Genomic DNA, 57,671 nt, shown 5'->3' on the forward strand with positions numbered 1-57,671 from the left:
AATGCGTGGAAGCCATGAAGGCTGAATGCCCTGTTAATGGCTGATTTCCTTTATTAACCGCTTACAGGATCCATTCATGCCCGGCTCCTTCGTACACCTTCACAATCACACGGAATATTCCTTGTTGGACGGCGCAGTCCATATCAGGGATCTCATTGCTGAGTGTTCCCGCATGGGAATGCCCGCCGTTGCCGTTACGGATCACGGCAATCTGTTCGGAGCCATTGAACTGGTCATGGAGACAAACAGCCTCAATAAATCCGTGGCCGCCTGGAACAAGGAGCATCCGGAAGGTCCGCGGAGGCAGGAAGTAAAGCCTATCTTTGGTTGCGAAGTTTACCTTTCTCCTACGCCCATCAGCGTGAAAAAACAGCTTCCCGGACGCCGCAAATACACACATCTCCTTTTACTGGCGGAAAATGAAACCGGATGGCAGAATCTGGTTAAGCTGGTGTCCCGTTCCCACTTGGAAGGCTTTTATTATAAACCCCGCGTGGATATGGAAACCCTGCGGGAATTCCATGAGGGCCTCATTTGTTGTACAGCGTGCATTGCCGGACCTCTTAATGAATGGCTGCTCAATGACCAGCCTGAAAAAGCGGAGGAAGCCCTTCTGGCTCTAAAGGATATTTTTGGAGACGACAATATTTTTGTAGAGCTTCAGGACCACGGCATGGAGGAACAGAAAAAATGTCTGCCGGAGCTGGTGCGCATCGCCCGCAAGACTAATACCCCCATTGTTGCTACCAATGACGTGCACTTCCTCAGGAAGGAAGATCACGACATGCACGATGTTCTGATTTGTATCGGAACCAACGAAAAGCTGGCTTCCCCAAAACGCATGCGCTATTCCACGGAAGTGTATTTGAAATCTCCTGAAGAAATGCGGGAGGTGTTCAGGGATTATCCGGAGGCCGTGGAAAATACGTTGAAAATTGCGGAACGGTGCAATGTTACTATCAAGCTGGATTCCACCAGTACGGAAAAATACCCTGAATTCGGCACGCCGGACGGGTCGTCCCGCGAAGAATACTTGCGTAAAGTATGTTATAAGGGGCTGGAAGAACGGTATGGAAAGGAACGTGTAGCTGCGGACAAGGAATTGCGCGACCGTTTGGATTATGAGCTTGGAATTATCAACCAGTTGAAATTCCCTTCCTATTTCCTGATTACGGCGGACTTCATCAACTGGGCCAAGGATCATGACATTCCCGTAGGTCCCGGACGCGGTTCCGCAGCCGGTTCCTTGGTGGCTTATGCCATGAAAATCACGAATATAGATCCTCTGAGGTTCGGATTAATCTTTGAACGTTTCCTAAATCCGGAACGCGTCAGCCCTCCGGATATCGATATTGACTTTTGTCAGACTCGCCGGCCGGAAGTAATCGACTACGTCCGGCAGAAATACGGGGAACGCGCTGTTTCCCACATCATTACGTACGGCACCATGGGGGCCAAGTCTGTACTCAGGGACGTAGCCCGTGTGATGGATATGTCCTATGCGGATGGAGACCGTATTTCCAAACTTATCGAAACCGGTCCCAAGGTGACTCTTCAGTCCAGCTATAAGAGTAATGAAGAGCTGAGGGAGCTGATTGCCTCTGATGAGGGGTATGCGGAATTGTGGGGGTACGCGACCCGCCTGGAAGGATTGATCCGCAACGTGGGGGTACATGCGGCGGGCGTCGTGATCGGTGACCGCCCCCTGGACGAGCATGTGGCCCTCACTCGTGATGACCTTTCCGATCCTCATGCCGCTGTCGTCGCCCAGTGCGATATGAGCGCGATTTATGAAGTGGGGCTTTTGAAGATGGACTTCCTGGGCTTGAAGACTCTGACCGTTATGCATGATGCGGAGCAATACGCCCGCTGGCGCGTGCCGGAATTCAAACTGGATTCCGTCCCTCTGGATGACCGGGAAACCCTGGACCTGCTGAACAGGGGAGATACGATGGGGGTTTTCCAGTTGGAATCCGGTGGTATGGTGGACACTTGCCGCCGTTACGGGATTCAGAAAATAGAAGACATCATTGACCTGCTGGCTCTTTACCGACCGGGAGCCATGCAGTTCATGGATGAAATGATTGAAGTCAAGAAGGGGTTGCGCCAGGTGGAGTACGAGCATCCTTTGCTGGAACAGGTCAGCGGGGAAACCTACGGCGTGATGATCTATCAGGAACAGGTGCAGGCGGCTGCCAAGCTGTTGGCCGGTTATACGCTTGGCGGGGCCGACCTTCTGCGGCGCGCCATGGGCAAGAAGGACCCGGCGAAGATGGCCAAGGAAAAAGCCCATTTTGTTGAAGGATGCTGGAAAACAAACCAGATTGATGAAAAGACGGCTACAGCCATCTTTGACAAAATTGAAAAATTCGCCGGGTACGGTTTTAATAAGTCCCACTCCGCCTGCTACGGGCATATTTCCTACTGGACGGCCTACCTCAAGGCCCACTTCCCTGTGGAATTTCTCTGCGGGCTGATGTCTAATGAGGCGAACAATGACAAAATCGGGGTGTTCATTCAGGAAGCCAACCGCATGGGTATTGAAATCCTGCCTCCTGATGTGAATAAATCCATGCTCAAGTTCACTCCTGAGAAAATGCCTTCCGGCAAGCTGGCTGTGCGTTATGGACTGGCGGCCATTAAAAACGTGGGAGAGGGGGCTATGCAGATTCTTCTGGAAGAAAGAGAGAAGAACGGGGAATTTTCCAGTATGGAGGACATTTGCAACAGGCTGGATTCCAAATCTGTCAACAAAAAGATTCTTGAATCCCTGATTCGTGCGGGAGCGCTGGACTGGACGCTGGAGCCGCGTTGCGTCCTGTTTGAACGTGTGGATCTGGCTCTCAGCGGCGCTTCCCAGGTACACAAGGATAAGGCTCTGGGGCAGGGTTCCCTGTTTGACATGACCTTTGAAGCGCCCAGGGTAAAGGACGAGCCCGCCGTTCCGGAATGGTCCAAGGAGCAGCGTATGGGGGATGAAAAGGATCTGTTGGGCGCTTACTTCTGCGGCCATCCTCTGGACTCCATGCGCGGTGTCATTGATGCGGAAAAATACACCCGCATAGGGCTCATTGACACACTGGAACCGCACGAACTCAAGCAGAAGCACCAGATTGCCGGCATGGTTCGTTCCGTCACCCCCAAGATCAGCAAGGCCGGTAGAAAATTCGCCATTCTGACATTGGAAGATTTTACTGGCAGCATAGAAGTGTTGTTGTGGTCGGATGTTTATGAAAAGGCTCAGGAAATGGAGGGCGGCCTGGAACCGGGCGTTTTCGTTTCCGTGCGAGCCAACATCCGGGAGGATGACCGCACATCCTCCAAAAGCGTGGCTGCGCAGGGCATTGACCCCCTGGGAGGCAAAAAGCGCAAATCCAAATCCGGGGAGCAGGGGCCTCTGAATATCATTGTCAGTCCCCTCCGCCACACGAGAAAAAATCTGGAACAGATACGGGATATTCTAAAAAGGTATCCCGGTCGTTCCAAAGTCAATCTCACCATCAAGGACAGCCTGGGACATAGCCAAATTCTGGAACTGGATGAACGGTTCCGCGTGAATCGCTGCCCAGAGTTGGAAACAGAGCTTTCTATGTACAATTAAGGTCATGCCGGGAGGAAAGCTGTCATTGCCGGAATCTGAACGCCTGGTATTACGGGCGTGGCGGGAAGAAGACTGGCCCTTTTTTGCGGCTATGAACGCCAATCCCCGGGTAATGCGTTTTTTCCCCGGCATCATGACGGAAAAGGATTCTCTTTCCATGTGGGGCCGTATGCGGGAAGAACTGGATGAAAGAGGATATGGATTGTACGCAGCGGAATTGAAACATTCCGGTTCCCTGATTGGTCTTCTCGGCTTTCATTGGGCTGATTTTGAAGCGGATTTTACACCATGTGTGGAAATAGGCTGGAGGCTTGTGCCGGAAGCCTGGGGATATGGATATGCTACGGAAGGCGCCCGTGCATGCCTGAAACATGGTTTTGAACGATTCGGTTTTGACCGGGTATATTCTTTTACTGCTTGCGTGAATTTCCCTTCACAAGCCGTGATGCAACGCGTTGGAATGAGGAAAATAGCGGAATTCAACCATCCCAAAGTTGCTCCGGATTCTGTCCTTTATCCGCATGTACTTTATGTAAAGGATGCTCCCTGAAGATGAGCCTCTGGCTGATTTTCGACACCGTATCCCGGGCTTTTCATGGGAAGGCTTGTTCTCCCTTATAGGAAAATGATGAACAGGTTGTGATATTTTGCAGGTTTATCCATTCTTTTTTCCCATTGTCTCCCGGCAAATCGAACGGACTGCAATGCTGAAGAAATGCAGGGTGCGCGTTGGAGCCTTTGTCGCCAAGCGTGACTTAAAAGGTGTAACTTGCCACGGCGTTGAATTGGTGCAGGTGGAGTTTAGAAATATGGACGGATTTTTATAAGAAGGTCTGCAATTAAATCATTTTAATAGTCCATCAATAATGAAATATATCTATATTTTGTCTTTTTCTGGAAAATTTATATATAGGATAATGACAATGGAAATATGAACGCTTTGATTCTTGGGTGCTTCTATCCTTCATGCGGGCAGCCTGTCATGGTCAGCCCGGAAACGATGAAACAATAAATACCGTCATGTTTGATCCAAATCAAAAACCTGATACAGCCCGGGCGGAAAATTCCATTTTCGGCTCTCCGGAAGCAGATAACCTTCTCCCCAAGGATGAGTTCCCGGATTACGCGATGCGCGCGGAGGACGCTTTTCAATTGGTGTCCGATGAATTGATGCTGGACGGCAATGCCCGCCAGAACCTTGCAACCTTCTGCCAGACCTGGGATGAAAAGCAGGTCAGGATGCTGATGAACCTCAGCATTAACAAGAACATGATTGACAAGGATGAATATCCCCAGACAGCCGCTATTGAAATGCGTTGCGCTGCCATCATTGCCAATCTTTGGAATGCCAGCAAAAATGAAAAACCCATTGGTTGTTCCACTATCGGTTCCAGTGAAGCATGCATGCTTGGAGGCATGGCCGCCCTGTGGCGCTGGAGAGCCCGCCGGAAAGCTGCCGGCAAACCCATTGACAAGCCCAACCTGGTATGCGGTCCTGTCCAAATCTGCTGGCACAAGTTCTGCCGCTATTGGGATATTGAAATGCGTGAAATCCCGATGGCGCCCGGGAAATGGAAGATGGATGTTGACCGGATGCTGGAACAGATTGATGAGAACACCATCGTTGTGGTTCCTACGTTTGGTGTGACCTATACGGGCGCTTATGAATTGCCGGCGGAAATTGCCAAGGCTCTGGACGATTACGAAGACAAGACCGGCATCAGCGTTGACATCCATGTAGACGGCGCCAGCGGCGGCTTCCTTGCCCCGTTCTGCGCCCCGGATGTTGTCTTTGACTTCCGCATTCCCCGCGTCAAGTCCATCAGCGCTTCCGGCCATAAGTACGGATTGGCTCCGCTCGGAGTCGGCTGGGTCGTTTGGAGAGATATTTCCTACCTGCCTGAAGGATTGATTTTCAATGTCAACTATCTTGGCGGAGAAATTCCCAATTTTGCCATTAATTTCTCACGGCCGGCCGGACAGATTATCTGCCAGTATTATGATTTCATCCGCTTGGGCAAGGAAGGCTATACGAACATCCATACGCAGGCTTATGAGGTAGCGAAGTACATTTCAGATGAGCTTTCCAAACTGGGACCGTACGAATTTATTTGCACGGGCGATCCGGAAAAAGGTATTCCCGCTGTCTGCTTCTTCATCAAGGATGGAGCCAATACGAACTACACGCTTTTTGACCTTTCAGATAAGCTGAGAACCCGCGGCTGGCAGGTGCCCGCCTTCACGCTCCCTGCCAACTGTCAGGATACGGTGGTGATGCGCGTCATGGTTCGCCAGGGCTTCTCCAAGGATTTGGCAGATCTGTTCCTGGAAGATTACAAGCGCATGCTCGCTTTCTTTGAGAAACACCCGGTTTCTTCTCCGATGACGGCGGAAGAAGGAACGGCTTTCCACCATTCCTGATGGAAGAAGCTCTGCTGAGCGATTTTTGTTGGATGAATAAGTGTGTGTAAGCGCGGCTCCGCAGTTGTCAAGGTTTGTGCGTGGACCTGACAGCTGCGGAGCTTTCATAAGCGTTTATTTGATGCGTTTTGATATTTCAGCGGGGCATTCAACGGTTCCCTGGCAGACAATCCGGGGAGGAAAGGCTGTTCCGCTATGGGCCGGGGCAGAATAATGAAGTTCCTTTCTTTTGTTGAGGAATGAAATATCCCCCTCACCGGAAATAATCCGGAGAGGCTGGTTATGTCAGGGCGGTTCGATTTCTCCGTCTTCCATCCTTGAGCAAGAAGGAATAATTGACATCTGGAGGGCGGGGAGGAAACGTGCGGACTGGCATCTTCTATCTCTCCTGAATTTGGCCGCATCTTTTCGGGAGATGGCTTTTTCACATCTCCGGGTTTGAGTCTCTCAGCAGCAATCTGCTGGTCCCTGTTATAATTGCCCGGATAGTCCATCTTGGGGAGGGAACCGGGGCCGCCATCTCTTTATCTTCGTTTTCCCCTCTTCCGGTCTTCCGGCCCGGTTCCGGCCGCCTTTCCTTTGGTGGCTTTAATATACAGGTGGCTGTTAGTTCCACCTTATGAATCAGTTCTTTATCCATCGCCAACAGGGTTCCGTCTGACTCTGCCGGAACTGGTTGCTGGAATCAGGTTCGGAAGAATTGTTCGTGTTGGTGCGGACAACACTTTCTCTTCTTGGGCAATCATCGCGGAATCCTCCTCCGGGAATGGCCATATTATCGCTCCGGAAAAGTAGATGACAATATGGTTTCCATCTCCATTCGGATGTTGAACTGTGCTTATTCCCCTGCCGTGAAGAAGGCCGGTGAATATAACTTGATATGGGAAAACGCATAGCGGCGTTGAAATTTGAATCAGAGAATAATTGGGGAAAGCATGTTGAAAAAACGGGATGCCGGGTGTGGTTGCCAGGTTTGTTCCCTGTATTTTCCCATTCAGGCATGAAAAAGTATTAGTAAGGATTTTTTCAGGAATCAAAATTTTTAAGAAAACTAACATATATTAAATTATTTATATGTATAATTATAAACGGATTGTGTTGTATTTTATTTTTGAAAACTTGATAATAAATTGAAAACGGAATTGACAGTGATAAAAACCAATAATATTCTCCTGTAATAATCAGGGGATAGTTGGTTATGTTGATTAAATTCAAACACTTCATAAGGATATTTGCGTTGATTTTCCTTTTGTTGGGGGCGTGGGCGGCAGGAGAAGTCGTAACCGTTCAGGTACCGGAGCAGCTTCCGGAATGTCCGGTCCGGTTTATTCGCGGTACGCTGGTAGCTGTTGACGGCTCCATTTGGGTTGTAGGAGAAAAAGAAAGCATTTACCGCCTTCAGGTTGGGGACCGGGCATATGAAAAATCGTGGCTTAATATGGACTATTATTCCGGTTTTCCCAAAGGAAAGAATTTCACCTGTATTGCGGAGGACAGGCAGGGGCGCATCTGGGCGGGCACGGATGACAGCGGCGTAGCCGTTTTTAACGGAAGAGAATGGAAAATGTATAACCGCAGCAATGCACTGAATGGCGAGCATGTTTATGCTTTGGCCATTTCTCCCGTCTCCGGGGAGGTTGCCGTAGCCTCATCCGGCGGCGTATCCGTTTACGATCCTGCAGGCGATTCGTGGAAGACGCTGGACAGATCCACTGGCCTGGCGGAAGACCAGGCGGCTTCCGCAGGTTTTGATGCCAGGGGCAATTTGTGGCTGGCCTATGCCTGCGGCGGAGTATCCTGTTCTTCCCGCCAATCAAGGTATATGCAGTGGAAGAATGTTCAGGCCCCCTGGTACTGGGACAACAGGCAATTCGCCCGTCAGCCGTACCAGCCGTATGGTGATGGCTTGCCTTCCAATATCTGCAATGTGTTGACTTGTACGGATAAGGATCAGATTCTGGTGGGTACCTGTTCGGGGTTGGCGTACAGTAACGGCATCAGTTCTTGGCGTTATATGAGAGGGCGTGATTATGCCCAGAAAAACAGTCATCTGTATGGTTCTGCCGCACGGAAAACCGCGGTTCCGGGAGAGTCGAATTCCAGAATGTTGTCTGAAGATTTTATTTCTTCCGTTATCCAGCAGGGAAAGGAGATTTTCGTCGGTTACCGGATGCAGGGAGTGGATGTGCTGGATGCTGAAAAGATGACGGTGAATCAGAGAATAAGAAAGGGGCTGGAAAACGTGGATGTCCCTTCCTTGCTGGCGCTTCGGGACGGGAGCGTCTGGGCAGGGACATATGGACGGGGACTTGTTCGCCTGAAAAAGGGGGCTCTGGCTTATCAACTGGACAGGAGCCCGCAGGACAATGAAGTTTCGTTTCCTCGTCCGGCGCAGATGGAGGAGCCTTCCGTGGTACTCAGAAGATTGGAAAAGCTGGGATCCGATGCGCATGCGGGGAAGAGTATTGTGTTCCGGGGGGAGGACTGGACTACGAAAGGGGACTGGTGCGGGAAGTACGGGCACACGCGTGCCACGCTGTGCGCCACGAATGCCCCCATGAGCAATTCCGAGTTTAAAGCCAAGCCTATCCGGTTCCGTACCCTTTCTTCCGTTCCCGGCCATCCCGGATACAAGGGGGCCTTGTCTCCCTACTGGATTCAAGGGCTGATGGGGCTCAACCGCAAGAAGGGAGACGCGCTGCGCTGGTGGGTGCACAGCATTAAGGAAAATAATAACCGCAACGTTCTTTTCGACCCTACGGATTCCGTGCGGACAGAGGCGGAGTGGGATGACCATGGGGAAGCGTATCCTGGCTTTGTGGACGGACCTGATATCTGGGTAGCCGTGGAGGTGCCGGAGGGTGTTCATGAAATAGCTCTGTATTTTTATAATCCCAACGGTTATCTCACCAATGAATCCAGGCGGGATTACGTAGTGGAAGCCAGAAGGCACCCTTCCACCGCCCCCCTTGTGTTCCTGTTCAATATTGAGGGGGATCTTGCGATAGGAGAACAGAATAGTCGGGGGAAGGAACTTGCCTCCTCCATGGAGCAGTGGTATTCCTACCCGGTGGAGGCGCGCACTCGCGTTTCCAGATTTGCGGGGTCCGGGGTTTATAAAAGGTTCATGAGCAGGAAGGGGGGGATTTACCTGTTCCGTATTTGCCGGAACGGTTCCTTTAATACCATTTTAAACGGGGTGTTTGTGAATGAAAAAATACCGTGGGAAATCCGAATGCCTGAGGAATTGCCTTATTACGTATCCGGTGCGCTGGCTGGCATTGTTCCCACTCCGGAAAGGGTGAATGGAGCTGCTCTGGGACAGAGGGAAAAGGCTGTGTGCAAGCCTTTGTATGAGTTGCAGTATACGCGCAAATACCTGACGCCGGCTGCGTGCAGTCTTCAGAACAGGTATATTCTTGCCCTGTGGCGGCAGGCCCGGGAGAGCCGGGCCGAGGGTGGTTGCCTGGCGGACTGCCTCCAGTGGGAAGCCAGAGTGAGCGACGACCGAGTGAGAGCTTCCTTCGATGAAACCATGAAGCGTTCCTGGGATCAGAGCCAGATTTATTATATCGGCAACAGGTCCCGGGATTTTATGCCGAATGCCCCGGGTACTGTCCCTTTCTCCCTCAGTGAATTGCGCCTGATGGCCAAACTGCGCATCGACTGGCGGCAGTATCGGGACGATGCGAAGACTCCTCCTGAAAAAACTGTTCAGGAAATGAAGGAATTCCTTAATAAAGAATTGCTGAAACAACAAAGTAGAAAATAACAATGAATAAAATTGCCTGTGCTATAATGGTTTCTCTCTCGGGAATCTGTCTCTTGAAAGGAGAAACAGTTCCGCAGAAAACGGAATGGAAAGGGGGACGCCTTATTTATGATGGAGTCATCATCAAAAATCAGTTCAATCTGCCTCAAAAAGGAATCAAATACCATGATGAGGATAGATTGTCCTATGATGTCATGAACACCACCCTTGAAATGAGCACCACCCTTTCCAAAAATCCGCAATGCGGCAGGGAATGGTGTTACAAGGGAATCAGCTATATTGTTGTCAAATATTCCGGCCCGATTTCAGATCCGAGAGACGGGGGCACCATTTATTTTGAACCATACTATAACCATCATATCTGGTTTCATGAGAAAAAGCATGGGGAATGGGGGATTTTGTACTCCAAAGTCTATATTATTACCCGGATTAAAAATGCGAATATCGAGGATGTCAGAGACTATGGAATCAGCGGAGAGGACGGTAGCATCTTTTTCAAGTATGTAGAAAAAGTAGTAGATGATAATATGTGAATTCCGTTTGGTTTTCCCGGATGAAAATCATCTTCCGCCGGTTCCCGGCTATTTAGGCTCCGGAGGTCCGCAGACGGCGACCTCCGGAGCTTTGTTGGGTCAATCCTGCTTTCGGGGCAAGCCTTTCCGGTTTAGAGGGGCAGTTTCGTGCCGCTTGATGGAAAGGTGCTGCTTCCCCGGCGGGAAAACATCCGGCGCCTTGGGATGCCGATGATACTGAAAAGCTCCTGTCCGTAAAACACGAGGCTGCGGAGGGAATGTCCCGTTTGCCGGAATAAAGGGGGCCCTGTGCGAGGTCTCTGCGTTTTTTTGCGTGGGGCGGGGCTGCGTTTTATGGCGTTTCAAAATACACTGTTCCGTGGGAATCCCGGCCTCCGGCCCCTTTGAATTTGGCTTTGACCGTATAGGTTGCTCCTTGCCTGGGTTCCGGGGCATTCAGGATGTACTGGATATTTTCCTTATGGGCGCCGCTCCTGCCCGCATGGGCGTCCCGGGAGATTTCCCGGGAATTTTCATACAGGGCTACAGATTCGATTTCAATGGCGTGAGCGCCCTTGTCGTACAGCAGGGTGACGGTGTATTTGCCGGGAGCCCTGACCAGTTTGGTAACGTCAAACGAATGTTCCTGTCCGGTCAGGACGGCGGGCGTCCATGTGCCGATCCTGGGCGTATTGAAAAAGTCGGACTTGTCTATTTGGCTGATGATATTCCGGGCAAATTTGATTCCCATCAGGTCCATGCGTTCGCTATACGCTTTCAGGCGTTTTTTGAAATCCGGAAAATCCTTGTTGCCTGCGGGAGTCCAGCCAACCTCCGCAAAAGCGCAGACACGGGGAAACGCCTGGTAATGCAGACGTTCCGGTGTGGCAATCCATTCCGTCCATACTTGGGCGCCCAGCCCCTTGACTCTGGAATGGTACTGTTCCTCCAACCCGGGAAAAACGGGTTCGAATCCGTATGCCTTTTGCAGGGGAATGCTGCCGTAGCTGTAATCCAAATAGGTGGAGGTATGGAGGGAATTGATGACGTCATGTCCGTCCCGGATAGCGTTTTTGGCCAGGCCGGTGTTGCCTTTCCAGAACTGGATGACGGCGTTGGTGTCCAGTTTGGCTCCGGCTTTTCCTCCTCCGTCCCCATTGACGTCATGTCCGTAAATTTCATTCCATCCCATCATGCGGCACCCTTTTTGGGCAATAATGCCGGACATGCGGTTGGTGAAATACATCTGGACGTCCGCATAATTCTTCATGCCGTTTTTTTTCATGAATTCCTCAATTTCCGGAACGCCCTTCCATTGCTTGTCATAGCGCACCTCATCCCCGCCTATATGAATGATTTTGCCGGGGAAGAGCGCCGCGATTTCATCCAGAACATCGGACAGGAAGGCATAAGTTTTTTCCGAAGTGGGATCGAAGGCTGTGTTGACAATGAATGTGGTGGGCACTTCCACGGGAGTTTTCAGGCTCAGGAAGGGGTATGCTGCGGCGGCTGCGCTGGCATGGCCCGGCATTTCAATTTCCGGAACGACGGTGATATTGCGGCGGACTGCGTATTGCACGATATCCCTGATTTGTTCCTGGGTATAAAAGCCTTCATGCGGCGTTCCGTCTGATTTGCCGCTGTGCCATGTGCCGATTTCCGATTCTCTGCGTTTGGAGCCGATTGAGGTCAGGAGCGGATACTTTTTGATTTCAATGCGCCATCCTGTGTCGTCCGTCAGGTGCCAGTGCAGGATGTTCATTTTTAGCAGAGCCATTTGGTCGATGATTTGCTTAATGGTTTTTTCACCAAAGAAGTGGCGCGCCTCATCAATCATCAGAGCCCGCCAGGAGAACCGCGGATAGTCCGTTATGTGGAACGGAGTTTTGGAAATGTTCCACGGGACGATGGATTTATCCGCCGTCCCGTCGTGGAAAATGGCAGGCATCATCTGGACCAGGCTTTGCCCCGCATAAAAGATGCCCCTGGCATCGGCCGCGGAAAGGATGATGCCTCCTGGGGAAGATTGAATGGAGTAGGCCTCTTCTCCCCTGGCGGCCAGGGACGGGTCTTTTTTGATGATGATGCAGGCGGCTTTCTTCGACGCTTGTCCGGCTGTTTTAAGGGGAAGAGGGAGCCCTGTCCCTTCGCTGAGCATCTGCTGTAATTGCCCTGCCTGATTCAGGAAAGCCTTGTCCTGCGTTGTCGTGATGATGAAGGAATCCCGGGTGAGCCGGGCCGGACTTCCTTTGAACAAGGTGATTTCCGCAGGTTTCGGGATGATTTGTTCTTGTGAGAAAGCTGCTGGAAAGCTGGCGGACAGAACAAGTGCGGGGATAAGGAATTTCATGGACACGGTTATAGGTACAAAGGCTGCTGACACAATCTTTCATGGGGAATTTGTTTTTTTGGCTCCTGAAACTGAATATTGTTTTTTGATGCGGGTCTCATCTTCAGAAGGTATGTGTCCGGGGCGGACGCAGCGTCCGTTTGCGGCAAAAGCGGAGTGCGGGTGCGCAGGATGGAGCCGCTTCCGGATACGCCATTTCAGAAAATCTCCAACCATGACCAATATGAAGATGAAAACCGTAATTCTGTTGTCGCTGGCGGCCTGCACGGGCATGCCGGCGTGCTCCGGAGCCTGGGCGGCGGCAGTTTGCCAGGAACAGGCCTACCACCTGAAGACGGCATGCCCCCATCCCCTTTCCCTGGCCGGTCCTGCGGATGAGCGTGTTTATTTGCGCTTTCAGACGGGGTGGGCCAGCAAGTACGAGTGCGAGGGCCTGGACTTGTGGGACGGCCCTCTCTGCATGTTTGTCCCTGAAATACAGTATAAAGAGTGGGTGGGGAAAATATGGTACGGCGTTTCCACGGACCATCGGAATCATGCGGAGTTGAAATACCGGCTGGATTACGTCAGGGAACTGGGAAACTGGACGGTCATGCCCTGGTATGAGCACAGCTTTGTTTTTCCGGGAGACAAGGGAATTCCGCGTCCCGGCTTGAAAACGACTTATCATTTTTCCGACCGCTGGTTTGGTGGCGCGGACCTGTACTGGCAGTATAACAACCATACGTTCCGCGGTTATTACGCCGTATTTGCGGGGCTGCATGAGGAAATAGCGGATTGCGTGCGGGTGGACGCCGTAGTGCGCTATGGTTACAATGGAGGGTATGTAGGCCCGGTGGTGCACCATGGCTCCAATGCCCTGGATTATAATCTGAGCGTTACCTTCCGCGCCACCGGACGCCTGACTGTGGAATTGTTTACCAATTACAGCCAGGCGCTGACCGTGGTAAAGCAGAAGGGGCTGGGGGATGATTTCTATTATGGCGTCAATTTAAAATATACATTCTGACTTCCGGACGGGTCGTCAGCGTGTCCGTTGCGAATTTCCGCTGGTTCCGGAGGGTGTGGGGCAGGGAGTTTTTTTCTTCCGTATCGAACGGCGGGGGACATTTTTTTGTCACAACGGAATAGTATTTCTCTCTTTTCATGAATACTCCGTCCCCCCAGTCTCAGCCGCCGGATTCCGTCTGGTACGGATGGATTTTGAAACTGTTCCATCATTGGAAAGTGGGGGAAAGGCAGGTCACCTATGTATGGGCCGTGCTCGTCGGGATGGTGGGCTCCTGCATGTCTCTGTTTTTTGAGTGGATGGTGGAAGTAATCCAATGGATGCTCACAGGCATCTGGTCGGATTCCCGCGTAGGCACTTTTTCCCTGGTGGAGCCGGAATGGCGCATGTTTATTCCGGTGGCGGGCGGACTGGTGGCCGGCTGCATCCTGCTGTTCCTGAAGAAGAGGATGCCGGGGCAGGCTACGGAATACATGGAGGCCATGTCCATCGGAAACGGGCTGATCAAGTTCCGTGCCTCCGCCCTGAAAGTCTTTTCCGCGGCATGGAGCATCGCTTCCGGGGCCGCCATCGGCAAGGAAGGGCCAATCATCCAGTCTTCCGCTCTGATTGCGTCTAATGTGGGGCAGCGCCTGCACGTATCTATTCCGCGGCTCCGGCTGCTGGTGGGCTGCGGGGCGGCGGCTGGGTTCACGACGGCGTTCCATGCCCCTTTTTCCGGTTGCCTGTTCGTGAGTGAAATCATCATTGGCACCGTGAGCATGGATATTCTGGCGCCACTGCTCATCGCCTCCTGTACCGGATTCGTGATGCTGCATCTGCTGGGGGATCCTTCTCCCCTGTACAGTTCTCCGTTTGAAAGCTTTACTGTCTTTTCCCAGTCTCTCTGGTGCATTGCCCTGGGGGCGGCGGCTGCCGTGGCGGCCAGGGGATGGGTCAGTTTGCTGGATGCGGCCGCCAGATATTTGAATGGCCGCCAATCCCTTCTGCCGCTGCGTCTGGCGGCCGCCGGGCTGGTCGTGGGGATTCTGGCCGTTTTTTATCCGGAAGTGGTGGGCAATGGTCAGGCTCTCATTACCGGGCTGGTTCATGAGGATTACGGCACGCGGGAGGCGCTCATCCTGCTTCTGGTAAAGGTGTCTGCCGTGGCTGTGGTGTTTGGCTGCGGTACGGTGGGGGGAGCCATGACGCCCACCTTATACGTGGGGAGCATGGTGGGGTTTATTTTCAGTACGGTTCTGACGTCCCTGGGAATGGAGGGCAACCATACGGTGGCGTATGCGATGGTGGGGATGGCTTCCTTTTTCGCCGTGGCGGCCCAGGCCCCCCTGACGGCCCTGGTGATGGTGGTGGAATTTTCCATGAGCGGGCAAATGATTTATCCCTTGCTGATTGGGGTCGTAAGCGCTTATGGCACGGGAAAGCTGATTCGCGCGCGTTCCATGTATGCCGCCAGTCTGGCCGGCAGCCCGGCGTCCGTCGTCAACCTGCCCATGGCGCAGGTCTATGTGCATGACCTGGCGCGGCACGTAGTGCCCCAGGTAGCTCCGGACGCATCCCTGGATGACGTTTCCTCCCTGATGCTGCGGAACCCCGGAGACCTGGTTTTTGTGGTGAATAAAGATGGGACTTATGAAGGGGCCATTTATCCGGAGGATTTTCTGGAGGTTCGCCGGAAGATGGAGATGCAGAAAGAGGGAACTCCTCCTGATGCGGGGGCTCTGGTTCGTACGGGCGCTCCCGTGCTGGATGCCGGCACCCATCTGACGGATGCTTTGAAGCTGTTTGAACAAACCCACCTACCCGCCTTTCCCGTAATCTGGAAGAATACCGGGAGGCTGGACGGCGTGCTGTACCGCAACGCGTTGTTCCAGGTTATTACGGAGATGATGAAGCGGGAGTCCGGCGGAGACGTGGGCATGTAAAATGAGACGAAGCAAGGGCTTGGTATTACAATTTTGTAAAATTTTTTGATTTCCGTTCGTAACATTACCAAAATTAAGCGCCAGGATGTTATCCGTATTTCCTGCGCTGTTTTTTGCCCGGCTGCATGGCGGTGAAAGAAAAAGTAGTTGGTATGGCGGGGGCGTGCGGTTAATATTCGCCCAGCCCCGGATTGCATGAATGAAGTAAACAGGTCACCGGATTTGGAGATGGTCGTGCTGAAGGAAATCAGCTCCGCTATTGTCAATGAACGCAATGGCACGGCTTTGCTCCGGCATATCCTGGACGTGCTTTACCGCCGCATGAAGATGCTGCGCGGCACATTTACCATCCGCCGCGGGAATGATTTGATGATTGAAGCCTCCCACGGACTGGACGAGCAGGAAATGAAACGTGGCCATTACCATGTGGGGGAAGGCATTACGGGGCATGTGGCGGAAACGGGAAGGCCCCATGTGATTGAGGACATTTCCCGTGATCCCAGGTTCCTGAACCGTACCCGCACGCGCAAAAGCGGTGAAAGGGCAGCGTTCATCTGCGTTCCCATCATTCATTTGCAGCAGGTCATCGGCACGTTGAGCATTGACCGTGCCGTGGACCGGGACACTGATCTGGAGCGGGACCAGAAACTGCTGGAAATTGTGGGCAATATCGTTGGGGATGCTCTGGCTGCCAGCCTCCAGGCGCATGAGGAACGCGCCGCCCTGGTGGCGGAAAATGAGAAACTCCGGGAGCTTCTGACGACTAATCCGGGAGAGTTGATCGGCAATTGCAGCACCATGCTCCAGGTGTATGAACAGATCCGCCAGGTGGCGCCCAGCGATGCCACGGTGCTGATTCGGGGAAGTTCCGGAACGGGGAAGGAGCTGGTGGCGCGCGCCGTGGTGAACCTGAGCGGCAGAAAGGATAAGCCGCTGGTGACGCTGAATTGTGCGGCCATGCCGGAGAACCTGCTGGAAAGCGAGCTGTTCGGCCATGAAAAGGGCTCTTTTACCGGAGCCACCAGCCGCCGCATCGGCCGTGCGGAGGCGGCGGACGGCGGCACCCTGTTTCTGGATGAAATCGGGGATTTAAGCCTCCAGATGCAGGTGAAGCTGCTGCGTTTTCTCCAGGAAAAAACTTTTTCCCGCGTGGGAAGCAACAGGGAGCTTCATGCAGACGTGCGCTTTATCGCCGCCACCAGCCGCAATCTGGAGGAATTGATGGCGGAGAGCAAGTTCCGGGAAGACCTGTATTACCGGTTGAACATTTTCCCCATCGTCATGCCGGATCTGTCCAAACGCAAGGGGGATGTCATGCTGCTGGCGGAACACTTTCTTTCCAAGTTCAATTTGAAATACGGGAAGGACATCAAGCGGTTGTCCACTCCCGCCATCAATATGCTCATGGCTTACCACTGGCCCGGCAATGTGCGGGAGCTGGAAAACTGCATGGAACGTGCCGTCATTACGGCGCAGGACGACTGCATTTACGGCTACAACCTCCCCGCCTCCCTCCAGATGCCCAGCCATGACGCTCCTTATTCCCGTGACGGGGAGGCTCCCGCTGATTTGCCGACCATGGTGGACTCCTTTGAACGGGAATTGATTGTGGCCGCATTGAAACGTTCTCCGGGCAATATGTCCGCCGCGGCCCGGGAACTGGGCATTTCCCCGCGGGTACTCCACTATAAAATGCACAGGCTGGGCCTGCAGAAATCATGAAAGGCCTTGATCAGCTTCTATCGGCCGTCTCCCGGTCCTTCTACCTGAGCATGCGCTTCCTGCCCCGGGAAATGCGCTCCGGCGTGGCCGTGGGCTATCTGCTGGCGCGCGCCACGGATACGGTGGCGGACGCCGTGGATATGGACTGCCGGGAACGCCTGGCGCTTTTGAGGATGATGGGGGAGACGGTGGCCGGCTCCGCTTCCAGGGAGGATGCCGCCACCTGCTTTGGCCGTCTGGGCGTTCTTTCTACAGTCCAGCCGCACCGGGGGGAGGCGGAACTGCTGGCCCGTTTCCCCGAATGCCTGGCTCTGCTGGAAAACCTTTCCCCGCATGAACGGGAGCTGGTGCGGCAGGTGCTGGCCTCCATCGTGGAAGGGCAGGCGTGGGATCTGGAGTATTTTGAAAGCCATGCCGCCGTCTCATGCCCGGAACAGCTGGAGCGCTATACTTATATGGTGGCCGGCTGCGTAGGGGAATTCTGGACCAGGCTGGGCCTGCTGGCGCTGGGCCCGGGCTTCAGCACGCAGCCGGAGGAGCAGCTTTTGCGCTGGGGCAGGCACTACGGCATGGGGCTGCAGCTGGTGAACATTCTGCGTGACCGGGAGGAAGACCTTGACCGCGGAAGAAGCTATTTGCCCGCGCCCGATGACCGTCCATGGCTGGAGCGTGCGGAACGCTGGCTGAAGGAAGGAGTATTTTACGCGGAATCTTTGCGGAACGGGCGGCTGCGTTTTTCCACCGTCCTGCCCGCCTGGCTGGGGCAGGATACGCTGGAATTGCTTCAACGGTCGGATCGGCGGCATCCGGTTTCCGGAAAGGTGAAGATTACGCGCGGAGACGTTTATTCCCGGGTGTGGAAAGCCTTTCTCTTCTCCTGGAAAGAGGCTCTGTAGTTTATGCGGCGCTTTTTGCGGCTGACGGAGCCGACGGGGCTTGCGGGGAAGCCGGGGCAATCGCAGGCTTGTTCCCGGGGGCTTCCTCCTTTTCCCGCTTATCCGCGGATGTTTTCGCTGCGCCGCCGGTTTCCGGTTTTGGGGAGGGCGGCGGCTTGGGCGCCAGCAGGTCTTCCCATTGGTGGAGCTTGAATTCCTTCCCCATGCCGCCTATTTCGTTGAGAAGTTCCCGGCATTTGTCCGTAAGTTTTTCATAGTCGGGAGGTCCTGCCTCAGGCTCTGCGGAACCGGGAAAAATCAGGTAGCTGACCTTCAGATCGGAGACGGGGCGGCTGTAAGGTCCCGCCTTGGGGTTGATTTCCCGGCTCAGGCGCAGGGAACCTTCCCCCGTTTTGTAGCGCGGTCCGGCGTCTCCCACCAGGGCCGGGTACAGCTTGTCTCCCACGATGACGACGGCATAGTCCCCGAACTGCGGGGAGAAAGGGGAGGATTGATTGACGACTCCCAGCGGAACGACGATGAACGGATCGTATTCCGAGATCAGGAAGCTGTACCGCTTCAGTTCCTCAATGACCCGTTCCGCATGGTCTATTTTGCGGCGCAGAGCCGTTTTTTCCGCGGCGGGAGCTTTTTCCAGCGTCTTCTTGTAGGAGGCCAGCCTCTGCTGCCAGGGTTTGAGCAGGGGATTGGGCTTGTCTGTGCGCTTTTTCCAGCGGTAGGAAGTGCTGGGCTGGTAGAAGGAGCTTTTCAGGATTTTATCCGGCATGGCGGCCAGCCGGTCTCCGTCCGAGCCGTCGGAAACAACGTCCATTTCACTTTGCAGCCAGAGAAGTTTCCTTCCCGTGTCCGGATAGGCGGTTTCCAGAATCGTCTCCGTATCGTAATAATTATGGCGGTCCAGGAGTTTGAGCAGGGAGGCCAGGTTTTTGCGGATTTCCGTCTGTTTGCGGACGTAGATCTGGCCGTAATAAGGGGAGACGCGCGCATGCCTGAACAGGGTGGTCAGGCCGGGAAGCATGGAGTCCAGTTTCGGATTGAGTTTCAGAATGTCTTCCTTTTTCGTCAATGCTTTGGGCTGCTTGACGTTCAGGGAAAGGGTCATCTGGTAATTGCTTTTGGTTTCCCTGTCCCTGGAGGCCAGGGTTCCGGGCTGGAAATTAACCTGCGTTTTCAGGTTCAGTCCGCGGGCCAGTTCATAAATATGGGTCATGGCCCCTTCCGCGGGCCTTGTGGGAAGCACGGGCGGAAATGGGGGGTACTGCACCGGGGGGAGGGCGATTGTGCGCTCCGGCGTCCATGGCGTGTACAGCCGCTCATCCTGGGGTTCCTTTCCGGAGGCGGATGGAGCAGCGGTTATTGAAGGTTCTTCCTGCCCGGGCTGTTCCGCAGGGGGGAATTCATGGGGCGGACAGGTTCCGGAGTCCGTCGGCGCCAGTTCCGGCTCCCCTTTCAGGGCGCGTATGATCTGGGCGGGATACGGCGTGAACAGGGAGGCTGCCATGGCTGCCAGGCAGATGCAGACTGCGAGCTTGAACCAGGTGAGGCGGGGTATTCCGCGGCGATGCGCTTTCATAATATTGAAGAAGGTAAGTCATTGGATGCCGGAAGAATTTTCCGGGGGCGCCTGCCCATGAAAAGGCGTATCAGCCCCAGCGGGGCTGCGGCCAGAAGCATGGCGGCCAGCCGTATTTTCATGCCGGGAAAGACCCGGGCGCGTCCGCGGACCAGGGCTCGGAGGGTGTCTTTCACGACGGTCTCGACGGACGTGTCAAAAGCGTTGCGTCCCGGCATCATATTTCCGGTGAAGCCGGGACGCCGCGCCGCTTTTCCAAAGCCTGTGGAAACCGGGCCGGGGCAGACGGCCAGCACGCGGATGCCGTGTTCGCGCAGTTCCAGGCGCAGCGCTTCCGACAGGCTGGAAACATAAGCCTTGGTAGCCGCATAAACGGCAAAATCCGGAATAGGCAGGAGGGCGCCCAGGGAACTGAGGTTGATGATATCCCCTCCGTTTTTCTTCATGGCGGGGATCAGCGCATGGCACAGGCGGGTGAGGCTTTCCACATTCAGACGCAGCAAGGAACGTATTTTTTCCCAGCGGCCGTCCGCGAAATCTCCGTAATCTCCGGCTCCGGCGTTGTTGATCAGAAGGGTTTTCCCCGGAGGAAGGCCTTCCAGGCGGGAAATGAGCGTATTCAGGGAGGTTTCATCCGCCAGGTCGCAGGGAAGGACGGCGGCGTGAAGGCCGGGATGGCGTTTTTCCAGGGCGGCGGCAAGCTGGCGCAGGGCGGCCTCATTCCGGGCGATGAGCACCAGTTCCGCCGTATGGGGCGCCAGCGTTCCGGCAAACGCTTCCCCGAAGCCGGATGAGGCGCCCGTAATAATAATCCTGTCGTATTGGAGGCGTGCGGTTTGCATGGCGGGTCGGAGCAGCCCGCATCATGGTCAATCCGGTGCGGAACCGCAATGAAAAAGGGGGAAGGAGGACGCAAAAAGCAAGGCCGCCCTTTTTGAGGCCGGGGCCGGGCGCTGCGGTTTCCGGGCGCATGGAACCGGAGCCGGATTGTTCCGCGCTTCCGGGCGGCCCGTCCGCTCCAATAAAAAACCGCCTGCCGGATGAACGGGAGGCGGTTTGGTGAAAGCGGGAGTATTTGCTTAGGCCTGGGCGGCTTCTTCCTGCACCTGCACCACACGGAAGGGCACGCGGGAGGCGAGTTCGCCGTCAACCGTCAGGTCGATGGAGTAGTTGCCCGGCTTTTCAAAACGCAGGCCCTGGAAGTTCATGATCAGGTTGCGGGTGAAGAAGGAAGCCCCTTCCGGGAAAGCGGGAACCGGGAAATTGATCTTGATGGGCATGCGTTCCTTGTCCAGCGGCGTGCCGTCGGCATCAACGATGCTCAGGCCCAGTTCGTGCGTGCCTTCGTCTTCAGGAGTGAGGCAGATGCGCAGGGCGACGGCGCAGACGGGATGCACGACCGGGAACTGGCGGGCGACCAGGGAGTCAAAACCGCCCTGGATGCAGAGCTTGCCCTGGTAGTCGGCGGCGAAGTCACAAAGAGTAGAAACTAAAATATCCATGTTGTGATAATGTTGATGTATTTGGCTCGCTTTCACGCGGAAAGCATGAACATTGGACAGAACTATACTCCCTCCGGACCTATTGCAAGATAAAGCTGTAGAAAATATTGTCATTTCTCCGTGAAATTCCGGTTGCGCTTGAGATAGGGCGGGAATCCCTGTACTACTGGTTCCGGCAACGCGTTCCCGGGCATGATCCAATGGTTTTTTGACATTCCTTCCAAGCTGATTCACTGGAGGCTGAATCTGGTCAGGACGCTGGGCGCCTACGTACCGTGGCTGCGCCGTGACGACGGTTCCATGAAGGTGCATGCCGGCACGCTGGTGGACTTGTTCGCCACTATTTTGAGCGGGCGCCGCCATTTGAGCGCCCGTGATGCGGACGCCGCCCTGGATATTCTGCGCTATACTTTCCCGGAAGTGGAGCACCGCTGGCTTTCCACCCGTTTCGAGCGCTCCATGAGGGCCAATCTGACGGTGGCGGACGTTCTGGCCTCCGCCGCTTCCGGCCGGGATGAGACGGAACGCATGACGATAGCTCTGGAGGTGCTCTCCCTGCTGATCAATACGGGAGATTCCCGCATGACCGGGGAGCTGTTTGACCAGGTGACGTACGGTTTGGAACTGCCGGGCACGGCAAACCACTTGAGGCAGCTGCTGATGACGCCGGACGTGGAGGCCCAGGAACCGGCGTACAGCGTCAGTTTTTCCTCCGGCATCGGGGCGGAGGTATCCCTTCCGGAGCAGGACAAGGGCATTTCCTTCCGTCTGATCCGGTGTTCCCGCCTGGTGCTGGTGGTGAACGACGGCTCCCGCCCCATTGTGGTGCGCGGGCGCCATTTGCCGCCCGGCGGGGTGATGCCGCTGACCAACGGGCAGGTGGTGCTGCTGCCATCCGGGCCGCTGAGCTTTGAGGACTTTTCGTTTTTTCTGAACTGCAAGCGTTCAGGCAAGCAGGAAGTATGCTATATTTCCCTGGACGGCGGTTCTCTGCAAATCAGCCGGGTGCGTTCCCGGGCCAGCGAGGTGCGCGTGAACATGGGACTGGCATGCGAGGTGGAAGTGCTGAGGCCGGAGGTGGAATTCGCGGTTGACGGGAAACGTCTGTATCCCGGTGAAAGCGTGCGCATGGCCTATTATTCCTCTTTCATGCTGGACGGGGAAGGGCCTTTCTCCATGGGAGAGGTGCAGAATTCCATGTCGGACATCGGGCGCCGCTTCCGCCTTGACCCCGGCACCCGCAAGCTGCGGGTGACCAATCTTCCGGAAAAAGCGCGCAAGGGGGACATGCTGCTGACGCCCGGGCTGGCTCCCGGTGCGGTTCTGGAGGTTTCTTTTTCCAGCGCCACCAACTCCGGCTGGCTGGAAGTGGTGGAGGCCTCCATGCCTCTGCTGCTCAATGGCCGTCTCATCCGGGGAAGGGTTGCCCTGAGAGATGGAGACGTAGTGCATCTGAACGTCTATCATGCGCTGCGCTGCCGTTTTTCCGCCGGGGTGCTGGATGAAGAATACCATGCGATCAGGACCCTCAGCGTGGAGGGGGTGACTAAGGAATTCCTGCGCTCCGGATGCGTTCTGGACAATATTGACCTGACCGTGAAACGCGGGGAAATGGTGTGCATCCTGGGGCCCAGCGGGTCCGGGAAAAGCACGCTGCTCTCCATGCTGGCCGGTCAGCTGCCGCCCACCCGGGGCTGTATCCGTTACAACAACCAGCTTCTGTACAGCGCCCCGGATCTCATACGTCCTTACATCGCTTTCATTCCCCGGGAGGATATTCTGGATGCGGCCATGAGCGTTTCCGAACACATCTCCCAGGCCACCATTATACGCCGTCCGCGGCTGAACCGGTCGGAACGCGTCAGGCGCGTGAACGCCATTTTGAAATTCCTGGGGCTGACGCACATCGCCTCCCGCCGCGTGGGCGAAATGAACGCCCGCACCATTTCCGACGGGGAGCGCACGCGCCTGAACCTGGGGCTTGACCTGGCGGGCATTGCGGACGTTTTCCTGCTGGATGAACCTATCAGCGGCCTGTCCACGTCAGATGCCAAGCTGGTCATGCAGACCATGCAGAGCATGAGCCGCGACAAAATGGTAATCGCCACCATGCACCGGCCCAGCACGGCTATTCTGAACCAGTTCCACAAAGTGCTGGTGCTGGACCACGGCGGTCAGATGGCTTACTGGGGGGACGTGCCGGGCATGATGCGGTATTTCCGGAAGGCGGCTGCGGACATGGGCATTGACGTTTCCGAGGAGGCGCGGACGGCCGGAGGCGCGGACTACGTGTTTGAAGCGCTGGAAGCCCCCCTTTCCTGGCATGACCGCCGCAGGCGGCAGCACCCCCGTCTGTGGCAGGAGCGTTTTGAAGGCTACCGGTTCCGCAATGTGATGGGGCATCATCATGAAGGGGGCGCTCCCAGGACGCTGTATGAAGGCACGCTGGAATTTCCGCCCGTGCCCAGGCGCAGCGTCATGCAGCTCTGGCGGCTTTTCCGCATTTGGGCCGTGCGCACCTTCCTGGGGCGCGTGCGAAGCCGCATGGGGTTGTACACCATGCTGCTGGAAGGTCCGGTTCTGGCTCTGCTGATTTCCGTGACCCTGCGCGCCTCTTCCAGCCCGGAATACACGTTTGCCACGGCTCTTCACATACCTTCCTACCTGTTTCTGGCGACCATTGTGGCCATGTTTTTCGGCCTGACCGGGGCGGCCAGCGAAGTGCTCAAGGACCGCGCCCTGCTCAAAAGGGAGAGCAACGCCAAGGTGTTTGTGACCGGTTATGTCCTCGCGAAGGCGCTGGTGCTGACGGGGCTCTCCGCCGTGCAGTCCGCCCTGTTCCTGTGGGTGGGGAACGCCATTCTGGAAATCCATGAAATGTTCCTGATTTACCTGGGGACGATGACGCTGACGGCTTTCGTCGGCGTAAGCCTGTCCCTGCTGGTCTCTGTCTTCGCCAGAACGGAGAGGGCGGCGCTTAACATGGTGCCTCTGCTTCTGATTCCCCAGATACTGATGGCCGGGGCCATTGTCCACTTTGATGAAATGAACCAGTTTATTCCGTGGTCCGCCCACCGTACGGACGAACATGGGCGCCTCAAGCCGGGGCGCGTGCCGCTGGTGGCGGAATTCTGTCCTCTGCGTTACTCCTTTGAAACAATGTTGGTGGACCAGGCGTCCAGGAATGTATGGGAGAGGGAGCGTGAAATCATTCAGGAGAAAGTGGATGAACTGAAGGAACGCCCTCATTTGGACGACAGGGAATTTGAAGAATTCAAGCTGCTCAAGATGGCGTTGCTCCACATTGCCGCTATTGGAGCGGATGGACCGGAACAGGCTAAAGCCGCCGTCCGGCAGGTTCGGAGGGCGGCTCTTGACGGTTCGGAAAGAAGCTACAGGCGGACCATTGCTGAATTGGAACTCCTGGGCAAGGGGCATCCGTCCGTCAAATCCTTCTACGTCAATGACCGTGTTGTGATGCTGGATGAATCCGCCGAGATTCAGCGCGTCAGCCGGGATGCCCTGGACAGGCCGGAAATTTTTCTGGCCCGCCGCCAGCCTCTGCCCTGGGAAGGCTCCGGCCAGTCCCCGGGGGATTCCGGATACAGCGCGGATGACGGAACGGTTCCCACTCCATGGAAGGATTCCCTGTTTCTGTTCCTGATGGGGGCCGCCCCCCTGCTGGTCACGGGCCGCGTCCTTAAGCGCAGGCTGGAAAGGGCTGGATGACGCTTGCGACCTGCGGGGATTGGCGCCTGTATTTCCTCCGTAAGGCGGAAAATCCGGCGCGCGCGTCCGGGGAATGGCAGCGGCCCGTAAGCCCCCCGTGCATCCCGCAAAAAACGGAGGGACCCCTTCAAATATTCTTTTATTTATGTGTTGACGCGCCGGACGGAATCACTATCCTTGAAGAAAATCTTTTTCTTTATGTTTTCCCGATTGACGAACAGGTGCGTATTATCTTCCCTTTCCGCAGCAGCCTTGTCCTTTGGACTTTTTTCCTGCGGAGGCAGCGGCGGCAGCGGTGACGGGGAAAGCCTTCCTTCCGGCACCATGCTGGATTTGAGCGCTTCTCTTTCCACGGAAGATGGGCTGGGGCCGTGGAATATTGTCGTCAAATTGATGGGTAATGGTTCGGATCTGCCCCTGGTAAGCATTAACGCGGCAAGCAGCAATGAGAGCGCCCCTATGAATATTGCTTCCGTAGTGTACCGCAGGACGGGGTCATCCGCTATTCTGCGGGGAAACTTCACGATTACTTCCGGACAGTGGACGGCTCCGGGGCCAATTGTCGTGACAAACAGGGACAAGGCCTTTGTGGATGCGAACATTTCCTTCAACTCCTCCAATGAACGTGAAAGCTGCGGCGGGACGTTTACCGGTTCCATCACTTATCAGGTTCCCGTTGAGAATGATGAAGGTGAGGAGGAAGCGCAAAACTGGACCGCTACGGAAGGAGCGGTGAGTTACACGGTATCCTGAAGTTCTGATCATTTATGACGGGGCTTTGCCGCCGTGAAACGGGGCAGGCCTGTTTGAAATTATGGTCGGAAGGGCAAAGAAATGTCTTTGGGGCATCTGGTTGTGCTCTGGGCTGGCCCTTTGCGGCTGGAATGCGGAATCGGCCGACCGGGGGATTGATATGGCGGCATCGAAAGATGCCTGTTTTATCAAGACCTTCCGCGCCAAAATTGTCCCGGAGAGGCTGCGTTCCTTTGTCATGCCGGCGGATGGAATTGTCAGCAACTGGATTCCCGCGGACGGGCGCGTTCAGAAGGATACTATTATTGCAACAGTCAATGAAGATGAAATTGAACTGGAGCGCAAGGAGCTGGAAGTCAAAATTCTGAAGGATCGCATCGCCAGGGAGGAAGAGTTGTCAAAGCTGGAAAAACAGCTTGAAGAGATAGAATTCTACTCTTCCCTGACGAGGGAGGAACGGCAATATGCCAGCAAGCAGGCGGAAGGCGGGGAAAGGGCCATCCGGGCATTGAAAGACAAGATTGAGCTTTCCAAAAGGGAGTTGTCTCTGGTGGAGGACAAGCCGCGTCTGGATTTTCGCAAGAAGGAGGAAAAATATATCCTCAGAATGCCTTTTGACGGGAAACTGCAGTACCAGTTTTCCATTCCGCCGGATAACAGCGTCGCCCTGTACATGGATGCCGCGTCCCCGATTGCGACCGTGTGCGATGACTCCTCTTATTATCTGACCATTTCCATTTCGGACCCTGATTTGACGAATCTGCCGCCGGAATCCCTTTCCCTGTCCGTCCCCCTGGGTGACGGTTCCGCTTTGAAGGGGGTTTTTGCCTTCAAGCGGGTAGAGAAAAATATTTCCGGCGGAGGGGAATTGCTGGCGTATTTTTTCCGTCTGCCCCGTCAGGAGCATGAACGCGCCCATTCCATGCTGGGCTCCAACTGCACGGCCCGTCTTTATTATATGCCGCAGGGAGAAGTGTTTCATCTCAACAAGGTGAGGCTGGCTTCCCTGCCGGAAGGAAAAAAATGTTCGTCCTGGCAGGAACTTCTTGAAAAAGTGCATCCGGAACTGGAGCTGGTGGTGAATGGGGAAACGGAATTGATCGTTCGAAAAAAATGAAATTGCTATGCGAATCAGTCTGTTTCAGTTATTCAGGCAAGCAGTGGATTTTTGAAAATTATAACAGGGTGTTCACTTCCGGAATCACCATTTTGAAAGGGTATTCCGGATGCGGGAAAACAACTCTGCTGAAAATTCTGGCGGGTTATCTGAGACCGCAGCGCGGGCGCGTCATTACTCCCCGGCGGAAGGTTCAGGCGGATTCACTCTATCGGCGCAAGGAGGTGAGTTACATGTTCCAGGGGCTTAATCTCCTTCCCCTGGCCACGGTGGAGAGAAATCTTCAATTATGCGCGGAAATGGCCATGCTGCCTAAAAAACAGTGGACGCGGAGGGCGGATGATTTGATTGCCCGCCTGGGCCTGGAATCGTTGAGGCATAAAAAAGCGGGGAGTTTGTCGGGCGGCCAGGCTCAGCGGGCGGCTCTTGCCCGCACGATGATGAAGGATTCCGATGTGCTGCTGCTGGATGAACCTACTTCCGGCCTGGATGACGGCAATACGGAAATCATTAAAAATTTGATCAGGGAATACCCTGCTGACAAAATTTGCATTTTGAGCACGCATGATTCCCGGCTGTTCGACCTGACCCATGAAATCATTGATTTTAACCTGTCTGTATCTCTTTAAAGATACTCTCCACCGTTGGAAGGAACGCCCGGCCAGCCCCCTTTCACGGATTCTGGTGGCCTTTTTCCTTTCCCTGTGCGCGCTCTCTTTTCTCGCCAATTATGTTCTCTCCTCAAAAATGCTGCATGATGAAATCAGGAAGAACGGGGCGGACCTGATTATTGTTTTTGATACTGTGCGCGACGGGGACCCTTCCAAGAAAAATTTACTGCAACATGAACTGCCGTCCCTGTATGGCTGCGATGTCCTGGTGCTGAATGACGCCCGTGCGGGTGCGGCGCGCGTGGGTAAGACAGTATTCCCCGTTCTGGAATACAACATGGAGTCCTGCTCCTTTCTTTCCGCGCTCGGGTTGGAGGACGTGGCCACCGTCCTTCTGTACAATCCCTCCCGGAGCCCGTTGCAGGCGGGGCCTTGTACGGTTACCATAGCGGATTTTGATTTTTCCCTGAATGCCTCCCCTCTGCCGGAGGGGCATTTGCTGGGCAGGCTGTATCCTTCCGGTGTCATTTTAGCCCCGGAGGGAACTTTCAGCTCCGGACAGGAGGTCCCCATGGAGAATTGCCGCTATATCATCCGGGTGCATGAAATGACGGCGGCACGCATTCGGAGCATCGAAGAAGTGCTGAACAACATGGTGCGTTATGACGGCAGCATGACTATGGTTCAGACTCACGTGGGGCTGCTTGACAGGCTGGAAGTGCTGATGGGCAACCAGACGGAGTGCAGGACGGGGTTTTCCCTCGGCATTGCGGTGATCGTCGGCATTCTGCTGACAGCCCTGGCATCCATGGAATTCCGCCAGAATGAATATGTCTATACGCTGATGAAGAGCTTCGGGGTGCGCCCTGTTCTGCTGATTATGGCGTTTATCGTGGAAAACGCGTTCCTGATTGGCGTCTCCTTTGCGGGCGCCGTCTGGGCGTTCATGAAAACCCAGAGAATCGTCTTGGGGGAATTCTTTAAGCTGGGAAACTCCGTCCTGACTTATGCCGATATACGGCAGGATTTGTGGCTGTTGGGAATTTCCCTGGCGGGGTGTGTGCTGCTTTCCTCCATCCCGGTCGCCTTTTCCGCCTGCCGTCCCATAGGGAAGGTGCTTAAGTAAGTGACGGGGATTCGGGATCTGCTTTCCGGCATGTCCGTCTTTGCCTGCCTGGGGAAAAGGCTGGCTGTGTCCCGGCAGGGTGGGAGATACTGGATAAAAAAATCCCTTCCCGCCATGAGAGCGGGAAGGGACGTATGAAAAAAGGGGGTTATTGATCCAGCTGGGGGGGGACTCTGAAGTCTCTGATGACCGCCTGGCAGTTGTCCTGCTGGGTCTTCGTCTCGGTATATTCGGCGTCTCTGACGCTGCAAGTGGCGGAACCGAGGCCTTTGGAGATGTTGTGGGGGTTATACAGCACGACGAGAGCGTCCGAATGGGAGGTTGTTGTGCCGTCATTGGATGACCAGTAAAAGCCTATCTGTTCCGCAGTGTCGGAGGCGGGCTTGTAGTTGATGACGTGAACGGATGCCGTCGATGAGGTCGGGCTGGTTCCGGTGTAAATGGCGGCGTTGCTTTCTGAGGTTGTGATGAAGGAGAAGACGTAAGGATTGCCGTCCGGAAGCGTAATGTCCAACGTGCGCTGAAGGCCGATGGGAAGATAGGCCTGTTCACTGGAACTGGATCCGCCGCAACCGGAGAGGGGCCCAAGCCCGAGAGTAATTAAAGCGGGAATGTAAAGGCGGGAATTCATATCTTGATGAATAGAAGGTTGATGTTGTTAAGACTGGGATATGATGTTGATGCTGATGGTGATGCCGTCGATGGGAATGGGCGTCCTGTCTTCCGCTTGCATGTAGGAAATGCTGGCTCCGCCTTCTCCGGAAGAAGCATGGGTGGCGTTTTCAAAGGTCAACTGGGGGATCCTGATGGTGCTCATGAGGGTGTTGGGTTCTGAGGATGAACCGCTGTTTCTGTTGTAGGACAGACTCAGTTCCGCCGTGTTTTTCCCGGTTTTGGTATAGGAATAAATGCCGGCTCCGTTCCACATGTTCATGTCTTCCCCTTGTGTCTGGATGATGAACATCCCGTTATCACCGGTGGTCATGTCAAAAATGGCGGGAAGCGTTATGGCGGCATCCGTAATGCCTGTTACCTGCATGTTTAACACCTTGCTGCCGATGGTGGAAGGCGCCAGGCCTTCAGCATCGGAACTGCTTCCGCCGCACTGAGCCAGCGTAAGAATGCCGAGGGTGCAGCAGACCGCAGAAAAAGAGGTAAAAAGAGGACGCATCATAAGAGGATAATAATTTTCCGATAAACTGTGATATCGCACTTGATTTGTCAAGATAGGAATCGGATGGCAAGTATTTTTTACACGGGAAAGGGAAAAACCGGATTCCCTGCGCTCCGGCCCCTTTTTTCTTCTTCCCCGGCCTGCCGTGTTGATGCTTGACTTTTCAGGGGCAGGAGCTATGTAACAAGGGGCCTGTATGTTCCCTTTTCCCCCGGTTGTCCGTTCTTTCCTGTTTTCCCTGTTTGAAGTGGCGTGGCTGAGGGCTGCGTTGCGCTTCTGCCTCTGTGCGGCGGTATGCGCCTCCTGCTCCGTGGACAGGCACATGGAAAAAAAAGCGGGGGAATTGATGTCCAGGATGGATGCCGTTCCCGATTGGCGGCAGCTGCCGCGGAAGGAAATTTCATGGAGCCAGGCTCTGGAGATGATGATGGAGCGGAATATTGACCTGAAAAAATCGGAACAGTCTCTCAAGACGACAAAACGTTCCGTCATCAATGTTTTTACCCAGATTATCCCCGGCGTCAATCTGGACTGGATGCTGACCAAGGAATTGAGCGACCTGGCCAAGGTGACGGCCAGCGATGTGGAATACAACACGAACATCCTGTTCAACATGCCGTCCCTCACCCAGATCCCGTTTGATTATTATTCCGCCAAGGCGGCCGTTTATACGGCGGAAAAGACGCTGGAAATGAAAAAAAGGGAGCTGGTGGCCAGATTGTACCAGCAGGTGCTTTCTTACCGGAATGCGCAGATCAGCTACAATAACCAGCTGGGCTCCCTGCCTTATGACGATGATGGCGTCCAGAAAAAGAAGCTGGACGTGGAACGGGAACGGAATTTGAATGAGATTTCCCAGGGTTTTGCCGTGCTGCTGGGGAATATGGACGCCCGGTGGCTGGTGAAGCCTGAAACGATGCCCAGGCTGGACTGGGGCAGGTACAGGGCGGCGTCCCGCCAGCTGGATCTGCTGGTGGTGACGATGGTGGCCATGGAGCTGGAAGCTTCCCGTCTCCAGGTGTTGAATGCCAAGCTGAAGTTCCTGCCTTCCGTGGATATTAATTTTTACAGCCCCACTCTGTTTTCCAGCACGGGCGGGACGTACGGCGGTTTTTTTGCGGGCGCGGGCGATATGAAGGTGAACATGAGCCTGCGGGAAGAGCTGGATACGCGCCTGACCTCCTGGTTTCAGTATAAATCGGCCAGGGAAAGCCACGAACTGCTGCAGCGTGAAGTGGTGATGGAACTGCAGCGGCGGCGCATCAAGATAGCCGCGCTGCTGGAGAGCCGCAGGAGGTTTGAACTTTGGCGGGGGGTGCTGATGAAGGAAATCGCGTTCAAGGAGTCCAGATTATCCGTTTCCGGAGAGGAATATCTGGAACAGAGGAAGGATATCAGGAAAATGTATGCTGACCTGGATAATGAAGCTTCCAAGAATGCGGAGGTGGAAGCGGCTCTCATCATGGAATACGGCTGGCTGAAGTAAGGCAAGGGAGGATGAGGGGGCTTCCCTGTGTGACTGCGGGGCTTCCTTTCTTGATGCTTTCAGGGGCTTGTGCTATGATCCGGATATGCAAAAAGTTCGGCAGCCCGCGGGCACGGCATTGATGATTCTGGCTTTCCCGGCCGCCATTTACGGAGCGTTTCCATGGGGAATTGCCCTGGGGGCCTTTTTGTTTTTGCTGGGGGTAGTTGTGGCGGTCAGCCGTTTTTCCGCCATAGTCTGGTCATGGTGCCTGTTTTCCCTGGGAATGTATCTGGCGGCTCCTTTTATCTGGATGTGGAATCCGGACTATTTTTTCAGCCGGTCGTTTGACGTTCTGTTGATAAGCGGCTGTCTGGTGGGCAGCCTGGTGTTGCTTACGATCCGGTTCGCGGTTATTCCCGTGCTGTGGCCCAGGGTTTTCCGCTACTTCGTGGAAGGAAGCCCCACGCTGGAGGATCTGGCCCCGGAGAAGGGAAAGACGGTGGCTGAACTGCGGGGCGGCATAGAACGCAGACAGGTGAATTTCCTGTTCGGGCATGCGGACCGGGAACTGGTGGAAAAGTGGGGGAAAATAGCCCAGGGAATCGTAGCTCTTTCCAAAAGCCGCAAACGGCTGGCCATATGGGCTGTAGGTATTTTCCTGGTCTGGCCCGCAGCCGTGTTTTTTCTTTCCGGGGGGATGAGCGGCGCGCTGGACCGGGATATTGACCGCATGTGGGAGACCCGTCCGTTCCGGGACGGCATGGTGGTTTCCAGCCCAGCGGCGATGAATGCGGCGCGCCGCGTTTTCAGGGATGCCCGGGCTCTGCGGGGGCTGACGATGGAGCAGGCGCGCGCGTGGCTGAGGACGGATCGCAGGAATGCGGCATTCAAATTAGGCAAACCCCGTTACGATTTTGAAAAGGATGAAACCGTGCTGGTGCTTTCAGATGGGAGGGATTCCATCCGCCTGGTGGCGGTTTTCAATGATGCGGGGCAGATTACCCATTCCTGGCCTGAGGAGTATATGACTTTGATGGTCAGGGATCTGGAGAAAAATTGAATGCCGGGGCCGGAAGGGGGGGATTGCCCGGCAGGGCACCCGGTGATTGCGGAAGGTCCTGCGGCTTTCCGCTATAGCGTGCGCTTTTGCGGAGGCGTCAGGTTCAGCCTGCCTTCACTGATATGAATGCCCATGCCGCTTTCTTCAATCATGTGGATGAGCGGCAGATAGGCCTGAAGCAGGTTTTCAAACGCGGGCAGGAGAAAGATCATGTAACCCTGGGGAACGGAAAGGCTGCCGATGGTGCCCCCCACGTGGATTCCTCCCGGCAGCGTTTCGTCATTGTAGAATTCGAAGCGGGTCTGCACCGCCATGTAGTTGTGCGGGTCCAGGGATTGAAAGGGCGTCAGGAACAGGGAAATCGTCTGGCGGGAGTCGATGCCCGTATAGCGTTCGATGATAATCTCCATGTATCCTTCCCCGATGGTGCCGTCCGGCCGTTCCTTGCCGCCGTGCAGCCGGATGCCTGCCGCCGGGTTGATGGCGAAGATGGCCAGGGCTCCGTGCTGCAGGGGATGGATGGAGGAAGCCAGATAGCGGTTGATGTCTTCTTCCGAGAATGAAACGGAGGCGTCCCTGTTGATGGCCTGTTTCAGGATTCTGGGGATATCCGGGGCGTTTTCCCTTTGGCGGAAGCCGGGCAGGTCGTCCGTTTTCTGCGGGCACCAGGAGGAGTAAACCAGCCAGGCAATAGCGGCCAGAATAGCTATGGTCAGCAGGAAAATGAGATTGCCGATCAGGGAGAAAGGCGTTTTTTCACGGACGGGTTTTTCCCGGGAGCCCTGATCTTCCGGATCGTAGAAATGTTCCACGATGTTTTCATGTTCCGGCAGGTCGCGCAGGGATTCTCTGCCGGCGGCGCCGTTCCGGGGGGCGCCTTCATTGTCGGAGCTGGGTGCCATGGTGCGGAGGGGGGAGGTTACGGAAGTCTGGGGAATTTGGAGAAATCCGGAGCGCGTTTTTCAACGAAGGCGTTTTTGCCTTCCTTCGCTTCTTCGCTCATGTAATAGAGCAGGGTGGCGTTGCCGGCCAGATCCAGCAGCCCCATCTGCCCGTCGCAGTCGGCGTTCAGGGAGGCTTTCAGGCAGCGCAGGGCCAGAGGGCTGTGGCGGAGCATCTGGCGGCACCAGGAGAGCGTTTCCTCCTCCAGGTTCTCCAGGGGCACCACGGTGTTGACCAGGCCCATGTCCAGCGCTTGCCGGGCGTCATACTGCCGGCACAGGTACCAGATTTCCCGCGCTTTTTTCTGGCCCACGATGCGCGCCAGGTAGGATGAGCCGAGGCCTCCGTCAAAGGAGCCTACTTTGGGACCAGTTTGTCCGAATTTGGCGTTGTCCGCGGCGATGGTGAGGTCACAGACGACGTGGAGGACGTGGCCTCCGCCGATGGCGTATCCGGCCACCATGGCGACGACGGGCTTGGGCATGGTGCGGATGGTGCGCTGCACGTCCAGAATATTCAGGCGCGGCACGCCGTCTTCTCCGATGTAGCCGGCGTCTCCGCGCACTTTCTGGTCGCCTCCGGAGCAGAAAGCGTCCGGGCCTTCCCCCGTCAGGATGACTACGCCCACCTTGGGGTCTTCATGGGCGGCGTTCAGGGCGTTGAGCATTTCATGCACGGTTAGGGGGCGGAACGCATTGCGGACGTGGGGGCGGTTGATCGTGATTTTTGCGATGCTGCCGTCGTCCGTTGTTTCATACTTGATGTCCGTGTATTCCCTGGCGGTGGTCCATTGTGCGCTCATACGGATTACTTTAATAAGGCGCTTGGCAATGGGAAGCCTAAAATGCGCCGCCTTTCCGTTCCGGTATGTCGGGAACCTGCGGGGCTGGGGCTGCGCGGCGGCCGCAGGCGTTTTCCTTGCCGTTTCCGGTGTTTTCCCGGCAGGCTCTCCGGTGGCCGGAAGCTGGCGGCTTTTGTCATTTACGGCCTGCGCTTCTGTGCTACATTGGGAACGGTATGATACATGACCTACTGGTGAGCGGCGTGACGGTGTTTCCCGGGAGAGAGCATTTTGAATTTGTTCCGGGAATCAATGTGGTGGTGGGAGGCAATGATTCCGGCAAAAGCCATTTGCTGAAATTATGTTATACCGTGGCCAAGTGGAGCGCTGACGGGGGAAGGAAATCGCTGCCGGAGAAATGGGCGGAGGAACAGCGGCTCAGGAAAGACCTGATGCGGGTGTTCGCGTCCCGCGGGCTGGCCGGGCTGACGGCCCGGAACCGGGGAAACGCCCATGCGCGCGTGGAGGCCTCCATGGAGGGGGACGGCGTGCCGGAGGGCATGGGAAACCTGGTGTTTGATTTCCAGGCGGGGCATGAAGAAGAAGGGCTGAGCATCCGGGAAATGCCCCGGCGTTTTCTGAACGTGCCGGTGGTGTTCCTGGCGGCGCGGGAGGTTTTGACCATTTATCCGAGCTTTGTTCAAGTGGGGAGCAGGTTCCCCGAATTTCTGGACGGCGGCAGCTGGGACCTCTGCCGTTATCTGGACATGGAGGCGGAAGCGGAAACCATCAGCACGGATGCCGGGCGCGTGGTTGCCAGGCTGGAAAAAATTATCGGGGGGAAGGTGGTGAAGCGTGACGGGCGTTTCTTTTTGCAGCGTCCCGGACAGCAGCCGATAGAAATGAGCCTGGTGGCGGAAGGATTCAAAAGGCTGGGAACGCTGAGCTACCTGATCCGGAACGGTTCCGTGAAAAAAGGTTCCGTCCTGTTTTGGGATGAACCGGAAATGAATCTGAACGCCTCCCACCTGCCCGTGCTGGTGAAAACCCTGACGGGGCTTGCCAAGACGGGGGTGCAGGTTATGTTGTCCTCCCATAGCCTGTTCCTGCTGCGGGAGCTGATGATTCAGCTCTCTGAACCCCGCAATGCCATGGTGCAGAGAAAGTTTTTCGGGATGAGCGTGCCGCGGGGGGGGCATGCCGGGGTAAGGGTGTCCTGGGGGGAATCCCTGGAGGACGTGGGGCCTATCGAGTCTCTTGAAGCGGAAATCGAACAGGCGGACAGGTATTTGAAGCTGAGTTATGAGTCATAAGCCGTCAAAAGCTTATTACGTGGAGGGCGTCCACCGTTTCTGGATCGATGAAGGCTACGTGGTGTGCCGCATTGAATGCTCGGATTATTATGCCCGGCAGGCGCAGAATTTCTGCGGGGGATGCAAGGAAATGGATTTTTTGCTGTATCATCCGGAACGCCGGGATCTGTGGCTGGTGGAAGTGAAGGATTACCGTTTTGACGCCCGGCCCAAGGTGGGGGAACTGGTCTGCGCCCTGAGCCGCAAGGTCCGGGATACGATGTTCCTCCTCCGGGCCGCTTCCGTGGCCGCCCCGGATGAGGAGCCGGCGGAGGGCATTTCCCTGAGGGATTTTTCCATTCAGGCCTCAGGAGCGGAAACGCTTCATCTGGCCTTTCTGCTGGAAATGGGCATGGGCGGCGTCTGGACGGACGGCGGCCTGCTGGCGAATGTCAAGAACCTGCTGGTGGGGGCCATGCGTTTTCTGGATGCGGAACTGGTTTGCGCGCCCATTACCTATCCCCGCCGCATCGGCCCCTGGCGCGTGACCTCCGCCCACGGGGAGGTGAGCAAGCGGGTGGAAATCCGACGCGCCAGAAAATTGGCGGAAATCCAGGAACAGAGGCGGCGGGAGCGGCTGAACGCGCAGGAGGAGGGGGCCTGGCAGGAAAAGAGCCGGGAAGGTGCCGGTTCCCATGCGGCCCCGGCGGAGGAAAGGATGCCCCAGTGGAAGCGGCGTCTCCGGCAGCGCATGAACGGAGAAAGCGCGAACCACGAAGGGCGGCGCAGAAAAAGGAAGCGGGAATGAGGCCTGCGCCGGCTAAGGCCTTATTGCCGGGAAGAGCCCCGGCCCGGAACGGTGCGGACCCGTCCTGCGGCGGCTGTCTGGCATGTCTCGGAAAAAAGTTTTATTTTACAAGGACTCGCGTATCATGCCGCCCTATTCATTAACTTCTGTGTGCTAACCACATTATGTCTGACAGAATGCCACCAAGTCCTCCCCGTCCTCCCAAATTTCCCGGCTCCGGCAGACCCGAATCCCCCAACTGGGGCGTGTGGGTCATGGTACTTCTCATTGTAGGCGTCCTTGCGTTTGGCTTTTTCACCCCTGAATCTTTCGGGCTGGGGCCCCGCAAGGAAAATCTGGAATCCTTTGAAGCCCAGTATAAGGCGGGGCGCGTGGTGCTGAACGATCCCAAGGCCCCCGTGGAAGTGGTGCTGAGCGAGAACGGTTCCGAAGGCGTTATTCACGCGCTGGTGTACAGGAAGGAAATTCAGCCGAAGGTGGAAATGACCCCCTTTGCGCTGACTTATTCCATGTCCCTTCCGGACCGCGACAAGCCTTTGCTGAATGAGCTTTCCGGCTACAGGGTGGTGGAGAGTCCGTACCGGACGGAAGAAGGAAAGAATGTTTCCCTCATTCCCGAGGGAGCGCAGAAGCTCTCCGTGCCCGAATTCAATCGTCTGGCCCTGGAAGGCCGCATTGCCGGAGGAAAAGACGGAATCGTCCTGGCGGAAGACGGCAACCAGAACGTGCTGGTCGGCCAGATTGTCACCCGTATCTGGCCCGCGGCCACGGGAGACGCCTCCGTGGACAAGCAGCGTTTTGAACGCGTGGAAGTGCCTTTTACCCTGGAGTTCCAGGGAGACCGCGTCAAGCAGCTGCTGGGGCCGGATACGAAGTTCAAGCGCGAATCCGGCTCCTGGGGCGGCATCCTGCTGAATCTGCTGCCCATCGTGCTCATTCTGGTGATTCTGTTCTTCATGTTCCGCGCGCAGAGCGGCGGAGCCCGGGGAGCGATGAGCTTCGGCAAAAGCCGGGCGCGTCTCATCTCCCCGGACAAAAACAAGGTGACGTTCAAGGATGTGGCCGGCATCAGCGAAGCCAAGGAGGAAGTGTGGGAACTGGTGGAGTTCCTGCGCAATCCGGAAAAATTCCGTGACCTGGGCGCCACCATTCCCCGCGGCGTGCTGATGGTCGGGGCTCCCGGCACGGGCAAGACCCTGCTGGCGCGGGCCATTGCCGGGGAATCCAAGGCTTCCTTCTATTCCATCAGCGGTTCGGACTTTGTGGAAATGTTCGTGGGGGTGGGCGCGAGCCGCGTCCGCGACATGTTTGAACAGGCCAAAAGGACGGCTCCCAGCCTGATTTTCATTGATGAAATTGACGCCGTGGGCCGTCAGCGCGGCTACGGCATGGGCGGCGGCAATGACGAACGGGAACAGACGCTGAACGCCCTGCTGGTGGAAATGGACGGTTTTGAAAACAACTCCAATGTAATCGTCATCGCCGCCACCAACCGTGCGGACATCCTGGACCCGGCCCTGCTGCGTCCCGGCCGCTTTGATCGGCAGGTGGTGGTGAACCTGCCGGACGTCCGGGGGCGCGAACAGATCCTGCAGGTGCATGCCAGAAAAGTAAAAATGGCGCCCGGAGTCAGCTTTGAGCGGATTGCCCGCGGCACGTCCGGCTTCTCCGGCGCCCAGCTGGCCAACCTGGTCAATGAAGCCGCCCTGCTGGCCGCCCGCAAGGGGCTGAAGGAGATTACGGAGGCCGAATTGGAAGAAGCCCGCGACAAGGTCAGCTGGGGGCGGGAACGCCGCAGCCTGGCGATTAACGAACGGGGGCGCCGCATTACCGCCGTGCATGAGGCGGGGCATGCCATCTGCCTGCTGAAAACGCCGCACAGCGAGCCGCTGCACCGGGTGACCATTGTTCCCCGCGGCGGGGCCCTAGGCATGACCATGTGGCTTCCTTCCGACGACAAGATGCACCATCTCCGGTCTGAAATGCTGGACCAGCTCGTCGTGGCGATGGGCGGGCGCTGCGCTGAACAGATCGTTTTTGGCGATGTGACCAGCGGTGCTACCGGAGACATCAGGAGCGCCACCAACCTGGCTCGGCGCATGGTGTGCGAATTCGGCATGAGCGAAAAACTGGGGCTGATTGAGTACGGCGAACACCAGGGAGAAGTTTATATTGCCCGCGACCTGGGGACGCGTTCCCGCAATTATTCCGAATCCACGGCGGAACTGATTGACTCGGAAGTTCGCTTCCTGGTGGACAGCGCTTATGAACGCGCCATGGCCATCCTTACGGAAAACCGGGACAAGCTGGATATCCTGACGGAAGCCCTGATGGAGTTTGAAACGCTGGAAGGTTCCCAGGTCATGGATATTCTGGAATACGGGGAAATGAAGAACCCTCCCGCCAGGGTGACTCCGCCCCCCATGCCTTCCGAAGTGGAGGAACAGCCCGGGAAAGATGATCCCGGCCATTCCGCGAAGGATGAAGCTGAAGAGCCCCGCGAGGACGGCGCTGAAGAACGGGAGGAGGAAGAGAAGCAGGAACAGGCGGAGCGTGATCCTTCCTCCTGCAATCCCGCTGATGAGTCCGGCATGGACGGCGGAGAAAAGAAATAATTCAATAGAAACGAATCGAATATGGTAGCCAATGATGCGATGGAACTGGCCAGGATGTGCGCCCGCGCCGCGGATGACGCCAAGGCTGAAAATGTGCGGGTGTACGACTTGCGGGGCATGTCTTCCCTGACGGATTTCATGGTAGTGTGCACGGGGTTGTCCGTCCCCCATCTGCGCGCCGTCATCCGGGAGCTGGAAGAAGCCGTCCGGGAAAAGGCGGGAGCCCTCCCCACCTATGTGGAAGATACGCCTGTGGCATTGTGGTCCGTAGTGGACTACATTGACGTGATGGTTCACATCATGGGGCAGGAAACGCGCGAATTCTACGGCATGGACACCCTGTGGAAGGATGCTCCCGTGGTGGGGTATTAATTGCGTCAATCTGATTTTACACCGTGCCGCTGCCGGTTGCGGCACGGTTTTTTTCTTCCTTAGAGTAAATGGCCTGTTATCAGCCGCGCACCGCAAAAAGATGAAAGGCAGCGTGGTCGGGTTCTTCCGTATGAGGGCCTGTTTCCGGGAAGGAGAGAAAAGGTGTAATGATTGCTGCGGCAACGCATTTTCTTTGCGGGGCATTGGATGTTTTCTCCCTGGCTTTTCCTTGGAAAAGCGGTGGGGAACCCCGGTTCTAACAAGATTCCAACCTTGCTTTGAAGCCTTAATCGGATTACTCTTCCAACGTTATTTATGAGTAGTTCCGGACCTGCCTCAACCCCGATGATGGATCAGTACCTTCGCATGAAGAAGGGCTTGCCGGAAGACGTGCTGCTGTTTTTCCGGCTGGGGGATTTTTACGAAATGTTTTTTGAGGACGCCAAGGAGGCCTCCGCCATTTTGGGCCTGACGCTGACCAAGCGCCACGGCATTCCGATGTGCGGGGTGCCCCACCACAGCGCGGAAGGGTATATCGGACGGTTGGTGAAGGGAGGAAAGCGGGTGGCTATTGCGGAGCAGACCACCATTCCGCAGCCGGGCAAGCTGGTGGAGCGGGAACTGACCCGCGTGATTTCCGCCGGAACCCTGGCGGACATGAATTTGCTGGATTCCTCCCGCCATAATTACATCGTGGCGTTGTACAGGGACAAGAAGCGCTTCGGCCTGGCATGCGTGGACCACACCACGGGGGAATTTTCCGTGGCCCAGTTCGAACACATGGATTTGCTTCTGGACGAGTTGTCCCGCATCAATCCCTCCGAACTCCTGGTCAGCGACGAGCAGACGGACTGCTTCCCCGGAACCCACCCCACGCTTTATTACGACGGATATACTTTTTTGCCTTCCACGGCCATTCCCAATTTGCTGAGCCATTTCCGGGTACATTCCCTGGACGGCTTCGGCTGCGGGGAGATGACCGCCGCCCTGGGGGCGTCCGGCGCGGTGCTCCATTATCTGAGCTACCAGCTCCGCCGTCCCACGGACCACTTGCGCCGCATTTCCGTGCGCGCCACGGAGAACGCCGTGCTGATTGACCAGGCCAGCCAGAGGAATCTGGATCTGGTGGATTCCCGCGGCGGCGTGAAGCTTTCCCTGCTGGGGACCCTGGATAGGACAAGCACCCCCATGGGAGCGCGCAAACTCCGGGACTGGCTGCTCCACCCACTGTGCGATCTGGAAAAGCTTCTGGCAAGGCAGGAGGTGATCGCCGTTCTGCTGCAGGAGCCCTACCTGATGAGCAAGCTGAGGGAGAGCCTGAAGAATGTACGGGACATGGAGCGGCTGACGGGCCGCATTTCCCAGGGCGCCGGGAATGCCCGCGACCTCCAGGCTCTGGCTTCTTCCCTGGCGCGCATCCCCGCGCTCAGGGATGATTTGGAATCCCTGCCCGGCGGAGGGGAGATGCTGGAGAGCATCCGTTCCCGCATGGGCTGTTTTGATGAGCTGGTGGATTTGCTCCAGCGCGCCCTGGTGGATGAACCGCCCGTGACCATCAAGGAGGGCGGCATCATCAGGGAAGGGTACCATGCCGGTCTGGATGAATTGCGTCTGGCTTCCCGCGACGGGAAGGAGTGGCTGGCACGGCTGCAGGAGAAGGAGCGCAAGCGCACGGGAATTGATTCCCTGAAAATTCGCTTTAATAACGTCTTCGGTTATTACATTGAAGTAACGAAGAGCCATTACGATAAAGTGCCCCCGGATTACCAGCGCAAGCAGACGCTGGTGAACGCGGAGCGCTTTATTACCCCGGAGCTCAAGCAGATGGAGAATACCATCCTGGGGGCGGACGAGCGTTCCCGCCAGGTGGAGTATGAGCAGTTCCTCCTGTTGCGTGAAGAAGTGGGCCGTCACATTGACGATATCCAGATGACGGCGGACGCCATGGCGGATCTGGACGTGCTGCTGGGACTGGCGGAGGGCGCGCAGCAGTACCGGTACTGCCGCCCCGTTCTGGACAATTCCATGACCCTGCGCATTGTCAATGGCCGTCATCCTGTTATTGAGCAGAATGTTTCCGGCGATGTGTTCGTTCCCAATGACGCTTTTCTGGAACCGGAGGAAAACCGCCTTATTCTGCTGACCGGGCCCAATATGGCGGGCAAGAGCACCTATATCCGCCAGGTGGCCCTGATTACGCTGATGGCCCAGATTGGAGCGTATGTGCCGGCGGAAGCCGCCCACATCGGTTTGGTGGACCGCATTTTCTGCCGCGTGGGAGCCAGCGACGACCTGGCGCGCGGCCAGTCCACTTTTATGGTGGAGATGAGCGAAACCTCCCTGATTCTGAATAACGCCACGGAGCGTTCCCTGATTATTCTGGATGAAATCGGGCGGGGCACGGCCACCTTTGACGGTCTTTCCATCGCCTGGGCCGTGGCGGAATACCTGCATGACGAGTTGAAGTCCCGCACCCTGTTCGCCACGCATTATCATGAGCTGACGGATTTGGCCAATTCCAGGCAGGGCGTGCAGAATTACAATGTGGCCGTACGGGAATGGAAGGAGGAAATTGTGTTTCTGCGCAAGATCGTGCCGGGAGCGGCGGACAAGTCCTACGGCATTCAGGTGGCCCGACTGGCCGGCATGCCTGCCGTCATTGTGGACCGCGCCAAAGCCATCCTGTCCCATCTGGAGATGAATTCCACGCGCCCCAGGAAAAAGGGGCGTTCCCGGCTGGCGGAACCGAGAGCCAAGAATACGGACATGGACGACGATATGCCTGTCGGGGAATACGCTCAGCTGGAGTTGTTCTGATATGCCTCCGCTTTCGGATACAATCGGCGGCCTGCGTTTCGCCGCCATTGATTTTGAATCCGCCGGCGCGGCCCGGGGGGAGACGGACCAGCCCGTCCAGATAGGCATAGCCGCATGTTCCCGCCTGGAGGACGAACCTGAGTTGTGGACTTCCTATATTGCGGTGGAGAAGCCGGTTTTATGGTCCGCCTCCCAGGTGCACGGCATTACTACGGAGATGCTGGCGGATGCCCCGTCTTTTCTTTCCCTGTGGCCGGAGATACGTTCCCGGCTGGGGCAGGCCGTGGTGGTGGGGCATAATCCTGCCACGGAACGGAAGTTCCTGCGGCGTTTTCCGGGCCACGGTTTCGGTCCGTGGCTGGATACGCTGGCTTTGGGCCGGATGTGCGTCCCCGGTCTGGAGGATTATTCCCTGTCTTCTTTGTGCGGCGCCCTGGGGCTGACCTGTTCCGTGGAGGCTCTGCTTCCTGCGCGCCGGTGGCATGACGCTCTGTATGATGCGTTGGCAAGCCTGCTGATTGTCCGTTTTCTGGTAAAGGAATTGAATTTGTCCGGACAGCCTTTGGAGGTATTGGGCAGAGCGGTGAGAACATGATTTTCCCGGCAGGGGAAAGAATGTTTTTCCGGGATGCGGTTCCTGCTGATGAGGTTCCGGATCCGTCCGATGTTCCCAAACTGAATACCCAGCCGTGGGTTCCGGCCCGTTACAGGGCGGTCCGGGGAAATTTGCTGGGGAAGGAATGCGGCATTCTGTTCGTGGGGGATTCCATTACGGAATGCTGGGAACGGGAAGGTGCCGCGCTGTGTAAGAGGCTGTTCCTGCCGATAAAGGCGGTCAACTTCGGAGTGAGCGGGGACAGGACGGACAGTATGCTGTGGCGCATGGAGGATACGAAACTGGCGGTCAAGACTTCCCCCCGCTATTGCGTTTTGCTGGCCGGGACGAATAATATCGGCCGTTGGAAGGGGCGGCAGCCCGCGGCGCAGACGGTGAAGGGCATCCGGGAGATAGCCGTACGCCTGCTGAAGAAGTTTCCGGAGACCCGTTTGATTCTGATGGAGGTGACTCCCTGCGGCTCCGGTCCCGACAGCCCGTTGCGCAGGAGGCAGGAGGAGATTAACCGTTTGCTGCGCAGGCTTGAGCTTCCGAGGACCACCATTTTATCCATTAACGGCAGTCTGCTGAAGCCGGACGGGACGTTCAGGGATGGCATGTTCAGAGATCATGTCCATCTGACGGAGAAAGGTTATCAGGCGTGGGCGGACGCGTTGCTGCCGCTGTTGAACGGGGAAAGATAAGCTTTCCCTGTTTTCAGCTGTCCGGCCCGGATTGATGGGAAGGGCGGCGGATGGCCGCCCGTATAACAGGATATTCTAGCGGTTCATTTCCTTTTCCAGGAATTCCAGCAGGTAGGCCGGGGACAGGAGTTCCCTGGTGACGACAGGTTTTCTGCCGGGAAGATACAGGGCATTGACGGGAACGGCCGTGCGCCCCAGGTTTTTAAGTTCCTGGTCAATGGCGGGGTTCGTGCGGGTCTTGTCCGCCTTCATCATGACGATGCCGTCTTTCTTGAAAGCGGCCAGCACTTCATCCGTATAGGAAGCCTTGTTGACCTGGCAGGTGGAGCACCAGCGGGCCGTGAAGTCCACATAAACGGGTTTTCCTCCGTCCAGGGCGGCCTGCATGGCTTCCGGGCTCCAGGGCGTCCAGATGTTTCCTCCCTCCTGGAGGGAGGGGGCTGCGGCAGCGGAGGACTCCGCCGCCCCGGGAGCGGAACCGCGGCCGAACCAGGCGGCTCCTTCCGGCGGAAGCATGTAGTACAAGCCGGCCAGCAGGAAGATTACGGAGAAGATGCCTCCCGTGACGCGGGACTTTCTGCTGCGGTACATGGGGCACCATCTGCCGTATACCCAAAAGGCCATGGAAAACAGCACCAGCCCGAAGAAGAGGAACAGGATGTCCTGGGGATGGTTGTCAGCATCAAAGAATGCCATGTAAATCCAGAGGAAGTAGGCGGCGGTGCCGAACATCAGGAAGGACATGGCCTGCTTGAAGGATTCCATCCATGCGCCGGGTTTGGGCAGGTATTTGGTCAGGACGGGAAAGGCGCCCAGAATGATGTAGGGAAGGGACATTCCAAGCCCCATCATGGTCAGGCAGAGCACGATGCCCAGCGGCGGCTGGAGCATGGCCGCGCCGATAGCCTGGCCCAGGAACGGAGCGCTGCACGGGGTGGAGATGACCGTAGCCAGGGCGCCGGACCAGAAGGAGCCGGCATAACCTTTCCGGCGCTGGAGGTTGTTGCCCATGGTCGTGGCTTTGACGCCTATTTCAAAGACGCCGAACATGCTCAGCCCCATGGCGAGCATCAGGCCCAGCAGGCAGAAATTCACCCAGGGGTTTTCAAACCAGAACGCCCAGTTGACGATGCCCTCCGCGCCGCGGCCCAGCCAGAAGTCGCCGCTGAATATGCCGGGGCCGACTGGGGCGCTCCAGTCAAACATGTTCGCTTTCAGCGCAATCAGAATGGCAGTAATGATCCAGAAAGAAATCAGGATGCCCAGTACGAAGGTAAGGGAGTGGGCCAGCACTTTTTTCCGTTCCCCCCCTCCCAGCTGGACGAATCCCATAATCTTGAGGCCGATTACCGGGAAGACACACGGCATGACATTGAGGATGATGCCGCCGATGAACATGAAGAACATGATTTCCCCCAGGCCCATCAGCGGAGGCGCGGGGATGGAGGCGGAAGGTTCCGGGGCGGATTCCGTTCCGGCGGCTGTTGCCTGGGATTCCCCGGAGAAGGGGCGGTCGTCCGCGGTGATGATGATGCCTTCCCTGCCGGCGCGCAGGATGCCGGAAAGGCTGGTCAGCGGTTTCCCCTTGTCCGCGTCCGGCAGGTTGTTGGGGTAAAGGCCGTCCGTGGTGTCATTGAATTGCATGGACAGCTCATAATTGGAGTCATCCAGTTTTTTGAAGGTTTGGGGAGTGGTAGGGTTGATTTCCCCCTGATTGCAGAAAAAATAGACGGAATCCTGCGGAACGGGGCGTCCGTTTGTCCTGAGGTGCAGGGTGACGGTTTTCCCTTCCTGGGAAATCCGGGCTTTCAGCCCTTCCGCCCAGTCGGGGGCGGCAAGCCCTGCCATATTCCCGGTCAATTCCGCCGCGTCAGGGGCTGTCTGCCCGTCTCCGCGCTTCAGCGTGACGTTGAAGTTTCTGGTTTCCGGGGCGGCGCACTGTTCCGCGCACATCTGCCACGTCATGGTGGTGGTGAACGTCGCTTCCGGGGGAGCGTCCTTTTCCGGAGTTACCCGGAACGCCATTTTAGCCTTTCCGCTGTATCCGTAAAAATCCACAAGCCCTTTCCCCAGTTCCGGAACTTGCCAGAAGGGGCCTTCCACCCGGAAACCGGACACAGGCTGGAAGGCGGCTTCCATGGGAAGGCCCACGGTTCCCGGATTTTTGTAGTAAACGTGCCAGTGGTCCGGCAGCTCCAGCTCCGTCACGATGACGAAGGGAGCTTCTCCATAGGAGGTGACTGTGGCCTTGGAGGAACCGGATGTCCGGGGAGGGCCAAAGTCCCCCGCCTCTCCAAAGCTCATGCCGCCGAAGTCCTGGGCCGCCCCCGTGCTGAAACACCCGGCGATTATGCCCAGGCAGCCGGCGGCTGTTTTCAAAAAGTTTCTCATAACAAAGGCGGTTACCATAAAGAACGGGGGGATTCAATGTTTGTGTGTTGCATGGCGGGGAGCCTTGTATAAAATAAGGCCATGGTAAAAACTAAAACGACGTACGAGGGCGGCCTCCATTGTTCCATGGTTCATGAACCTTCCGGGGCCACGCTTTCCACGGATGCCCCCGTGGACAATAACGGCAAGGGCGAGTCTTTTTCTCCCACGGACCTGGTAGGCGCGGCGCTCGCCGGCTGCATGAGCACGATCATGGGTATTGTTGCCGGGCGTAAGGGTATTCATCTGGAAGGAATGACGGTGGAAGTGGCCAAACACATGAATGCGGATCCCCGCCGTATCGGCAAGCTGGAAGTCGTCATTACCGTTCCGCTTCCGTCCGATTGTCCGGACAGGAATCTGCTGGAACAGGCAGCTCTGAGCTGCCCGGTCAAGCACAGCCTGCACCCTGATATTGAAATACCCATTACCTGGAAATGGGTTGGCTGACAGCTTCCGTATTTTCTTGAGACCGCCTGTGAAAACAGGCGGTTTTTTTATGATGTTAAAAAATGTTGGAAAAATGAAATAATAGTTGAGTGCGCTTGACTTATATTTTTATGTTGTGCATTTTTCCGGGGATGAAAAAGTTGTTCCCTGTCTTGTTGATGATTCCTGTGACGGTGTGCGGATTGTTGTCCGGATGCGGCGGAGGTTCGGGGAAATCCGGAGACGACGGGAATACTTCTTTGAGCGGACAACAGGTAAGCCTGTTTGAGGGAGGGAGCATCTTATTCCAGCTCCAGTTCATCGGGCAGGACGTGGATGTTATCAGAATGGATACAAGAGCCGTGTACGACGGGGTTTATACGTACCGGTTCAATAGCGGGGGGAATGTTGGCGTATTGAATATTGCTCCGGCTGCCAACAGCAGCTCCGCCTGTACCATGGCGAATGTGAACATTGCCTTTGACGACGCCGGGCGGAATGCGGGCGTCATTACTTCCGGCACCATTACGGAAACCGGGCTTGATCTGAACCCGGCCATTGACGGCGTTCCCCGGTCCATGGCCGGTTGGACATGCCGCGTGCACCGGGATTGATTTTCCGGGGATCAGTTGTCCAGGACAAGGGGGAAGTGCCGGCTGAGCGGATAGTCCGTAACCTGGATCAGTTCCACGCCGTAAAGGCTGGCGATGGCAGGGGCTTCGGATTTATCATAAGGCTCACAGTAATAAATGGTCTTTACGCCGTGGGCGCACAGCGCCTGCATGCAGGAGGTACAGGGCATCGTGGTGCATGCCACCACCTTGGCTTCCCCCCTCCGGAACAGGCTGCACAGGTTGATTTCCGCATGCAGCATGTATTTCTGGCGTTCTTCCCGGCTGGCCCAGAAGGTGTCCTGAGCCTTGAATCCGGGATACAGTCCGTTGTAGGCAGTGCCGATGACGCGGTTGTCCGCATCTAGGGCGGCGGCTCCCACCTTGCGGTACGGGTCCTCCGACCGCAGGGCTGCCGCGTGCGCCAGTGTCATTACATACTGCGGGATGGGAAGGCGGGTTGACGAGGAGTTATTGTTCATGGTTGGAAGACTGGAGTTCCGCCAGGAAGCCCGACTCGTCCAGGTACAGGTTGGGCGGCAGGGAATAAGGGGTGGAGAGGGTGGCCCCGGCGATGACGTTGGAAAGAGGGGGATTCAGGTAAAAGCCGGGGAGAAGGCGCCCCCTTGTCCTGGCCCGCATGCCGAGCTGCACGGTGCCGTCATCCAGCTTGAAGACGCTTCTCTTCATGGACATGGCTAGGATAATGCCGCGGTCCGTGGCGAAGCAGGGCCGCCAGCCGATGTTGGGAAGAACCAGGTCTCCCGAGCCGCTGAAGTCATAAAACGGCGTGCGCGTCTTCGGAACCAGGCTGTAGAGCCTGCGGCGCAGGAAATCGGAGCCGGCTATCTGTCTGATGCCTTCCGGCATGCTGTGGTCCCCGTCGCTGATGAGGTAAACGGGAGTGCTGGTGAGGATGGGCCAGAGGACGGCGGCCACCGTTTCGTGGACTTCTTCGCGTCCTACGCTGGTGAGCATAAGTTCCCGGGGCTGGAGAGAGTTCACCCGTTCCAGCTGCTGGGCGTTCATCCAGAAGTCGCACAGACGGCTTTGGGAGCGGGTGCTGTCCAGCAGGGTGGACAACCATTTCCTGAGTTCCGGATGCTCCGCTTCCACGGTGTCGTTCATCAGGCATTCCGCTATTTCATACCCGGAGAGCCGCGCGTTTTTAGAGAAGACCAGCGGCTTGTGGGCGATGCGCTCCAGATGGTTCAGGATGGCATCCCTGCCGATGCTGGCTGCAATTTCCAGGCATGTAGAGGATAGCTCCCGAAGCGTGTTGATGACCATGCGGGGATTGACGGCGTCAGGCTCAATGGGCTCTCCGATGGCGGCGGTGAAACGGTAGGGAACGCGGAGAGGCGCCTTGGAGAAGAAGCGGTTGCCTGAGTAGGAGAAGATGCTGCCCCATAGTTCGTCCATGTAAATGGGCACGATGGGGCAGCGCGATTTTTTCGCCAGCATTTCCAGCCCCCGGCGCGCGGCGCACAGGGTTCCCGTGCGGGTGAGCTGGCCTTCCGGGAAGATGCAGATGACTTCTCCGGCCTTCAGGGCCTGGATGGCCTTGGACAGGGATTCCCGCGGATTACGGGAGGAAATGGGCAGGCAGTTGAAGAGTTCCAGAATCCAGCCGAGCCAGCGGATGGCTACGAATTCCTCCGCCACGATAAATCGGATGGGGCGCGGGCAGATGAGAGAAAGGAACAGCGCATCCCCGTAGGTGACATGATTGGAGACGATGACGGCTCCGCCGTCTTCCGGAATGCGGTCCTGGTGGATGATGCGGGAGCGGTAGACAATCCTCATGATCCAGAGGCCCATCATGCGGATGAATTCACGGGGAATAAGCCGGAATGCCACAATGGTGATGACCACGCCTAGGGCGGCCAGCACCCAGAATTGGTTCTGGATGGAGAAGATATTCCTGAGCATGAGCTGGAAGCCGACGGCCACCAGCCCCATCAGGCAGTCCATCAGGTTGCCGGCGGCGATGACGGTGCTGCGGTTGGAGGGGTCGCAGTTGTCCTGGAGGTGGGCGTTTAACGGCACCAGGTACGCGGCGGCGAAAGCCCCGGTGATGCCGAACCCGATATTGCTGGGAAGGGAGCCGGGAGCGAAGAAGGACATGAATATGCACCCGATAGTGAAGCCGATCGCGCCCAGGGGAATGAGCCCCAGTTCAATCTTTTTACGGCAGATGATGGAGGCGATGACGCCGCCTACCACCGTGCCGCCGCTGAGCCATGCCATGAGAATGGCCGCGGACATGCTGAATCCGGTGCCGTCAATGGGGTGTTCCTGGGCGATTTGGAGGGAGATGAGCATCAGGGCCCCGGCCAGGAACCAGAAGTAGGAAACGCCGATTTCACTGAGCCTCAAGTCCCGCTGGCTCCAGAGGTATTTAAGCTGCACGAAATGTTCGTAAAAGAGCTTCCATTCGAATTTCCTGGTCTGGTTGGCCGGATACCGCGGGAGGTAAAGGGACGCAATGGCTACGGGAACGGCGATGCAGGTGAGGATGAATGTGGGGAAAGCGGCCGCTTCCCAGCCGTCGTTGGAGGAGACTTGCAGGATGTCGAACCAGGCGAAGATGCCTATCTGGGCCGCCAGCATGGACAGGATGAGGCTCATTTCCATCAGCCCTGAAGCGTAGCCCAGCTGCCGGGAGCCTACCATGTCCTTGACCACTCCCTTTTTGGCCGGGCTCAGGATGGTCGCCTGAACGGAGAAGACGCAAAACCAGAAAACGGCCATTTCAATGTTTTCGTATTTATAGCACAGAAGCATGGCCCCCAGCACCAGGATCTGGAGGAAAGACATGAATTGAATGATGCGGGCCTTACAGAAGCAGTCCGCCAGCCATCCGACGAAAGGGGAGAACAGGATGTAGGGCAGAACGAAGATGCAGGCCAGAATGTACTGGAGGGAGTTGACCCAGGAATCCGGCCCGTATGCGGCGTTGGTGGAAGCCAGCCAGACGCCCAGCGGAATCAGCAGGAACTGGGCGGCTTTTTCATTGAAAGCGTTCTGGGCTTGAATGAGAATCAGGGAATAAAAACCCCTCCATTCCTTTTTTGAGGGCATTTTTTTCTTAGATGTCTGTACGTCATCCATGTGGGGCGGATTGTAGCAGATCATGGGGTGTAGGGAAGGATAATCTGTTCCCGTACAGGCGCGTTCCCGGGAGGAGGGGGAACCGTTTTTCCGGTTTTTTGAAAGGGGCGGGCAGGGGATGGTCCGGAGGCTGGCGCGGCATGTCCGGGCAGCTTTGCCCGCGTGCGGGAGCGGAAGCCGGAGATTCCTTGTCATGAAGAGGTTCGGCAAACAGGCTTTATGGTTGACATGAGGTTGCGGGGCCGTAGGATGCTGGCAGAAAGCTATCACCCGAAGAGAGATTATATGAATACTTCCCCGACGATAGGCGTGTTGCTGGCCGCAGGTGCGATTCTTCTGCCTTCCTGTGAAACGGAGCGCGTGAATGAACGCCCCATCGGCATTTATCCTACGGAAAATGTCTATCCGTCCGGTGCTATGGGCGCCCAGGGCGATAGCCTGCTGAATGATATCCAGCGTGAAAATTCTCTGGACCCGATGGCCGGGCAGAATTCCGGTTTTAACCCGGACCCCGCCCGCACTAATTCCGGGACCATCAGCAATATGGTGGGAGGGGCCAACAATATCACGCCTCCGGCTCCCGTTGTGCCCAAGCCCGTCGTTCCGAATCCCGTGGGTGGCTCCGCCGGTTCCGGCATTGCCGCCCCCAGGCCTGTGGAACCTTCCGCTTCTTCTTCCGTACCGGTGGCGTGGCCTACTGCGGATCCCACGGTGGTGGTCAGCCCGTATGACCGCACCAAGAAGATCAAGATTTTGAACAGGAGCACCAATAAGCCGTATCCCTCCGGGACGGTGTTGCGGGACACCAACTTCCCCAACGAGATTAAGAAGTTCCGCGTGCCCTGATGCGGCCGCCGCAGCGAGATCATGCCGCGCCCCTGAACATGCCGATGTTCCGGGGCGCTGATGTATTCCCCTGTAAATCCATGAGAGAATATTCCCGAAAGCAGTTTTTCTTCTCCTCCGTCGCCATTCTCGGCCCCGGCCTTCTGGGCGGGTCACTGGCGCTGGCCGTCAGGAAGCAGTTGCCGCATGTTCATGTGCGTTTGTGGGGCAGAAGGGAAGAACCATTGGAATATGCCCGTTCTTCCGGAGCCGCCCATGCTGCTTCCACCCGGATGGAAGAGGTGGTGGAGGGGGCGGATTTGGTTGTGCTGGCTACCCCGGTTGGCGTGATGCCCTCCCTTGTTTCCGACATGCTTCCTTTATTGAAGCCGGGAGTTCTGGTAACGGATGTGGGTTCCGTGAAGGGGTGTGTGCACCAGGCCGTTGGGTCCGTGCTGGCGAAAGCCGGCGTGGCGTTTATCGGCTCCCATCCTATGGCCGGTTCCGAAAAGCAGGGTATGGAGCATGCTTCCGGAGAGCTCTTCCGGGATGCTACCTGCATCCTGACGAATGACGAGCATGTGCATGAAGATGTGCTGCTGTTGCTCCAGCGGTTCTGGGAGCGTGTGGGCTGCCACTGCATCCGGATGAAAGCGGCGGATCATGATTCTTCCGTAGCGCGCATTTCCCACATACCTCATGCTTTGTCCGCCTTGTGCGTCCACAGCGCCCTGGACGGAGGGGATGCGAAGCTGCTGGGGCTGGTATCCGCCGGAGGTTTCCGCGATACCACCCGCATTTCCATGGGGGAACCGTCCATGTGGGCGGAAATTCTGGCGGAAAATTCCCCTGCCGTTCTGGAGCGTCTGGATGAAGCCCTGGCCCAGCTGGGGCAAGTGAGGAATTGGCTGGCCGCAGGGGATAAGGAAGCATTGCGGGAATGGCTGAAGGCCGCGGCGGAGAGCCGGGCGCAGGCGTTGGGCTTGTGAAAGGGCATGGTCGTTCTGCCGCCAGATACGCTTTTGCCTGAAGGAAAAGGAACGGTCTGTTATCAAATTGTTAACAATCGGGAATGGACGGCCCTTTGTTCCGTCCTATACTTGACGCCATGCGTTTTTCCAACATGAATATCCCCCGCCATTGCCGCCAGGGGCGCGGTTTGCACCGTGCCGCCGCCATTGGCAGCCTGCTTGTTCTCGGACAGTCTGCCTATGCCGAGACACAGCCTGCCGCAGCAGAGGAAGGCGTGCAGGAAATGCCGGAACGCGTGATGACCATCCGTTCCAGGTCCCTGCGGGCGGAAACGGTCAGTTCCGCCACTCTTACGAACATGAAGACGGAGGAAGTTCCACAAACGGTAAACGTCATTACGAGGGATCTGATGGATTCCAAAGGATCCGATTCCCTAGTGGAAGCGTTGCGTATGGATTCTTCCGTCAATACGGGCGGAGACATGCTTTTATCCCGTACGGCGGACCAGTACACGATCCGCGGCTTTGCCGGCAGTGATGTCCAGCTCGGCAACATGCCTCTTCCGCGGGGCATGGGGTACGGCATGGATACGTCCCTGATAGAAAATATTGAGATTGTCAAAGGCCCCATCGGTTCCATTTCCGGCGGCCAGACCAGTACGCTTGGGGCATACGGCGCCGGCGGTTCCATCAACCTGATTCTGAAGGAGCCTGATTTCCTGGAACGGACGGAGTTGACGGCCTACGCCCGCCTTTCCCACCACGGGCAGAAATACCGCGCAACGATTGACGATACCCGGTACAGGGGGGATGAAACGAATGGATTTGCCCTGCGCACGGTGGTAGCCGCCGAGTATGAACGTCCGTTCTGGCTGAGCAACGGCGCCAACGGAGGCCAGAAGTACACGGTCTCCCCCATTTTCCGCTGGCAGCATGATTCCCGCACCAAGACGGTGCTGACGACCAGTTTCCAGTATCAGAATTCCCCGACGACGATGGGCATTCCTGTGCTGGGCGGCCATTTTGTGGGGCCGTATGACGCCTGGTACGGTTCTCCGAGCGGAAGGCTTAATTCCAAATCCCTGCTGGCGATGCTGGATTTCGAACGCAAGCTGGAAAAGATATGGACGATCCGCATTGGCGGCGGTATTGGGTACAGCGACGTGGATTATAATGTCTGGGGCATTTCCTCTTCCGCAGGGAGAGGAACCAGCACGGCGGATTATTACAACCAGATGATTGCTTCCGGAAAGGCCAAATATGAAGCCGCCTGGAGCGACGAGTGGAATATCAACTGGAATTTTTATTCCAACGCACTGGCGGAATTTAAGACCGGGCAGGTGAAGCATGAAGCCCTGATGGGCATTTCTTACACGGGCAGCAGCGTTTATGGGGACGGTTCCAGCCTGGTGACTAATGCTACCGCGAACACGAACGGCTATTTTTCCCTGTACAATCCTCCTCCTTTTTTCCCGGCAGGACGCGATTATTCCGGCGCCAATGCGACGGATACCGTGGTGCAGAGGGCGGGTTTTCTGCTGCAGGATGTTCTCAGCTATGGACAGTGGCGTTTTCTGGCCGGCGTGCGCGGTGACGCTCATTTCAGCCTGGACAATAATTATGCGTTTGCGTGGAGCCCCCGCTTCGGAATTACCCGCATGTTCGGCGAACGCGTAGCGTTGTTCGCCAACGCAGCCCGTACGTCCGCCCCCAACTTCGGGTATCTGGATGAAAACGGGAAAGAATTGACCGATTCCTGGCGTACGGACCAGATGGAATTCGGTTTCCGGGTCAGCCCGGTTGATAAGGTGTGGTTTTCCGCTTCCTGGTTTGACATCATCCAGAATAATACGCCTGTCGCCATAGACGGATATACCAACCGGTACTATTCGGACGGCTCCAAGAGGGCGGAAGGCGTGGAACTTTCCCTGAACGGGGAAATAACCAGGAATTGGAGTTCCTATCTTTCCTACACCTACACCCGCACCAAGAACCGGACCACCGGGGAAGTGTATCCCACGATTGCTCCGAATGCTCTGGCCCTCTGGCAGAAGTACCGCATTGACGGAGGATTGCTGAACGGTACGGTGCTGGGCCTGGGCTACCGCTGCAAGGATTCCTACTACGCTACGTTCCGAGGCGCAAAAATTGCGGACAACTACACCATCCCCTCCTATAGCGTATTCGACTTTACGGTGGAAATCCCCCTGCCGGAATCCAAATGGCTGAAAGACGCCACGCTGAGGCTGGCTGTGTATAATATCTTCGATAAAAAGTACGTGCAGTCCACCCGCCATGCCGTGCAGTGCACGGTGGGAGAGCCGCGTACGTTTGAAGTAGGCCTGAAGACCACGTTTTAACCTTGCGTTTCCGCCATGAGTTCCCCCGTCATTTCCGTCAGCCATCTCAAGCGCAGTTTCAAATCCGGTTCCGGGAATATCACTGTGCTGAAAGATATCAGCCTTACCGTGAACCGGGGAGAGTTCGTTGCCGTGATGGGCGCAAGCGGCTCCGGAAAAAGTACTCTGCTGAACGTGCTGGGAGGGCTGCTGGCTCCGGATTCCGGCACGGTGACGGTGGATGGGATGGATCTCGGTTCCATGTCGGATGCTTCCCTGACGGTGTACCGGCGGGACCGTGTAGGGTTCATTTTCCAGATGTTTAACCTGGTGGGCACCTTGAACGTGGAGGAAAACATTCTGTTGCCGTCCCTGGCGGGAGGCAGGAAGGTGGTTCCCGCCGCCCTGGACGCCATGATTGAGAAGGTTGGGCTGTCTCACCGTCGGCATGCCATGCCGGATACGCTCAGCGGCGGGGAGCAGCAGCGCGTAGCGATTGCCCGTGCGTTGGTCTCCGGTCCCGCTCTGGTGCTGGCGGATGAGCCTACGGGCAACCTGGATTCTGAAAATACCCGTCTTATGGGTGATTTGTTCCGGGATTTGCATCGTGCGCAAGGTTGTGCTTTTGTCCTGGTGACGCATGCGCCGGACGTAGCCATGTGGGCGGATCGTGTAATCGTGCTCAAGGACGGCAGCATTGTGGACGACAGGTCCACAGCGGAATTTGCCGGTCCTGCGGAATTGTCCTCCTTCTATGAACGTACGCTGAATGATGCTTTATGAGGTTGCTGGTCAAACTGATTTGGAGAGATTTGCTTGCCAGCCCCGGTCGGATGGCTGTCAGCGTGTTCGCCATCCTTGTCTCCGTCAGCCTCATTGTATGGATGATGGGGAGCTATGATACGCTGGTCAGGGAGTTTGATAATGATGCGGAGGCCTATATGGGGAATTATGACCTCTGCCTGGTGCCGGAGTCTCCCAAAGGGCCCCTTCCTCCCGGACAGTATCCGCAGTTCCGTGACCAGGAGCTGCCCGCCCGTCTGGCCGCCTCTCCCCTTGTGGAAACGGTGAACGCCGCGTGCCAGGTGCCGCGCCTCCAAATCGGCTGCGGAAATGAGCGGGGCAGCTTTGACGAGCAGATGCGCGACCGCATGGGAATTCCTCCCCAGAGCCCCATCCTGGTGGGAAACCATGCTGCGGAGTGCCCTTATGAATTGAAGGAGGGAGTTTGGCCGGATATGGCTTCCTCCTCAGCCATGGAGGGGGTGCTGGGCAGCGGAAGCGCCAAATATTTCAGCGCGGGAGTGGGAACCGTCATGAACGTGCGCGTGGGAACGCATGTGTACGACGTCAAGATTGTGGGCATCGTCAAGCAGGCCAAGGCCACCCCCGGCGTCATTATGGGGCCGGGCGGCATGTCCGGCCCGGCTTTCTCCTCCCTTTTTGTGCCCGTGAAGGTATGCGAGAAAATTACGGGACAGCCTTTTGCCCCTAATTTGATTTACGTTCAACTCAAGGAAGGAGTGGACAAAAAGGAATTTGCGGAAAGTTTCCGGCAGGAGCTGGTCCAGGCCGCCGCTGCGGTGGCGGATACGGATTCCATCATCCGGCGGCTTTCCAGCGACCGGTCCGTCCGTTCACAGAAGGATAGCGCGGAAATGTCCGTCTGGCTTGTCCTGTTCTCCTGCATTTTCATCATTTTTACGACGTTGAGCATCGGCGTCAGCGAACGTGCCCGCAGGCTGGCCCTGATGCGCGCTCTGGGGCTGGGGCGCATGCAAATTGCTTTGCTGATTGCAGGAGAAGGGATTTTTCTGTGCATTCCGGCATTGCTGGGAGGGCTGGCCGCCGGTTTTTTCCTGGTGTACCTGCTGGAGGAAGTCTCTGCTTCTGTCCCCGTGATGACCTGGTCCACCGTATTAACCGCCGCCGTATGCGCTGTGGGCGGGGCCTTGCTGGCTTCCATCATTCCTGCGTGGCGCGCTTCCCGCCAGTCTCCGCTGGAAGCGGCCGTTCCTTCCTCCGGATTCATCGGGAAGGTGAGCCGTGTTCCTGTGTGGTCTGTCGCGGCGGGCCTCGCATGCGTATGTCTTCAGCCTGCGGCCTTGCTGCTGCCGGGTCTGGAGGCAGAAACGCGCAAATGGATATTTTTCTGGCTGGGTTACCCGGGCCTGGTAGCCGGTGCGCTGTTTCTGGCCCCCTCCTTCGTGCGCGTGACGGAGTGGGCCGGGGCATGGATTACCGGATTTCTGCTGCGCGTTCCGCATTCTTTCCTGAACATGCAGCTCAGCCGCAACCTCAGCCGTTCCGTGGGAACTGCCGTATCCATGTCTGTGGGCCTGTCTCTTTTTGTGGGGGTGCAGACATGGGGCTATTCCATGCTGGTTCCCTTTTCTCCTGATACGTCGACGCCCGGAACCCTGGTTTCTTTCCTGCATACGGAGTTCAAATCCGCGGACGTTCCGGAGCTGATGACGCGCCCCAGCCTGCGGAATTCCCGAATGTATCCCATCTACGTGGATGAACCGGATATTGCTCCGGCACAGATGAAGACCCCCGGTTTTTCCGGGATGCGCAACCGTTCCATCGTGTTGGCCGGCATTCCCGTGGAGGAGATGACCGGGGGGAGCCATCCGCTGTTCAACCCCGTGTTTGTTTCCGGAAATCCGCAGGAGGCTTATGCCATGCTGGAATCCACCCGTTCTCTCCTGATTCCGGACACGTTCGCGCGGGCGGTGGGGTTGAAGGTCGGGGATGACTTGATGCTGGTTAATCCGTCTTCCCGGGAACGCCGTCCCGGAAATGAGTCTCCTTCCGGTATTCGCGGCCGGGGCAGGGGGGCCGCCGTGCGGGGAGAACCCTGGAAAGTGGCGGGAGTAGTTTCCTTCCCCGGCTGGCACTGGTTGACCAAAACCAGCGGAATGCGCGTCCGCCGGGGAGGCTTTGTCGCTGCTTTGGCGATTGCCGATGAACGCTGGCTCAAAGAAGAATACGCTCATCAGGGATTCCAGTTCATCTGGGGGGATACCGCTCCGGGGATTAGCAACGTGGAACTTCAGAACGACCTGGGGGAATATGCCCTGATGAAGGTGAGGCAGCAGGAGAACGGAGGGGAAGGAGCCAGGCCCCTGGTGAAAGCCCTGACCAGGGAAAGCCTGGGTGGGAGCGTTACCAGCCGCGGGGATGATGTGATTTTTACAATGAGCAAGCTTCCTATCATCATCATGGTGATCGCCGTTCTGGCCGTGCTCAATACCGTGCTGGCTTCCGTTCAGTCCCGCCGCCGGGAATTCGGATTGATGCGTGCGGTGGGCGTGCCGGGCGGCATGGTGATGCGGATGCTCTGGGCGGAGACGCTGATGGTTTCCCTGTGCGCCGTTGTCATGAGTCTTGCGCTGGGAGTGCTTGGCGCCTGGTGCTCCATTCAGATTCTGGAATACGGTTACCACTTCGGCATCGTTACTCCTCCTGTTACGATGCCCTGGGCGCATCTGGCCTGTGCTGTGCTTCTGGTGTTTGTCCTCTCCTCCCTGGCGTGTCTTCTGCCTGCGTGGCGCATGAAGCATGCGTCCGTGACGGATTTGCTTTCCGTTCGCGAGGGGTAGAAGCATTCAGGATGTTCTTTATTGCAACATAGTTGATGATTGGATAAATAAAGGCATTAATCAATGCGTTGGCGCTGGGGACAGCCGGGCTGGAATTTCC

44 protein-coding genes (1 of these 44 running past the window's edge) are annotated in these 57,671 nt (G+C 56.6%); 31 read left to right on the forward strand and 13 right to left on the reverse strand.

Annotated elements, in window-relative coordinates:
* The 4 genes from B3075_RS03925 to B3075_RS03940 form a co-directional block, all read left to right on the forward strand.
* Positions 1–44, forward strand: partial view of a quinone-dependent dihydroorotate dehydrogenase gene (locus B3075_RS03925; protein ID WP_290488498.1) — the end only. 1,003 nt of this gene lie to the left of the window's left edge; 44 of the gene's 1,047 nt are visible here — the last part of the coding sequence; its start codon lies off the left edge, out of view; it ends in the stop codon at positions 42–44.
* 32 nt (positions 45–76) lie between these two features.
* Positions 77–3,601: a DNA polymerase III subunit alpha gene (gene dnaE, locus B3075_RS03930; RefSeq protein ID WP_290488497.1), complete on the forward strand. Its 3,525-nt coding sequence runs from the start codon at positions 77–79 to the stop codon at positions 3,599–3,601.
* A gap of 4 nt (positions 3,602–3,605) precedes the next feature.
* A complete protein-coding gene (locus tag B3075_RS03935; RefSeq protein ID WP_094137437.1) occupies positions 3,606–4,151 on the forward strand; it encodes a GNAT family N-acetyltransferase in 546 nt (181 codons plus the stop codon).
* Between the two features lie 470 nt (positions 4,152–4,621).
* Positions 4,622–6,022, forward strand: a complete 1,401-nt coding sequence (locus B3075_RS03940; protein WP_094137438.1) for a glutamate decarboxylase — start codon at positions 4,622–4,624, stop codon at positions 6,020–6,022.
* Between the two features lie 104 nt (positions 6,023–6,126).
* On the opposite strand, the gene B3075_RS03945 is transcribed toward B3075_RS03940, so the two are convergent.
* Together B3075_RS03945 and B3075_RS03950 are read right to left on the reverse strand one after the other, a co-directional pair.
* The gene (locus B3075_RS03945) at positions 6,127–6,516 is read right to left on the reverse strand and encodes a hypothetical protein (protein ID WP_290492022.1); all 390 of its coding nucleotides are present in this window, start codon (positions 6,514–6,516) and stop codon (positions 6,127–6,129) included.
* A gap of 138 nt (positions 6,517–6,654) precedes the next feature.
* Positions 6,655–7,080: a hypothetical protein gene (locus B3075_RS03950; RefSeq protein WP_290488496.1), complete on the reverse strand. Its 426-nt coding sequence runs from the start codon at positions 7,078–7,080 to the stop codon at positions 6,655–6,657.
* Positions 7,081–7,259: 179 nt separating this feature from the next.
* Here B3075_RS03950 and B3075_RS10430 point away from each other — a divergent pair, with 179 nt between their 5' ends.
* Together B3075_RS10430 and B3075_RS03960 are read left to right on the forward strand one after the other, a co-directional pair.
* The gene (locus tag B3075_RS10430; RefSeq protein WP_290488495.1) at positions 7,260–9,794 is read left to right on the forward strand and encodes a ligand-binding sensor domain-containing protein; all 2,535 of its coding nucleotides are present in this window, start codon (positions 7,260–7,262) and stop codon (positions 9,792–9,794) included.
* Positions 9,795–9,796: 2 nt separating this feature from the next.
* Positions 9,797–10,327: a hypothetical protein gene (locus tag B3075_RS03960; protein WP_094137440.1), complete on the forward strand. Its 531-nt coding sequence runs from the start codon at positions 9,797–9,799 to the stop codon at positions 10,325–10,327.
* Between the two features lie 331 nt (positions 10,328–10,658).
* On the opposite strand, the gene B3075_RS03965 is transcribed toward B3075_RS03960, so the two are convergent.
* Positions 10,659–12,656, reverse strand: coding sequence for a beta-N-acetylhexosaminidase (locus B3075_RS03965; RefSeq protein ID WP_290488494.1), 1,998 nt, complete (start codon positions 12,654–12,656; stop codon positions 10,659–10,661).
* 214 nt (positions 12,657–12,870) lie between these two features.
* On the opposite strand from B3075_RS03965, the gene B3075_RS03970 reads away from it, so the two are divergent.
* The 4 genes from B3075_RS03970 to B3075_RS03985 all read left to right on the forward strand — a co-directional run bounded on the left by B3075_RS03970 (position 12,871) and on the right by B3075_RS03985 (position 18,208).
* Positions 12,871–13,665: a hypothetical protein gene (locus B3075_RS03970; protein WP_290488493.1), complete on the forward strand. Its 795-nt coding sequence runs from the start codon at positions 12,871–12,873 to the stop codon at positions 13,663–13,665.
* A gap of 137 nt (positions 13,666–13,802) precedes the next feature.
* Positions 13,803–15,590, forward strand: coding sequence for a chloride channel protein (locus B3075_RS03975; protein WP_290488492.1), 1,788 nt, complete (start codon positions 13,803–13,805; stop codon positions 15,588–15,590).
* A 195-nt stretch (positions 15,591–15,785) separates the two neighbouring features.
* Complete coding sequence (locus B3075_RS03980; RefSeq protein ID WP_290488491.1) at positions 15,786–17,312, forward strand: sigma-54 interaction domain-containing protein; 1,527 nt, start codon at positions 15,786–15,788, stop codon at positions 17,310–17,312.
* A complete protein-coding gene (locus B3075_RS03985) occupies positions 17,309–18,208 on the forward strand; it encodes a phytoene/squalene synthase family protein (RefSeq protein WP_290488490.1) in 900 nt (299 codons plus the stop codon). The genes B3075_RS03980 and B3075_RS03985 overlap by 4 nt, the downstream gene beginning before the upstream one ends.
* Position 18,209: 1 nt before the next feature.
* On the opposite strand, the gene B3075_RS03990 is transcribed toward B3075_RS03985, so the two are convergent.
* The 3 genes from B3075_RS03990 to B3075_RS04000 form a co-directional block, all read right to left on the reverse strand.
* On the reverse strand, positions 18,210–19,781 hold the full coding sequence (locus B3075_RS03990) for a glycoside hydrolase family 75 protein (protein ID WP_290488489.1): 1,572 nt from the start codon (positions 19,779–19,781) through the stop codon (positions 18,210–18,212).
* Positions 19,778–20,623, reverse strand: coding sequence for an SDR family NAD(P)-dependent oxidoreductase (locus tag B3075_RS03995; RefSeq protein ID WP_290488488.1), 846 nt, complete (start codon positions 20,621–20,623; stop codon positions 19,778–19,780). Before B3075_RS03995 ends, B3075_RS03990 begins: the two co-directional genes overlap by 4 nt.
* 237 nt (positions 20,624–20,860) lie before the next feature.
* Positions 20,861–21,283 (reverse strand): DUF6941 family protein, encoded by a 423-nt coding sequence (locus B3075_RS04000; RefSeq protein WP_012419416.1) that lies wholly within the window; start codon positions 21,281–21,283, stop codon positions 20,861–20,863.
* Positions 21,284–21,475: 192 nt separating this feature from the next.
* On the opposite strand from B3075_RS04000, the gene B3075_RS04005 reads away from it, so the two are divergent.
* The 5 genes from B3075_RS04005 (at position 21,476) to B3075_RS04025 (ending at position 28,619) form a co-directional block, all read left to right on the forward strand.
* A complete protein-coding gene (locus B3075_RS04005) occupies positions 21,476–25,012 on the forward strand; it encodes an ATP-binding cassette domain-containing protein (RefSeq protein ID WP_290488487.1) in 3,537 nt (1,178 codons plus the stop codon).
* A 252-nt stretch (positions 25,013–25,264) separates the two neighbouring features.
* Complete coding sequence (locus B3075_RS04010) at positions 25,265–25,765, forward strand: hypothetical protein (RefSeq protein WP_290492023.1); 501 nt, start codon at positions 25,265–25,267, stop codon at positions 25,763–25,765.
* 160 nt (positions 25,766–25,925) lie between these two features.
* The gene (locus tag B3075_RS04015) at positions 25,926–26,882 is read left to right on the forward strand and encodes a hypothetical protein (protein ID WP_143245745.1); all 957 of its coding nucleotides are present in this window, start codon (positions 25,926–25,928) and stop codon (positions 26,880–26,882) included.
* Positions 26,879–27,511: an ATP-binding cassette domain-containing protein gene (locus B3075_RS04020; RefSeq protein WP_094137452.1), complete on the forward strand. Its 633-nt coding sequence runs from the start codon at positions 26,879–26,881 to the stop codon at positions 27,509–27,511. The genes B3075_RS04015 and B3075_RS04020 overlap by 4 nt, the downstream gene beginning before the upstream one ends.
* Complete coding sequence (locus B3075_RS04025) at positions 27,474–28,619, forward strand: hypothetical protein (RefSeq protein ID WP_290488485.1); 1,146 nt, start codon at positions 27,474–27,476, stop codon at positions 28,617–28,619. The genes B3075_RS04020 and B3075_RS04025 overlap by 38 nt, the downstream gene beginning before the upstream one ends.
* Positions 28,620–28,767: 148 nt before the next feature.
* Here the strand turns inward: B3075_RS04025 and B3075_RS04030 are convergent, their stop codons facing one another.
* Both B3075_RS04030 and B3075_RS04035 read right to left on the reverse strand, forming a co-directional pair.
* The gene (locus B3075_RS04030; RefSeq protein WP_290492024.1) at positions 28,768–29,250 is read right to left on the reverse strand and encodes a hypothetical protein; all 483 of its coding nucleotides are present in this window, start codon (positions 29,248–29,250) and stop codon (positions 28,768–28,770) included.
* 27 nt (positions 29,251–29,277) lie between these two features.
* Complete coding sequence (locus B3075_RS04035) at positions 29,278–29,793, reverse strand: hypothetical protein (RefSeq protein ID WP_094137455.1); 516 nt, start codon at positions 29,791–29,793, stop codon at positions 29,278–29,280.
* Between the two features lie 196 nt (positions 29,794–29,989).
* Between B3075_RS04035 and B3075_RS04040 the strand changes: the two genes are divergently transcribed.
* Both B3075_RS04040 and B3075_RS04045 read left to right on the forward strand, forming a co-directional pair.
* Positions 29,990–31,279, forward strand: coding sequence for a hypothetical protein (locus tag B3075_RS04040; RefSeq protein ID WP_290488483.1), 1,290 nt, complete (start codon positions 29,990–29,992; stop codon positions 31,277–31,279).
* Between the two features lie 85 nt (positions 31,280–31,364).
* Complete coding sequence (locus B3075_RS04045; RefSeq protein WP_290488482.1) at positions 31,365–32,321, forward strand: hypothetical protein; 957 nt, start codon at positions 31,365–31,367, stop codon at positions 32,319–32,321.
* 71 nt (positions 32,322–32,392) lie between these two features.
* Here the strand turns inward: B3075_RS04045 and B3075_RS04050 are convergent, their stop codons facing one another.
* Positions 32,393–33,223, reverse strand: a complete 831-nt coding sequence (locus B3075_RS04050) for a hypothetical protein (RefSeq protein WP_094137458.1) — start codon at positions 33,221–33,223, stop codon at positions 32,393–32,395.
* 17 nt (positions 33,224–33,240) lie between these two features.
* Entirely contained in the window at positions 33,241–34,065 is an 825-nt protein-coding gene (gene menB, locus B3075_RS04055) for a 1,4-dihydroxy-2-naphthoyl-CoA synthase (protein WP_094137459.1), read from the reverse strand.
* A gap of 215 nt (positions 34,066–34,280) precedes the next feature.
* Between menB and B3075_RS04060 the strand changes: the two genes are divergently transcribed.
* The 7 genes from B3075_RS04060 (at position 34,281) to B3075_RS04090 (ending at position 43,247) form a co-directional block, all read left to right on the forward strand.
* A complete protein-coding gene (locus B3075_RS04060; RefSeq protein ID WP_290488481.1) occupies positions 34,281–35,357 on the forward strand; it encodes an AAA family ATPase in 1,077 nt (358 codons plus the stop codon).
* Positions 35,347–36,144: a hypothetical protein gene (locus B3075_RS04065; RefSeq protein WP_290488480.1), complete on the forward strand. Its 798-nt coding sequence runs from the start codon at positions 35,347–35,349 to the stop codon at positions 36,142–36,144. The genes B3075_RS04060 and B3075_RS04065 overlap by 11 nt, the downstream gene beginning before the upstream one ends.
* 164 nt (positions 36,145–36,308) lie before the next feature.
* Entirely contained in the window at positions 36,309–38,759 is a 2,451-nt protein-coding gene (ftsH, locus tag B3075_RS04070) for an ATP-dependent zinc metalloprotease FtsH (RefSeq protein ID WP_290492025.1), read from the forward strand.
* A 21-nt stretch (positions 38,760–38,780) separates the two neighbouring features.
* Complete coding sequence (gene rsfS, locus B3075_RS04075) at positions 38,781–39,131, forward strand: ribosome silencing factor (RefSeq protein WP_290488478.1); 351 nt, start codon at positions 38,781–38,783, stop codon at positions 39,129–39,131.
* Between the two features lie 348 nt (positions 39,132–39,479).
* Positions 39,480–41,948 carry a DNA mismatch repair protein MutS gene (gene mutS / locus B3075_RS04080; RefSeq protein WP_290492026.1) on the forward strand — a complete coding sequence of 823 codons (2,469 nt, stop codon included), beginning with the start codon at positions 39,480–39,482 and terminating at the stop codon, positions 41,946–41,948.
* Position 41,949: 1 nt separating this feature from the next.
* On the forward strand, positions 41,950–42,543 hold the full coding sequence (locus tag B3075_RS04085; protein WP_290488476.1) for a 3'-5' exonuclease: 594 nt from the start codon (positions 41,950–41,952) through the stop codon (positions 42,541–42,543).
* Entirely contained in the window at positions 42,540–43,247 is a 708-nt protein-coding gene (locus tag B3075_RS04090) for a GDSL-type esterase/lipase family protein (RefSeq protein WP_290488475.1), read from the forward strand. The genes B3075_RS04085 and B3075_RS04090 overlap by 4 nt, the downstream gene beginning before the upstream one ends.
* Positions 43,248–43,322: 75 nt before the next feature.
* Here the strand turns inward: B3075_RS04090 and B3075_RS04095 are convergent, their stop codons facing one another.
* On the reverse strand, positions 43,323–45,638 hold the full coding sequence (locus B3075_RS04095; RefSeq protein ID WP_290488474.1) for a protein-disulfide reductase DsbD family protein: 2,316 nt from the start codon (positions 45,636–45,638) through the stop codon (positions 43,323–43,325).
* 81 nt (positions 45,639–45,719) lie between these two features.
* Here B3075_RS04095 and B3075_RS04100 point away from each other — a divergent pair, with 81 nt between their 5' ends.
* On the forward strand, positions 45,720–46,127 hold the full coding sequence (locus tag B3075_RS04100; RefSeq protein WP_215836338.1) for an OsmC family protein: 408 nt from the start codon (positions 45,720–45,722) through the stop codon (positions 46,125–46,127).
* 152 nt (positions 46,128–46,279) lie between these two features.
* Positions 46,280–46,720 (forward strand): hypothetical protein, encoded by a 441-nt coding sequence (locus tag B3075_RS04105; protein ID WP_290488473.1) that lies wholly within the window; start codon positions 46,280–46,282, stop codon positions 46,718–46,720.
* Positions 46,721–46,731: 11 nt separating this feature from the next.
* On the opposite strand, the gene B3075_RS04110 is transcribed toward B3075_RS04105, so the two are convergent.
* Together B3075_RS04110 and B3075_RS04115 are read right to left on the reverse strand one after the other, a co-directional pair.
* Positions 46,732–47,199, reverse strand: coding sequence for a deoxycytidylate deaminase (locus B3075_RS04110; protein ID WP_215444062.1), 468 nt, complete (start codon positions 47,197–47,199; stop codon positions 46,732–46,734).
* On the reverse strand, positions 47,189–49,855 hold the full coding sequence (locus B3075_RS04115; protein ID WP_022198367.1) for an MFS transporter: 2,667 nt from the start codon (positions 49,853–49,855) through the stop codon (positions 47,189–47,191). The genes B3075_RS04110 and B3075_RS04115 overlap by 11 nt, the downstream gene beginning before the upstream one ends.
* Before the next feature lie 261 nt (positions 49,856–50,116).
* Here B3075_RS04115 and B3075_RS04120 point away from each other — a divergent pair, with 261 nt between their 5' ends.
* From B3075_RS04120 to B3075_RS04140, 5 genes are all read left to right on the forward strand, one after another.
* Positions 50,117–50,677, forward strand: a complete 561-nt coding sequence (locus B3075_RS04120; RefSeq protein ID WP_143245749.1) for a hypothetical protein — start codon at positions 50,117–50,119, stop codon at positions 50,675–50,677.
* Positions 50,678–50,757: 80 nt separating this feature from the next.
* Positions 50,758–51,645, forward strand: a complete 888-nt coding sequence (locus B3075_RS04125) for a prephenate dehydrogenase (protein WP_290488472.1) — start codon at positions 50,758–50,760, stop codon at positions 51,643–51,645.
* A 119-nt stretch (positions 51,646–51,764) separates the two neighbouring features.
* Positions 51,765–53,987 (forward strand): TonB-dependent receptor, encoded by a 2,223-nt coding sequence (locus B3075_RS04130; RefSeq protein WP_290488471.1) that lies wholly within the window; start codon positions 51,765–51,767, stop codon positions 53,985–53,987.
* A gap of 15 nt (positions 53,988–54,002) precedes the next feature.
* Complete coding sequence (locus B3075_RS04135) at positions 54,003–54,749, forward strand: ABC transporter ATP-binding protein (RefSeq protein ID WP_290488470.1); 747 nt, start codon at positions 54,003–54,005, stop codon at positions 54,747–54,749.
* Positions 54,746–57,571: an ABC transporter permease gene (locus tag B3075_RS04140; RefSeq protein ID WP_290488469.1), complete on the forward strand. Its 2,826-nt coding sequence runs from the start codon at positions 54,746–54,748 to the stop codon at positions 57,569–57,571. Before B3075_RS04135 ends, B3075_RS04140 begins: the two co-directional genes overlap by 4 nt.
* Positions 57,572–57,671: the final 100 nt, after the last annotated feature.

It is taken from the genome of Akkermansia sp. UBA7090 (assembly GCF_002493465.1).
GTDB lineage: Bacteria > Verrucomicrobiota > Verrucomicrobiia > Verrucomicrobiales > Akkermansiaceae > Akkermansia > Akkermansia muciniphila_A.

Bases quoted from the DNA above. Each gene is read 5' to 3' on its own strand.
- dnaE (WP_290488497.1), top strand. From the start codon at position 77: ATGCCCGGCTCCTTCGTACACCTTCACAATCACACGGAATATTCCTTG.
- B3075_RS03935 (WP_094137437.1), top strand. From the start codon at position 3,606: ATGCCGGGAGGAAAGCTGTCATTGCCGGAATCTGAACGCCTGGTATTA.
- B3075_RS03940 (WP_094137438.1), top strand. From the start codon at position 4,622: ATGTTTGATCCAAATCAAAAACCTGATACAGCCCGGGCGGAAAATTCC.
- B3075_RS03945 (WP_290492022.1), bottom strand. From the start codon at position 6,516: ATGGACTATCCGGGCAATTATAACAGGGACCAGCAGATTGCTGCTGAG.
- B3075_RS03950 (WP_290488496.1), bottom strand. From the start codon at position 7,080: ATGTTAGTTTTCTTAAAAATTTTGATTCCTGAAAAAATCCTTACTAAT.
- B3075_RS03960 (WP_094137440.1), top strand. From the start codon at position 9,797: ATGAATAAAATTGCCTGTGCTATAATGGTTTCTCTCTCGGGAATCTGT.
- B3075_RS03965 (WP_290488494.1), bottom strand. From the start codon at position 12,656: ATGAAATTCCTTATCCCCGCACTTGTTCTGTCCGCCAGCTTTCCAGCA.
- B3075_RS03970 (WP_290488493.1), top strand. From the start codon at position 12,871: ATGACCAATATGAAGATGAAAACCGTAATTCTGTTGTCGCTGGCGGCC.
- B3075_RS03975 (WP_290488492.1), top strand. From the start codon at position 13,803: ATGAATACTCCGTCCCCCCAGTCTCAGCCGCCGGATTCCGTCTGGTAC.
- B3075_RS03980 (WP_290488491.1), top strand. From the start codon at position 15,786: ATGAATGAAGTAAACAGGTCACCGGATTTGGAGATGGTCGTGCTGAAG.
- B3075_RS03985 (WP_290488490.1), top strand. From the start codon at position 17,309: ATGAAAGGCCTTGATCAGCTTCTATCGGCCGTCTCCCGGTCCTTCTAC.
- B3075_RS03990 (WP_290488489.1), bottom strand. From the start codon at position 19,781: ATGAAAGCGCATCGCCGCGGAATACCCCGCCTCACCTGGTTCAAGCTC.
- B3075_RS03995 (WP_290488488.1), bottom strand. From the start codon at position 20,623: ATGCAAACCGCACGCCTCCAATACGACAGGATTATTATTACGGGCGCC.
- B3075_RS04000 (WP_012419416.1), bottom strand. From the start codon at position 21,283: ATGGATATTTTAGTTTCTACTCTTTGTGACTTCGCCGCCGACTACCAG.
- B3075_RS04005 (WP_290488487.1), top strand. From the start codon at position 21,476: ATGATCCAATGGTTTTTTGACATTCCTTCCAAGCTGATTCACTGGAGG.
- B3075_RS04015 (WP_143245745.1), top strand. From the start codon at position 25,926: ATGGCGGCATCGAAAGATGCCTGTTTTATCAAGACCTTCCGCGCCAAA.
- B3075_RS04020 (WP_094137452.1), top strand. From the start codon at position 26,879: ATGAAATTGCTATGCGAATCAGTCTGTTTCAGTTATTCAGGCAAGCAG.
- B3075_RS04025 (WP_290488485.1), top strand. From the start codon at position 27,474: ATGAAATCATTGATTTTAACCTGTCTGTATCTCTTTAAAGATACTCTC.
- B3075_RS04030 (WP_290492024.1), bottom strand. From the start codon at position 29,250: ATGAATTCCCGCCTTTACATTCCCGCTTTAATTACTCTCGGGCTTGGG.
- B3075_RS04035 (WP_094137455.1), bottom strand. From the start codon at position 29,793: ATGATGCGTCCTCTTTTTACCTCTTTTTCTGCGGTCTGCTGCACCCTC.
- B3075_RS04040 (WP_290488483.1), top strand. From the start codon at position 29,990: ATGTTCCCTTTTCCCCCGGTTGTCCGTTCTTTCCTGTTTTCCCTGTTT.
- B3075_RS04045 (WP_290488482.1), top strand. From the start codon at position 31,365: ATGCAAAAAGTTCGGCAGCCCGCGGGCACGGCATTGATGATTCTGGCT.
- B3075_RS04050 (WP_094137458.1), bottom strand. From the start codon at position 33,223: ATGGCACCCAGCTCCGACAATGAAGGCGCCCCCCGGAACGGCGCCGCC.
- menB (WP_094137459.1), bottom strand. From the start codon at position 34,065: ATGAGCGCACAATGGACCACCGCCAGGGAATACACGGACATCAAGTAT.
- B3075_RS04060 (WP_290488481.1), top strand. From the start codon at position 34,281: ATGATACATGACCTACTGGTGAGCGGCGTGACGGTGTTTCCCGGGAGA.
- B3075_RS04065 (WP_290488480.1), top strand. From the start codon at position 35,347: ATGAGTCATAAGCCGTCAAAAGCTTATTACGTGGAGGGCGTCCACCGT.
- ftsH (WP_290492025.1), top strand. From the start codon at position 36,309: ATGTCTGACAGAATGCCACCAAGTCCTCCCCGTCCTCCCAAATTTCCC.
- rsfS (WP_290488478.1), top strand. From the start codon at position 38,781: ATGGTAGCCAATGATGCGATGGAACTGGCCAGGATGTGCGCCCGCGCC.
- mutS (WP_290492026.1), top strand. From the start codon at position 39,480: ATGGATCAGTACCTTCGCATGAAGAAGGGCTTGCCGGAAGACGTGCTG.
- B3075_RS04085 (WP_290488476.1), top strand. From the start codon at position 41,950: ATGCCTCCGCTTTCGGATACAATCGGCGGCCTGCGTTTCGCCGCCATT.
- B3075_RS04090 (WP_290488475.1), top strand. From the start codon at position 42,540: ATGATTTTCCCGGCAGGGGAAAGAATGTTTTTCCGGGATGCGGTTCCT.
- B3075_RS04095 (WP_290488474.1), bottom strand. From the start codon at position 45,638: ATGAGAAACTTTTTGAAAACAGCCGCCGGCTGCCTGGGCATAATCGCC.
- B3075_RS04100 (WP_215836338.1), top strand. From the start codon at position 45,720: ATGGTAAAAACTAAAACGACGTACGAGGGCGGCCTCCATTGTTCCATG.
- B3075_RS04110 (WP_215444062.1), bottom strand. From the start codon at position 47,199: ATGAACAATAACTCCTCGTCAACCCGCCTTCCCATCCCGCAGTATGTA.
- B3075_RS04115 (WP_022198367.1), bottom strand. From the start codon at position 49,855: ATGATCTGCTACAATCCGCCCCACATGGATGACGTACAGACATCTAAG.
- B3075_RS04120 (WP_143245749.1), top strand. From the start codon at position 50,117: ATGAATACTTCCCCGACGATAGGCGTGTTGCTGGCCGCAGGTGCGATT.
- B3075_RS04125 (WP_290488472.1), top strand. From the start codon at position 50,758: ATGAGAGAATATTCCCGAAAGCAGTTTTTCTTCTCCTCCGTCGCCATT.
- B3075_RS04130 (WP_290488471.1), top strand. From the start codon at position 51,765: ATGCGTTTTTCCAACATGAATATCCCCCGCCATTGCCGCCAGGGGCGC.
- B3075_RS04135 (WP_290488470.1), top strand. From the start codon at position 54,003: ATGAGTTCCCCCGTCATTTCCGTCAGCCATCTCAAGCGCAGTTTCAAA.
- B3075_RS04140 (WP_290488469.1), top strand. From the start codon at position 54,746: ATGAGGTTGCTGGTCAAACTGATTTGGAGAGATTTGCTTGCCAGCCCC.